The organism is Haloferax sp. Atlit-6N (assembly GCF_003383195.1).
In the GTDB taxonomy this organism is placed as follows: Archaea; Halobacteriota; Halobacteria; order Halobacteriales; family Haloferacaceae; genus Haloferax; species Haloferax gibbonsii.
The window spans coordinates 436,846-490,331 of the sequence record NZ_QEQJ01000002.1; the positions used below are offsets into that span (position 1 = coordinate 436,846).

General features: G+C 68.1%; 61 protein-coding genes and 1 tRNA gene (2 of these 62 only partly in view). 38 read left to right on the top strand and 24 right to left on the bottom strand.

Annotated elements, in window-relative coordinates; genetic code table 11:
* Nucleotides 1-140 carry the 5' portion of a gephyrin-like molybdotransferase Glp gene (gene glp / locus DEQ92_RS11455; protein ID WP_004975516.1) on the bottom strand. 1,081 nt of this gene lie to the left of the window's left edge, so 140 of the gene's 1,221 nt are visible here — the first part of the coding sequence; its start codon is at nt 138-140; the stop codon falls past the left edge of the window.
* A 143-nt stretch (nt 141-283) separates the two neighbouring features.
* On the opposite strand from glp, the gene DEQ92_RS11460 reads away from it, so the two are divergent.
* The 11 genes from DEQ92_RS11460 to DEQ92_RS11510 all read left to right on the top strand — a co-directional run bounded on the left by DEQ92_RS11460 (nt 284) and on the right by DEQ92_RS11510 (nt 10,795).
* Complete coding sequence (locus DEQ92_RS11460) at nt 284-652, top strand: Hsp20/alpha crystallin family protein (protein WP_004975518.1); 369 nt, start codon at nt 284-286, stop codon at nt 650-652.
* 7 nt (nt 653-659) lie between these two features.
* A complete protein-coding gene (locus DEQ92_RS11465) occupies nt 660-2,336 on the top strand; it encodes an AarF/ABC1/UbiB kinase family protein (protein WP_050459554.1) in 1,677 nt (558 codons plus the stop codon).
* Nucleotides 2,337-2,393: 57 nt separating this feature from the next.
* Nucleotides 2,394-2,822, top strand: a complete 429-nt coding sequence (locus DEQ92_RS11470) for a DUF5518 domain-containing protein (protein WP_004975521.1) — start codon at nt 2,394-2,396, stop codon at nt 2,820-2,822.
* Between the two features lie 95 nt (nt 2,823-2,917).
* Nucleotides 2,918-3,292 (top strand): translation initiation factor IF-5A, encoded by a 375-nt coding sequence (locus DEQ92_RS11475; RefSeq protein WP_004062652.1) that lies wholly within the window; start codon nt 2,918-2,920, stop codon nt 3,290-3,292.
* 15 nt (nt 3,293-3,307) lie between these two features.
* The gene (gene speB / locus DEQ92_RS11480) at nt 3,308-4,129 is read left to right on the top strand and encodes an agmatinase (protein ID WP_115805157.1); all 822 of its coding nucleotides are present in this window, start codon (nt 3,308-3,310) and stop codon (nt 4,127-4,129) included.
* A gap of 55 nt (nt 4,130-4,184) precedes the next feature.
* Entirely contained in the window at nt 4,185-4,946 is a 762-nt protein-coding gene (locus DEQ92_RS11485) for a Nif3-like dinuclear metal center hexameric protein (protein ID WP_115805158.1), read from the top strand.
* Nucleotides 4,947-5,027: 81 nt separating this feature from the next.
* Complete coding sequence (locus DEQ92_RS11490) at nt 5,028-6,053, top strand: deoxyhypusine synthase (protein ID WP_115805159.1); 1,026 nt, start codon at nt 5,028-5,030, stop codon at nt 6,051-6,053.
* Between the two features lie 109 nt (nt 6,054-6,162).
* Entirely contained in the window at nt 6,163-6,852 is a 690-nt protein-coding gene (locus DEQ92_RS11495; RefSeq protein WP_115820791.1) for a helix-turn-helix domain-containing protein, read from the top strand.
* A gap of 102 nt (nt 6,853-6,954) precedes the next feature.
* On the top strand, nt 6,955-8,355 hold the full coding sequence (locus DEQ92_RS11500) for an APC family permease (RefSeq protein ID WP_004975533.1): 1,401 nt from the start codon (nt 6,955-6,957) through the stop codon (nt 8,353-8,355).
* A complete protein-coding gene (locus DEQ92_RS11505) occupies nt 8,348-9,601 on the top strand; it encodes a M20 family metallopeptidase (protein WP_004975534.1) in 1,254 nt (417 codons plus the stop codon). The genes DEQ92_RS11500 and DEQ92_RS11505 overlap by 8 nt, the downstream gene beginning before the upstream one ends.
* A gap of 93 nt (nt 9,602-9,694) precedes the next feature.
* Nucleotides 9,695-10,795: a hypothetical protein gene (locus tag DEQ92_RS11510; RefSeq protein WP_004975535.1), complete on the top strand. Its 1,101-nt coding sequence runs from the start codon at nt 9,695-9,697 to the stop codon at nt 10,793-10,795.
* Nucleotides 10,796-10,986: 191 nt separating this feature from the next.
* Here the strand turns inward: DEQ92_RS11510 and DEQ92_RS11515 are convergent, their stop codons facing one another.
* On the bottom strand, nt 10,987-11,685 hold the full coding sequence (locus DEQ92_RS11515) for a glycosyltransferase family 2 protein (RefSeq protein ID WP_115820792.1): 699 nt from the start codon (nt 11,683-11,685) through the stop codon (nt 10,987-10,989).
* 119 nt (nt 11,686-11,804) lie between these two features.
* Here DEQ92_RS11515 and hpt point away from each other — a divergent pair, with 119 nt between their 5' ends.
* The 3 genes from hpt to DEQ92_RS11530 all read left to right on the top strand — a co-directional run bounded on the left by hpt (nt 11,805) and on the right by DEQ92_RS11530 (nt 14,824).
* On the top strand, nt 11,805-12,350 hold the full coding sequence (hpt, locus tag DEQ92_RS11520; RefSeq protein ID WP_004975562.1) for a hypoxanthine/guanine phosphoribosyltransferase: 546 nt from the start codon (nt 11,805-11,807) through the stop codon (nt 12,348-12,350).
* Between the two features lie 157 nt (nt 12,351-12,507).
* Nucleotides 12,508-13,878 (top strand): uracil-xanthine permease family protein, encoded by a 1,371-nt coding sequence (locus DEQ92_RS11525; protein WP_004975563.1) that lies wholly within the window; start codon nt 12,508-12,510, stop codon nt 13,876-13,878.
* A gap of 130 nt (nt 13,879-14,008) precedes the next feature.
* Entirely contained in the window at nt 14,009-14,824 is an 816-nt protein-coding gene (locus DEQ92_RS11530; RefSeq protein ID WP_050459520.1) for a hypothetical protein, read from the top strand.
* On the opposite strand, the gene DEQ92_RS11535 is transcribed toward DEQ92_RS11530, so the two are convergent.
* Nucleotides 14,795-17,149, bottom strand: a complete 2,355-nt coding sequence (locus DEQ92_RS11535; protein WP_115820793.1) for a methyl-accepting chemotaxis protein — start codon at nt 17,147-17,149, stop codon at nt 14,795-14,797. The two genes, DEQ92_RS11530 and DEQ92_RS11535, sit on opposite strands and share 30 nt — an antisense overlap.
* 317 nt (nt 17,150-17,466) lie before the next feature.
* Here DEQ92_RS11535 and DEQ92_RS11540 point away from each other — a divergent pair, with 317 nt between their 5' ends.
* From DEQ92_RS11540 to DEQ92_RS11550, 3 genes are all read left to right on the top strand, one after another.
* Nucleotides 17,467-18,309: an ion transporter gene (locus DEQ92_RS11540; RefSeq protein WP_115820794.1), complete on the top strand. Its 843-nt coding sequence runs from the start codon at nt 17,467-17,469 to the stop codon at nt 18,307-18,309.
* A 195-nt stretch (nt 18,310-18,504) separates the two neighbouring features.
* Nucleotides 18,505-18,729, top strand: coding sequence for a hypothetical protein (locus tag DEQ92_RS11545; RefSeq protein ID WP_115820795.1), 225 nt, complete (start codon nt 18,505-18,507; stop codon nt 18,727-18,729).
* Between the two features lie 92 nt (nt 18,730-18,821).
* Nucleotides 18,822-19,541, top strand: a complete 720-nt coding sequence (locus tag DEQ92_RS11550) for a fumarylacetoacetate hydrolase family protein (RefSeq protein WP_049905113.1) — start codon at nt 18,822-18,824, stop codon at nt 19,539-19,541.
* A 62-nt stretch (nt 19,542-19,603) separates the two neighbouring features.
* On the opposite strand, the gene DEQ92_RS11555 is transcribed toward DEQ92_RS11550, so the two are convergent.
* Nucleotides 19,604-19,822, bottom strand: a complete 219-nt coding sequence (locus tag DEQ92_RS11555; protein ID WP_004975571.1) for a hypothetical protein — start codon at nt 19,820-19,822, stop codon at nt 19,604-19,606.
* Nucleotides 19,823-19,961: 139 nt separating this feature from the next.
* Between DEQ92_RS11555 and DEQ92_RS11560 the strand changes: the two genes are divergently transcribed.
* On the top strand, nt 19,962-20,570 hold the full coding sequence (locus tag DEQ92_RS11560) for a translation initiation factor IF-2 subunit beta (RefSeq protein ID WP_004975572.1): 609 nt from the start codon (nt 19,962-19,964) through the stop codon (nt 20,568-20,570).
* A gap of 141 nt (nt 20,571-20,711) precedes the next feature.
* On the opposite strand, the gene DEQ92_RS11565 is transcribed toward DEQ92_RS11560, so the two are convergent.
* Both DEQ92_RS11565 and DEQ92_RS11570 read right to left on the bottom strand, forming a co-directional pair.
* The gene (locus tag DEQ92_RS11565) at nt 20,712-20,948 is read right to left on the bottom strand and encodes a hypothetical protein (RefSeq protein WP_004975573.1); all 237 of its coding nucleotides are present in this window, start codon (nt 20,946-20,948) and stop codon (nt 20,712-20,714) included.
* A 105-nt stretch (nt 20,949-21,053) separates the two neighbouring features.
* Nucleotides 21,054-22,073, bottom strand: a complete 1,020-nt coding sequence (locus DEQ92_RS11570) for an NAD-dependent epimerase/dehydratase family protein (RefSeq protein ID WP_115820796.1) — start codon at nt 22,071-22,073, stop codon at nt 21,054-21,056.
* 83 nt (nt 22,074-22,156) lie between these two features.
* On the opposite strand from DEQ92_RS11570, the gene DEQ92_RS11575 reads away from it, so the two are divergent.
* A complete protein-coding gene (locus tag DEQ92_RS11575; protein WP_115820797.1) occupies nt 22,157-22,975 on the top strand; it encodes a helix-hairpin-helix domain-containing protein in 819 nt (272 codons plus the stop codon).
* Between the two features lie 126 nt (nt 22,976-23,101).
* A complete protein-coding gene (locus DEQ92_RS11580; RefSeq protein ID WP_004975577.1) occupies nt 23,102-23,530 on the top strand; it encodes a universal stress protein in 429 nt (142 codons plus the stop codon).
* Between the two features lie 138 nt (nt 23,531-23,668).
* On the opposite strand, the gene DEQ92_RS11585 is transcribed toward DEQ92_RS11580, so the two are convergent.
* The 6 genes from DEQ92_RS11585 to DEQ92_RS11610 all read right to left on the bottom strand — a co-directional run bounded on the left by DEQ92_RS11585 (nt 23,669) and on the right by DEQ92_RS11610 (nt 27,462).
* Nucleotides 23,669-23,941, bottom strand: a complete 273-nt coding sequence (locus DEQ92_RS11585; RefSeq protein ID WP_004975578.1) for a hypothetical protein — start codon at nt 23,939-23,941, stop codon at nt 23,669-23,671.
* A gap of 332 nt (nt 23,942-24,273) precedes the next feature.
* Nucleotides 24,274-24,675 carry a peptide-methionine (R)-S-oxide reductase MsrB gene (msrB, locus tag DEQ92_RS11590; protein ID WP_004975579.1) on the bottom strand — a complete coding sequence of 134 codons (402 nt, stop codon included), beginning with the start codon at nt 24,673-24,675 and terminating at the stop codon, nt 24,274-24,276.
* 62 nt (nt 24,676-24,737) lie between these two features.
* Nucleotides 24,738-25,154, bottom strand: a complete 417-nt coding sequence (locus tag DEQ92_RS11595; RefSeq protein ID WP_004975580.1) for a hypothetical protein — start codon at nt 25,152-25,154, stop codon at nt 24,738-24,740.
* A 13-nt stretch (nt 25,155-25,167) separates the two neighbouring features.
* The gene (locus DEQ92_RS11600; protein ID WP_004975581.1) at nt 25,168-25,872 is read right to left on the bottom strand and encodes an ATPase domain-containing protein; all 705 of its coding nucleotides are present in this window, start codon (nt 25,870-25,872) and stop codon (nt 25,168-25,170) included.
* 85 nt (nt 25,873-25,957) lie between these two features.
* On the bottom strand, nt 25,958-26,734 hold the full coding sequence (locus tag DEQ92_RS11605) for an aldo/keto reductase (RefSeq protein ID WP_115805168.1): 777 nt from the start codon (nt 26,732-26,734) through the stop codon (nt 25,958-25,960).
* Nucleotides 26,731-27,462 (bottom strand): HAD family hydrolase, encoded by a 732-nt coding sequence (locus DEQ92_RS11610; RefSeq protein ID WP_004975583.1) that lies wholly within the window; start codon nt 27,460-27,462, stop codon nt 26,731-26,733. Before DEQ92_RS11610 ends, DEQ92_RS11605 begins: the two co-directional genes overlap by 4 nt.
* Nucleotides 27,463-27,618: 156 nt before the next feature.
* Between DEQ92_RS11610 and DEQ92_RS11615 the strand changes: the two genes are divergently transcribed.
* Nucleotides 27,619-28,653: an NAD(P)/FAD-dependent oxidoreductase gene (locus tag DEQ92_RS11615; protein WP_004975584.1), complete on the top strand. Its 1,035-nt coding sequence runs from the start codon at nt 27,619-27,621 to the stop codon at nt 28,651-28,653.
* A 69-nt stretch (nt 28,654-28,722) separates the two neighbouring features.
* Here DEQ92_RS11615 and DEQ92_RS11620 read toward each other — a convergent pair whose 3' ends face one another.
* Nucleotides 28,723-30,468: a Rieske (2Fe-2S) protein gene (locus tag DEQ92_RS11620; protein ID WP_115820798.1), complete on the bottom strand. Its 1,746-nt coding sequence runs from the start codon at nt 30,466-30,468 to the stop codon at nt 28,723-28,725.
* A 207-nt stretch (nt 30,469-30,675) separates the two neighbouring features.
* Between DEQ92_RS11620 and DEQ92_RS11625 the strand changes: the two genes are divergently transcribed.
* Nucleotides 30,676-31,545, top strand: coding sequence for a PHP domain-containing protein (locus DEQ92_RS11625; RefSeq protein WP_004975586.1), 870 nt, complete (start codon nt 30,676-30,678; stop codon nt 31,543-31,545).
* A gap of 70 nt (nt 31,546-31,615) precedes the next feature.
* Here DEQ92_RS11625 and DEQ92_RS11630 read toward each other — a convergent pair whose 3' ends face one another.
* On the bottom strand, nt 31,616-32,659 hold the full coding sequence (locus DEQ92_RS11630; protein ID WP_115820799.1) for an Lrp/AsnC family transcriptional regulator: 1,044 nt from the start codon (nt 32,657-32,659) through the stop codon (nt 31,616-31,618).
* A gap of 108 nt (nt 32,660-32,767) precedes the next feature.
* Between DEQ92_RS11630 and DEQ92_RS11635 the strand changes: the two genes are divergently transcribed.
* Entirely contained in the window at nt 32,768-33,850 is a 1,083-nt protein-coding gene (locus tag DEQ92_RS11635; protein WP_050459509.1) for an anthranilate phosphoribosyltransferase, read from the top strand.
* Nucleotides 33,851-33,884: 34 nt separating this feature from the next.
* On the opposite strand, the gene DEQ92_RS11640 is transcribed toward DEQ92_RS11635, so the two are convergent.
* From DEQ92_RS11640 to DEQ92_RS11655, 4 genes are all read right to left on the bottom strand, one after another.
* Entirely contained in the window at nt 33,885-34,241 is a 357-nt protein-coding gene (locus DEQ92_RS11640; protein ID WP_050459508.1) for a hypothetical protein, read from the bottom strand.
* 39 nt (nt 34,242-34,280) lie between these two features.
* Complete coding sequence (locus DEQ92_RS11645; protein WP_115820800.1) at nt 34,281-35,306, bottom strand: succinylglutamate desuccinylase/aspartoacylase family protein; 1,026 nt, start codon at nt 35,304-35,306, stop codon at nt 34,281-34,283.
* Between the two features lie 75 nt (nt 35,307-35,381).
* On the bottom strand, nt 35,382-35,621 hold the full coding sequence (locus DEQ92_RS11650) for a DUF2892 domain-containing protein (RefSeq protein WP_004975593.1): 240 nt from the start codon (nt 35,619-35,621) through the stop codon (nt 35,382-35,384).
* A gap of 89 nt (nt 35,622-35,710) precedes the next feature.
* On the bottom strand, nt 35,711-36,688 hold the full coding sequence (locus DEQ92_RS11655) for a bile acid:sodium symporter family protein (RefSeq protein ID WP_050459506.1): 978 nt from the start codon (nt 36,686-36,688) through the stop codon (nt 35,711-35,713).
* 183 nt (nt 36,689-36,871) lie between these two features.
* Between DEQ92_RS11655 and DEQ92_RS11660 the strand changes: the two genes are divergently transcribed.
* Nucleotides 36,872-37,390 carry a peptidylprolyl isomerase gene (locus DEQ92_RS11660; RefSeq protein ID WP_004975597.1) on the top strand — a complete coding sequence of 173 codons (519 nt, stop codon included), beginning with the start codon at nt 36,872-36,874 and terminating at the stop codon, nt 37,388-37,390.
* A gap of 55 nt (nt 37,391-37,445) precedes the next feature.
* Here DEQ92_RS11660 and DEQ92_RS11665 read toward each other — a convergent pair whose 3' ends face one another.
* The gene (locus tag DEQ92_RS11665) at nt 37,446-38,801 is read right to left on the bottom strand and encodes a hypothetical protein (RefSeq protein ID WP_115820801.1); all 1,356 of its coding nucleotides are present in this window, start codon (nt 38,799-38,801) and stop codon (nt 37,446-37,448) included.
* A 116-nt stretch (nt 38,802-38,917) separates the two neighbouring features.
* Here DEQ92_RS11665 and DEQ92_RS11670 point away from each other — a divergent pair, with 116 nt between their 5' ends.
* Nucleotides 38,918-39,262, top strand: coding sequence for a ferredoxin (locus tag DEQ92_RS11670; RefSeq protein WP_004975600.1), 345 nt, complete (start codon nt 38,918-38,920; stop codon nt 39,260-39,262).
* A 41-nt stretch (nt 39,263-39,303) separates the two neighbouring features.
* Nucleotides 39,304-39,388 (top strand) — tRNA-Leu (locus DEQ92_RS11675).
* A 433-nt stretch (nt 39,389-39,821) separates the two neighbouring features.
* Here DEQ92_RS11675 and DEQ92_RS11680 read toward each other — a convergent pair.
* The gene (locus DEQ92_RS11680) at nt 39,822-40,262 is read right to left on the bottom strand and encodes an ester cyclase (protein ID WP_115820802.1); all 441 of its coding nucleotides are present in this window, start codon (nt 40,260-40,262) and stop codon (nt 39,822-39,824) included.
* Between the two features lie 203 nt (nt 40,263-40,465).
* On the opposite strand from DEQ92_RS11680, the gene DEQ92_RS11685 reads away from it, so the two are divergent.
* The 4 genes from DEQ92_RS11685 to DEQ92_RS11695 all read left to right on the top strand — a co-directional run bounded on the left by DEQ92_RS11685 (nt 40,466) and on the right by DEQ92_RS11695 (nt 44,830).
* Entirely contained in the window at nt 40,466-41,266 is an 801-nt protein-coding gene (locus DEQ92_RS11685) for a tetratricopeptide repeat protein (RefSeq protein ID WP_115805176.1), read from the top strand.
* Nucleotides 41,267-41,318: 52 nt separating this feature from the next.
* On the top strand, nt 41,319-41,495 hold the full coding sequence (locus tag DEQ92_RS23870; protein ID WP_004975603.1) for a hypothetical protein: 177 nt from the start codon (nt 41,319-41,321) through the stop codon (nt 41,493-41,495).
* Between the two features lie 115 nt (nt 41,496-41,610).
* The gene (locus DEQ92_RS11690; protein ID WP_115820803.1) at nt 41,611-44,004 is read left to right on the top strand and encodes a methyl-accepting chemotaxis protein; all 2,394 of its coding nucleotides are present in this window, start codon (nt 41,611-41,613) and stop codon (nt 44,002-44,004) included.
* A gap of 328 nt (nt 44,005-44,332) precedes the next feature.
* Nucleotides 44,333-44,830, top strand: a complete 498-nt coding sequence (locus DEQ92_RS11695; RefSeq protein ID WP_004975605.1) for a DUF5813 family protein — start codon at nt 44,333-44,335, stop codon at nt 44,828-44,830.
* 39 nt (nt 44,831-44,869) lie between these two features.
* On the opposite strand, the gene DEQ92_RS11700 is transcribed toward DEQ92_RS11695, so the two are convergent.
* Both DEQ92_RS11700 and DEQ92_RS11705 read right to left on the bottom strand, forming a co-directional pair.
* Nucleotides 44,870-45,106 (bottom strand): Lrp/AsnC ligand binding domain-containing protein, encoded by a 237-nt coding sequence (locus DEQ92_RS11700; protein ID WP_004975606.1) that lies wholly within the window; start codon nt 45,104-45,106, stop codon nt 44,870-44,872.
* A gap of 2 nt (nt 45,107-45,108) precedes the next feature.
* Nucleotides 45,109-45,792: a TrkA family potassium uptake protein gene (locus DEQ92_RS11705; protein ID WP_004975608.1), complete on the bottom strand. Its 684-nt coding sequence runs from the start codon at nt 45,790-45,792 to the stop codon at nt 45,109-45,111.
* A gap of 108 nt (nt 45,793-45,900) precedes the next feature.
* On the opposite strand from DEQ92_RS11705, the gene DEQ92_RS11710 reads away from it, so the two are divergent.
* Entirely contained in the window at nt 45,901-46,134 is a 234-nt protein-coding gene (locus tag DEQ92_RS11710; protein WP_004975609.1) for an Lrp/AsnC ligand binding domain-containing protein, read from the top strand.
* A 12-nt stretch (nt 46,135-46,146) separates the two neighbouring features.
* On the opposite strand, the gene DEQ92_RS11715 is transcribed toward DEQ92_RS11710, so the two are convergent.
* Complete coding sequence (locus tag DEQ92_RS11715; protein WP_050459501.1) at nt 46,147-47,193, bottom strand: thiamine pyrophosphate-dependent dehydrogenase E1 component subunit alpha; 1,047 nt, start codon at nt 47,191-47,193, stop codon at nt 46,147-46,149.
* 139 nt (nt 47,194-47,332) lie between these two features.
* Here DEQ92_RS11715 and DEQ92_RS11720 point away from each other — a divergent pair, with 139 nt between their 5' ends.
* Entirely contained in the window at nt 47,333-47,653 is a 321-nt protein-coding gene (locus tag DEQ92_RS11720) for a hypothetical protein (RefSeq protein ID WP_004975623.1), read from the top strand.
* Between the two features lie 19 nt (nt 47,654-47,672).
* Here the strand turns inward: DEQ92_RS11720 and tmk are convergent, their stop codons facing one another.
* Nucleotides 47,673-48,266, bottom strand: coding sequence for a dTMP kinase (gene tmk / locus DEQ92_RS11725; RefSeq protein WP_115820804.1), 594 nt, complete (start codon nt 48,264-48,266; stop codon nt 47,673-47,675).
* Nucleotides 48,267-48,351: 85 nt separating this feature from the next.
* Here tmk and DEQ92_RS11730 point away from each other — a divergent pair, with 85 nt between their 5' ends.
* From DEQ92_RS11730 to cofG, 6 genes are all read left to right on the top strand, one after another.
* Nucleotides 48,352-48,597, top strand: a complete 246-nt coding sequence (locus DEQ92_RS11730) for a hypothetical protein (RefSeq protein WP_008095863.1) — start codon at nt 48,352-48,354, stop codon at nt 48,595-48,597.
* A 143-nt stretch (nt 48,598-48,740) separates the two neighbouring features.
* On the top strand, nt 48,741-49,646 hold the full coding sequence (locus tag DEQ92_RS11735) for a complex I NDUFA9 subunit family protein (protein WP_004975627.1): 906 nt from the start codon (nt 48,741-48,743) through the stop codon (nt 49,644-49,646).
* 211 nt (nt 49,647-49,857) lie between these two features.
* Nucleotides 49,858-51,045: a tubulin/FtsZ family protein gene (locus DEQ92_RS11740; RefSeq protein ID WP_004975628.1), complete on the top strand. Its 1,188-nt coding sequence runs from the start codon at nt 49,858-49,860 to the stop codon at nt 51,043-51,045.
* Complete coding sequence (locus DEQ92_RS11745) at nt 51,014-51,808, top strand: hypothetical protein (RefSeq protein ID WP_004975630.1); 795 nt, start codon at nt 51,014-51,016, stop codon at nt 51,806-51,808. The genes DEQ92_RS11740 and DEQ92_RS11745 overlap by 32 nt, the downstream gene beginning before the upstream one ends.
* A 6-nt stretch (nt 51,809-51,814) precedes the next feature.
* Entirely contained in the window at nt 51,815-52,429 is a 615-nt protein-coding gene (cofC, locus tag DEQ92_RS11750; protein WP_004975631.1) for a 2-phospho-L-lactate guanylyltransferase, read from the top strand.
* Between the two features lie 330 nt (nt 52,430-52,759).
* On the top strand, nt 52,760-53,486 hold the 5' portion of the coding sequence (gene cofG / locus DEQ92_RS11755; protein WP_004975632.1) for a 7,8-didemethyl-8-hydroxy-5-deazariboflavin synthase subunit CofG. Its footprint extends 446 nt past the window's final position; the window shows 727 of its 1,173 coding nt (coding positions 1-727); it begins with the start codon at nt 52,760-52,762; its stop codon lies off the right edge, out of view.

Genomic DNA, 53,486 nt, shown 5'->3' on the forward strand with positions numbered 1-53,486 from the left:
AGCGCCCGGCCGTCGGCCTCGGCGAGCGGTCGGCGCACGGTTCGGTCGTGCGGCGTCGCCGCCGCGAGGAGCGACTCGCGGGCGTCCGACAGCCGCGTTCGTTGCTTGAACCCGGCCGTGCGTCGGTCGTCGTGGTTCATACCGGCCCTTCGGTTCGGGGGGCAAAAAGCGTCGGCCTCGAACGCGTCGGCGGGCGATTCCCGAGCCGCACCGTTGCGTCTTCGCGCTCGCGCGCTCGCGCGAGACCGCCGGGTTTTTCGACCCCGACTCCCTATGAACGTTCATGTCAGCACTGCGCGACGCGCTGTCCGACCTCCCGGACGCGGTGTTCGCCGACCTGTTGGAGTCCGAGACGTCCTACCTCTTGGTCCTCGACCTCCCGGGCGTGACCGCCGAGACGGCGGAGCTCCGAGTCGAGAAGGGCAGATTGGTCGTCGAAGCGCGACGCGACAAACGACTTCCAGCCGAGTTCGACTACGTCCGCGAGGAACGCCCGCTGTTCCTCGACGCCGAAGTCCCCCTTCCGCCTGACGCCGTGGCCGACGAGGCCGAGGCGTCGATGGAACGCGGGACGCTGGAAATCCGGCTCCCCAAGCGCGAGGCCGCCTCCGAGCGGACCATCCCCATTACCACCGGCGACGAAGACGCCTGACGAGGCGGTGGTCACGCTGGTCAACCTCCGCGCCTATTGGCGGTTCCTCGTCGTCCTGTACCAGTTCTTCCCGCTCATCGTCGCGTACACCCGTGACAAGCGGAAATACCTCCTGTTCGGCGGCGGTCGACGCGTCACGACCGAGATGCGTATCAAGCGCGCCGACGTCCTCTTGGAGTCGCTACTGACGCTCGGGCCGACGTTCATCAAGCTCGGCCAACTGCTGTCGACGCGCCCCGACATCCTCCCCCCGGAGTACATCGAGGTGCTCGGGAGCCTCCAGGACGACGTGCCGGCCGCGCCGTGGGACGAGTCGAAGGCCGTCCTCGAAGCGGAACTCGGCCCCGTCGAGGAGGCGTTCGACGCGTTCGACACCGAGCCGATAAGCGGCGCGAGCCTCGGGCAGGTGTACGTCGCCGAGTACGAAGGCGAAAAGGTCGCCGTCAAGGTCCGCCGGCCCGGCATCGAGGACCTCGTCGAGGCCGACCTCCGGGTGATTCGGTGGTCGATGCCGCTTCTCATGCGCTTTATCGGCGAGGGGCGAGCGTTCTCGCTGGAGAACCTCGCCGACGAGTTCGCCAAGACCATCCGCGAGGAGATGGACTACGACGAGGAGGCCGAGACGCTCGTCGAGATTCAGGAGAACTTCGCGGACGACGACACGCTCGTCATCCCCGAACCGATACCCGAGCGCTCCGACGACCGAGTGCTCACGATGGAGTACCTCCCCGGGACCAAGATAAACAACATCGAGGCGCTGGACGACCTCGGCGTCGACCGGACCGAACTGGCGACGAACCTCCAGCGAATCTACCTCCAGATGATCGTCGAGGACGGCGTCTTCCACGCCGACCCCCACCCGGGGAACCTCTCCGTGACCGACGACGGCCGCATCATCTTCTACGACTTCGGGATGCACGGCGAGGTCGACCCGTTCATCCAGGACAAGATCGTGGAGTTCTACATCGCCGTCGCCAACCAGGACGTCGACGGCATCCTCGACACGCTCATCGAGATGGGGACGCTCAGCCCGAACGTCGACCGGCAGGTGATGGGCGACGTGATGGAACTCGCCATCGCCGACGCCCGCGGCGACGACATCGAGCAGTACCGGGTCAACCAGATCCTCGAACAGGTCGAATCGACCATCTACGAGTTCCCGCTTCGGCTCCCGCGGAACCTCGCGCTCGTGCTCCGGGTCGCCGGCGTCGTCGAGGGGGTCTGCGTCACGCTCGACCCCGAGTTCGACTTCATCTCGGTGGCGACCGACTACCTGACGGAGGAAGGCTACCGGGAAGAGAGCGTCCAGAAAATCATCGAGGGCGTCGGCCAGCAGGGCCAGAAGACCGCCCAGTCGCTGTTCCGCGTGCCGCCCAAGCTCGAACGCGTCCTCGACCGGGCCGACCGCGACAACCTGACGCTCAACGTCCGGCTGGAGGACAACCGCGGCATCCTCGACAAGCTGGCCAAGCGGCTCATCTACGGCATCTTCCTGTCGTTCGGCTTCGTCTCGACGGTCATCATCTACGCGCTGAACCCGGAGAACCTCGTCGCGGTCGGCGCGGCGGGCGCGCCGACGGGCGTCGTCGCCCTGCTCCTGTGGAAGTCGTTCCGCTCGCGGAAAGGGCTCCGGGCGACGCCGCAGTTCACCCGGCAGAACCTCAAAGAGCGCCGCAGAGAGTAATCAAAACTGAGAACCGGGCGCGTAATTTTATCGGCTCCCGCCGATACACTCTCGCTCATGACGGAGTGGCGACCGGTGTTCGTGGGGGTGTGTCTCGCCGCGTGCACCGAATCGCTCGTCTACGCGATGACGGGCCAGTTCACCCTCGTCGGTGGGGTCACGGGGAGCGCGCTCGCCGGCTACGTCGTCGGCACCGACCCCGCCGACGGCGGTTGGCACGGCCTCATGGCCGGCGTCGTCTGGGGCTGTCTGCTCATGCCGGTCTCCGTGCTTCTCACCTTCCTCGAACGGACGCCGATTCTCTTTCCGTTCCAGTACCTCATCCCGATGTTCGAGACGGCGGGCGAGCTGACGACCGCCATCATGCTGGCGCTCTCGCTCCCGAACGTCGCCTCCGGGGCGCTCGGGAGCCTCGCCAGACGCGACGCCGCAGGGACGTGGTTCGACCCCGAGATGGCCGAGGTCGACCCGGTCGAAGATGCCTGACCGATCGGGGTCTCCGCCCGCGATTTCCACGGCAAGGAGTCGCGTGCGAGGACGGTTCCAAACCGTTTATACCCTCCATCCGATAACGGAGAGACATGGCGAAAGAGCAGAAGCAGGTGCGCGAGCTCCAAGAAGGGAGCTACGTCATGATGGAAGAAAAGCCGTGCAAAATCAACGCCTACAGTACCGCAAAGCCCGGTAAGCACGGCAGCGCGAAGGCGCGCGTCGAAGCCCGCGGCGTCTTCGACAGCAAGAAGCGCTCGCTCTCCCAGCCTGTCGACGCGAAGGTGTGGGTCCCCATCATCGAGCGGAAGCAGGGTCAGGTCGTCTCCGTCACCGGCGAGGACGCCCAGATCATGGACCTCGAGACCTACCAGACGTTCACGATGCGCATCCCCGAGGAAGAAGACCTCAACCCCGAAGACGAGATCGAGTACCTCGAGTACGAAGGCCAGCGAAAAATCGTCTAAACGGGGGTCACAGAGATGTTCCCCGGAGCAATCGCAGACCGCGAGGTCGCCGACTACGTCCTTCTCGGCGCTCCGCTCGACATCTCCACGTCCTTCCAACCCGGAACCCGTTTCGGACCGAATCGAATCCGTCGGTTCGCCGAGTCGTTCGACGACTACGACCGGCGCACCGACCAGTTTTTCACTGACTTACGCGTCCACGACGCGGGCGACGTCCGCGCGTGGGACGACGCACCTGAGTACGTCGAATGGCTCGCCGGGAGCGTCCGCGACGCCGTCTGGGACGACGCCGTCCCAATCGTCCTCGGCGGCGAGCACACCGTCACCGCCGCCGGCGTCACCGGCGTCGAACCCGACGTGTTCGTCTGTCTCGACGCCCATCTCGACCTCCGGCGCGAGTACGACGGCAACGAGTGGAGCCACGCCACCGTCACCCGTCGCGTCCTCGACGAACTCGGCGTCGACGAGGCCGTGATTCTCGGCGCGCGAACCGGCTCGCCCGGCGAGTGGAAGCGCGCCGAGGCCGGCGACGTGACCGTGGTCGAACCCGAGGCAGTCCCCGACTGGGAGCCCGACTTCGACGACGACCAGTCGGTCTACCTGAGCGTCGACATCGACGCCGCCGACCCGGCGTTCGCACCCGGCACGGGCACCAAAGAGCCGTTCGGGCTCACCTCCCGGGAGATGCGAGACGCGGTGCGGGCGGTCGCGCCCCGCGCCGACGGCTTCGACGTGGTCGAGGTCAACGACCGCGACGACGGACAGGCCGCGTCGCTGGCGGCGAAGCTCCTCCGGGAGTTCGTCTTCTCGCACGCCGCCGAGCGGGCAGACGAGTAACCGACCCCGCGGCGAACCCCGTTCCTTACAAGTCCCCGAGTCACGACTCCCCGGTATGCAGCTCTCCGACATCGTCGCCCGACTCGACGAGACGCTCGCGACCGACGACTTCGCCGACGTGGACGCCAGCGCCAACGGCCTGCAGGTCGGCCCCGAGGAGAAATCGGTCGAGAAGGTCGCCTTCGCGGTCGACGCCGCGGAAGCGACCATCGACGCCGCGCTCGACGCCGACGCGGACCTCCTCGTCGTCCACCACGGCCTCGTCTGGGGCGGTCTCGACCGGGTGACCGGCCGCGACTTCGACCGCATCGAGCCGCTGATTCGCGGCGACCTCGCGCTCTACGTCTCGCACCTCCCGCTGGACGGCCACCAGGAAGTCGGCAACGCCGCCGGCGTCGCCGGCCACCTCGGCCTAACAGACACCGAGCCGTTCGGGTCGCTCGGACCGATTCACATCGGGCAAGCCGGGGAGCTCGCGTCGCCGAAGACGACCGACGAGGTCCGGGCGGCGCTCGACGAACTGGACGGGAGCGCGGGCACGACCGCCCTCGACTTCGGCCCCGACGAGCTTTCGTCGGTCGCTATCGTCACCGGCTCCGGCGTCGACTGGCTGGACGAGGCCATCGACCGCGGCGTCGACGCGCTCGTCACCGGCGAGGGCAAACAGAAGGTGTACCACGAGGCGCGCGAGGCCGGCATCTCGGTGTTCCTCGCGGGGCACTACGCGACCGAGACGTTCGGGGTTCGGAGCCTGCGGGACCTCGCCGACGAGTGGGGGCTGGAGACCGAGTACGTCAGCCACCCGACCGGGCTGTAGGCGCGACCGAGCGCCCGACACCCCATCGCACGGTCCCGTCGGACCGGGGCGTTCAAACGCTCGGCCGACGCACTCCCTCGCATGAGCGACCACGACGATGACGGCTACGAGATGCCGGACCGCGAGGAGTTCCAACACGACCCGCTGGGCCACGCCGAGGTCCGCGGGGGGATGACCGTCGGCGAGCTGGTCGAGCAGTACGGCCACGCGGGCATCGGCGCGGCCGACGTGCACGAGGCCGCCGACATCTACGCCGAGATGCTGGCCGACGACGACTGCACGGTGTTCATGTCGCTGGCCGGCGCGATGGTCCCGACCGGGATGCGAAAGGTCGTCTCCGACCTCATCCGCGACGGCTACGTGGACGCCCTCGTGACGACGGGCGCGAACCTCACCCACGACGCCATCGAGGCCGTCGGCGGAAAACACCATCATGGGTCTCAGAACCACGGCGAGAAGACCGAACGCGAACACGACGAGACGCTCCGCGACGAGGAGGTCGACCGCATCTACAACGTCTACCTCCCGCAAGAACACTTCGCGCTGTTCGAGTCGCACCTCCGAAGCGAGGTGTTCCCGGCGCTGGAGGAAGAGGGGGCCGTCAGCATCGCGGACCTCTGCCGCGAACTCGGCCGCGCCAACAGCGAGGTCAACGACCGCGAGGGAATCGAGGAAGACGCCGGCGTCGCCGCCGCGGCCTACGAGGCCGACGTGCCCATCTACTGCCCCGCGGTACAGGACTCCGTCCTCGGCCTGCAGGCGTGGATGTACTCGCAGACCTCGTCGTTCTCGCTGGACGCGCTGGCCGACATGACGCCGCTGACTGACCTCGCGTACGACGCCGACACGGCAGGCTGTCTCCTCGTCGGCGGCGGCGTCCCGAAGAACTTCACGCTCCAGACGATGCTCGTCACCCCCGGCGCGTACGACTACGGCGTCCAAATCACGATGGACCCGTCCGCGACCGGCGGTCTCTCGGGCGCGACGCTCGACGAGGCGCGCTCGTGGGGCAAACTGGAGAAGGACGCCCGCAACACGACGGTCCTCGGCGACGCGACCATCATGCTCCCGCTGCTCGTCGCCGCGGCGCGCGAGCGAATCGAGTAACGCCGCGAGGCCCGCTGACGGCCGCGGCAGTCCACACCACCGGCCGTCGCGTCACATCGCGTCAGGTGGGATACTTTTTTGCCCGGCGAGCTCCCTTCCATGCCAACGAATGGCACGAGAGGGTGCACAGGGCGTTCGCGTCTGCCTCGACATCTGGCACCCGGACTGCTGGACGCTACAGGTGACGACGGAGACGAGCGGCGGCCTGCTCGGCCACGGCGTCCACGAGATAGACGGCCTCGCCAACGGGCGTTTCACCGCCTACGCCGACACGGCCGAGGAGGTCGACGAACTGCTCGCGGCCGTCCGCGCGTCCCCCCTGACCGAGTCGGTGTGGGAGACCGACGAGCACGACGGCGACGTCGGGGTCCCGGGGAGCGCGGCCCGCGGCATCGTCGTTCGCTACGACCTCAGGAACTCCATCAACGACGCCCTCGTCTCCCGGGGGTTCATCCCCGACGAGCCGGTTCGGATGCAGGGCGGCCGCGAGCGCTGGACCGTGCTCGTCCACGAGACGCGACAGACCGTCCACGAGCGGCTAGCGGAGATACGAGCGGAGCGAAACGCCGACATCGACGTGGAACTCATCACCGCCCCCGAAGACGGCGGCGGCATGTTCCGGACCGACGCGCTCTCCGAGCGCCAGCGCGAGGTGTACGAACTGGCCCGCCGCCGCGACTACTACACGTGGCCCCGCGAGGTGAGCGCCGCGTCGCTGGCGGCCGAGTTGGACATCTCGAAGGCGACGCTCCTCGAACACCTCCGGAAAGCCGAATCGAAACTGCTCGGCGACTACTGACCCCGTTCTTCGGGTTCTCGGGGACGAAATCCGGCGGGTCGGCGCTCACCCCACTCATGAGAGGGAGGGGTACTTTACCCGATAATCGAACCATGTGACAGTATGTCATCGGTAGACGTGAACGACGGGCGGAGCCTCTCGCGGGACATCGGACTGTTCGGCGCGGTGAGTACCGTGGTGGCGGGCACCCTCGGCGCGGGGCTGTTCGTCACCCTCGGCACGGCGAGTTCCACGACGGGGCCGAGCGTCATCCTCGTCGTCGTCCTCTCGGGGCTGCTCGCGATGAGTATCGCGCTCAACTACGGCTGGATGGCGACCATCTTCCCCGGCGCGGCGGGGTCGTACGCCTACGTCTCCCGGACGTTCGACAGCCGCCTCCCCGGGTTCGTGGTGACGTGGTCGAAGTGGCTCGGCTACATGGCCGCCGACGCGGTCCTCGCCATCGGCTTCGGGAGCTACTTACAGGTGTTTTACCCCTCGGTCGACCCGACGCTGGCCGGGTTCGGCCTGTTGACGGCTCTGTTTCTGGTCAACCTCGTCGGGTCAAAGAGCTACAGCGTCTCGCAGAACGCCATCTTCGGCTTCCTCATCCTGTCGATACTCGTGCTCGTCGGCCCCGGCCTGCTGAACGTCGACGCCGCGAACTATCAGCCGTTTTTCACCGGCGGCTTCGACGGCTTCGTCGCCGCCGCGGTCCCGCTGTTCTACGCCTACATCGGTATCGCCGTCGCCGGGCAGATGGGCGCGGAGGTGAAGAATCCCTCGCGGAACCTCCCGTTGGCGATGGCCGGCGGGACGGCCATCCTCATCTTCCTGTACGTGCTGACCGCCGCCGTCATCTACGGCGTCGTCGGCGACTACACGGTCCTCGCGAACTCGGCGCGACCGCTGTCGACGGCCGCCGAAGTGTTCCTCGGCGACATCGGCACGGCCATCGTCGGCGTCGGCGGCCTGCTCGCGACGGCGTCGTCGGTCCACGCGGTCATGGCCGCGGGCATCAAGATGCCCTACTCGTGGGCGTGGGACGAGGTGTTCCCCAAGAAGTTCTCGGCGGTCTCCGACCGCTTCGGGACGCCCCACTGGTCGCTGTTGACGCTCTACGTCGTCGCCGCCGGCCTCACCTTCTGGAGTACGGGCCTCAGTCAGGCCATCGCCATCGCGACGTTCAGCTACCTCATCGCCTACGCCGCGGTGTCGATAACGGTGCTGTACGTGCTCTACAGCCGCACCGACCTCCGCTCGGAGGCGGGCTTTTCGCGCCCGTCGCTGCTCACGGTGACGGGACTCGTCGGGTCGCTCGGCGCGGTCGGGCTCCTGACCGAGGCGTACAAGGGTTCGCTGTCGATTTACGTCCCGTGGGTCGCCGTCGGCCTCGTCGTCTTCGGCGTCTACTGGTACCGCGGCCAACAGAAGGACCACGACGTCGAGGCCATCCTTGGGACGCTCCCCGGCGTGCCCTCCGACGAGTACAACCCCTCGGTTCGCGGAGTGAGCGATGACTGACGACGCGACACCGCGCGGTGACCGCTCGGACGACTCCGACTTCGGCCTCGACTCCGCCCCTCGCGTCGACCCCGACGAGACCATCGACCTCTTGCAAGCGCTCGTGCGGATTCCGAGTCCGTACTTCGAGGAGGCCGAGATAAGCGAGTTCGTCTACGACTGGTTGGACGCCCGCGGGCACGACCCCGAGTACCACCACGTGAGCGAACCGGACATCACGGAGTACGAGGGCGACAACGTCGTCGCCCGGCTGGCGGGCTCTGACCCGGACGCGCCGACGCTCCTGTTGAACGCCCACGTGGACACCGTGAAACTGGTCGAAGACTGGGACGAAGACCCGTGTTCGGGCCGCATCGAGGACGGGAAACTGTACGGACAGGGCGCGTGCGACATGAAAGGTGGCCTCGCGGCCGTCATGGTCGCCTTCGACGCGCTCGCCGACGCCGACCTCGCGGGGGACGTGCTCCTCACGGCCGTCGTGGACGAGGAGGGCCCCTACGGACTCGGCACCGACCGACTCATCCGAGACGGCGTCGTCGACGACTGCGACGCAGCCATCGTCACCGAACCCGGCCCGATTCTCGCACAGGAGGACATCGAGAACCCGGCGCTCCTGCTCGGCGCGCGCGGCCGCTACTTCTACGACATCGAAGTGCGCGGGCAGGCCGCACACGGGTCGAAACCGGACACCGGCGTCAACGCGGTCGTCGAGGCCGGCAGACTCGCGGCCGCGCTCGACGACCTCGACGTGGGCGACCACCCGAAACTCGGCTCGGGGTCGACCTGCCCGCTGAAAATCGAGGGCGGAAGCCAGACGCTTTCCGTCCCCGAGCGCGCTCGCCTCATGGTCGACCGTCACGTCGTCGTCGGCGAGACCCTCGAAGACGCCCGCGACGACGCCGAGCGCGCCGTCGAGGAACTCGGCTTGGAGAGCGAGGTCGACGTGGGATTCCGCGAAGCCCCCGACGAAGGCATCCGATACGGCCCCTACGTGACCGACGAGGACCACCCGCTCGTGGGCGCGCTCGCGGACTCGACCCGCGCCGTCGCCGACACCGACCCCGCCTACGGCTACTTCTCCAGCGTCGGCGACTTCAACTACCTCGGCGACCGCGCCGACCTCCCGACGGTCATCATCGGTCCCGACGGCGAGAACATCCACGCCGCCGGCGAGTTCGTCTTCACCGACGACGTGGTCCAAGTGGCCGACATCGTCGCCGACGCCGCCGTTCGGTACCTCGGCTGACGCGGCGTTCGTTCCCGCCCCCGAGGCCGCGCGTTCTCAGCGCCGAGAACCGGGCGCAAACACCTAACAGCCCCGCCCGGTACCTCGGACACAATGACAGCGCCCCCGCTCACGTCGGTCGTTTCGGCCCGCACCGACGTCGAACTCGCCGCCGTCTTCGAGCGCGTCTGGGAGGCGCGGGGCTACGAGACGCGCGTCCGGTTCCGCGGCCCGGACGTGCACGTCGAAGCCGCCGGGGAGACGCCCGAGGGCGCGACGCGCGAACTCCGAATCTGGATTACGACCTCCGGAACCGTCACCGCGGACAAGACGAGCGCGTTCGTCCGGCGGTGCGAGCGCGCCGGCATCGAACCCTACGTGGCGGCGGTCGGAGGCGGCCGCGTCGCCCCCGACGCCCACCGCCGAGGGCTCGTCGTTCTCGACGCGCCGGCGCTCGCCGTCGAAATCCGCGAGACCGGCGTCGAATCGTTCGTCCGCGACCTCGCCGCCCGAGAGGAGCGGCCGGCGACGAACTGGCTGGGCGAGCGAATCGAAGGCCGCGGAGGCGATGGCGACGACGGCACAGAAGCCGAGCGCGACGAGTCCGAGAACGACGACGCCGGGCGAATCACCCGTCGCGAGGCGCTCAAAAGGGCAGGTGCCTACGTCGCCGGCGGCCTCGTCACGTACCTCGCCGTCGAGCAGGTCTCCGATTTCGTCCAGCGCTCGCCGAAGCTCCGCGCCGCGGTCGCCCGCCGCGCGGCGTGGGTCGACGACCGCCTCCCCGACGTGGCGCTCCCGACCGTCGAGTGGTCGATTCCGACGCCTCAACCGCTCTCGGAGGAATCGACTCTCCCGAACCGAACGGCTACGGTATCTACGCCGGCGAACGCGACGGCGATTCCGTACGCCGACCTCCGGCGGAACCCGGAGTCGTACGCGGGGACTGCCGTCACGTACACCGGCCGCGTCGAGGAGACGTTGGAGCGCGACGGGGTCCGACTGGCGCTCGTCGCCGTCGAGGACGACCGGGGGCGACCGAGCGGCGACGTGGTCGCTCGATGGCCCGCGGGGCGCTTCTTCGAGGACGACATCGGCTTTCGACTGCTCGCCGACGAGCGCGTCCGGCTCTGGGGCGTCGTCGCCGGCGAGGGCTCGATTTCGGGTGGCGTGCAGTACCCCCGTATCGACGTGTCCGTGTTGGAGAAGGCGTGAGCGGGTCGGTGGTCGGGTGAGACCGATGGTGATTACTCGGTTGCGGGGCGAGAGCGAGGTGGCCGATGACGACGGCACCGTTCCGAACCGAACTAGGCACTCGGTGATGCGGAGCCCTATGAGTGCCGAGGCCACTTCTCAGAAGGTCCGACGGTGGAGGAGACCGTCGAGTCCGGGCGGCTTGACCGGGGTTATTGTGAGTCGAAGTAGCGACCGCGAACTCGCCGGTCGCGGACGTAGTGGCTGACGTACGCGCGGGCATACGTCAGGAACAGTGACAGGTACCCCTCGTCGCGCTCGCGGCGGGCGGAGGTCGCGACCTCGGTCTCCGGGTCGTAGACGACCTCACCGCGGTCCTTCAGCCGCAAGGAGAGTTCGGTGTCCTCCATGAACGGGAGCGTCTCGTCGAAGCCGCCGTGGGTCTCGAACACGTCGCGGCGGTAACTGCAGTTGAACGTCGGCTGTTGGACGAACCCCACGGGCCACGAGACGCGGTACCAGTAGTCCGAGAGGAGTTTGAACAGGACGCGGTGCCGGAGGGAGTCCTCGAGGGGGCGCGCGGGGCCGCCGACGCCGACGACGTTCGGGTCGTCGTAGTGTCGGCGGTGCGCGCGGACCCACGCGGCGGGAACGACCGTGTCGGCGTCGGTAAAGAGGACGACTTCGCCGGAGGCGGCGTCGACGCCGAGGTTGCGCGCGGCACCGGGGCCGCGCCCGTCGTCGCGGACGACCATATCGCAGGCGGGGTGGTCACGAGCCACCTCGTCGGTGTGGTCCGAACCGGCGGCGACGACGACCACCTCTGCGGGCTGACCGTCGAGCGCCGAGAGACATCGCTGGAGGTTCGCGGGCTCTTCGTACGCGGGGACGACAACCGGTAGTGTTGTCATTACTACACGAATCATAACAACCAATTGAAACTTTTGTGGGTCGAATCGCTCGCGGGGGGCGGGCACGAGGCGCTCCCGGAGAGCGAACCACTTTTGGGTCGATTCGTGAAACGGACCCCATGCAGCGACTCGAGGAGTCCCTACACGAAGCGCCCATCATCGACAAGGACGGCTACTCCTACCTCGTCCACCCCATCAGCAACGGCGTGCCGATGCTCGACCCCCAGCTCCTGCGCGAGGTCGTCGTCGGCATCACCCGTGCCGCCGACCTCGACGTGGACAAAATCGTCGCGCCCGAGGCGATGGGCATCCACATCGCCACCGCGCTGTCCCTCCAGACGGACATCCCGCTCGTCGTCATCCGCAAGCGCGAGTACGGCCTCGACGGCGAGGTCGCGCTCCACCAGACGACCGGTTACTCCGAGTCGGAGATGTTCATCAACGACATCGAAGACGGGGACCGCGTGCTCGTCGTGGACGACCTGCTTTCGACCGGCGGGACGCTCGCGGCCATCTGCGGCGCGCTCGACGACATCGGCGCGGACATCTCCGACATCGTCGTCGCCATCCGGAAGGTCGGCGAAACCGCCCTCGACGACACCGACTACGAGGCGACGAGCCTCATCGACATCAGCGTCGACGAGCACGGCGTCGAGATTCACTGAACGGGCAACGCTCACGGTCGGGCGCGCGGACGATGCCCGCTCTCCGCTCCCGTTCGAAAAGTATGCACGAACATGGCTAATATGGTGTGTCAGAATCCGTGAAATACGCTCGAACGCGAAACTATTATTGAACGGGGGTCGCTCGTGGCGAGTACAGATGGCAGACGACAGCGGTGAACTCGGCCTCGAATACGAAATCGACGACCGGCCGCCGTTGCTGGAGTCGATTCTCCTCGGGATACAGCACGTCTCGGTGATGATCGTCCCGGCGACCGCCGTGGCGTTCATCGTCGCGGGCGCGGTCGGCCTCGGCGTCGCCGACACGGCCTACGTGGTCCAGATGGTGCTCCTGTTTTCGGGGCTCGCGACCGTGGTACAGGCGTACGCCGTCGGGCCGGTCGGCTCGCGGCTCCCCATCGTGATGGGGACGAGCTTCACCTTCGTCGGCGCGGCGACGACTATCGGCGTCGACTACGGCCTGAGCGCGGTGTTCGGCGCGATTCTCGTCACCGGCTTCCTCGTCGAGGGGCTCATCGGCTGGCAGTTCGACCGCATCAAACCGTTCTTCCCGCCGCTGGTGACGGGGCTCGTCGTCGTCATCATCGGGCTCTACCTCGTCCCGGTCGGCATGGACTACGCCGCCGGCGGGGTCGGCGCCGCCGACTACGGCGCGGCGCACAACATCGGTCTCGCGGCGCTCGTCCTCGGCGTCGCTATCGCGCTCAACCTCTTTACCGACGGCATCACGCGACTCCTGAGCACGCTCGTCGGTATCGCCGTCGGTTACGCCGTCGCCGTCCCGCTCGGCGTGGTCGACTTCTCTCCCATCGCCGACGCGGCGTGGTTCGCGATTCCCCGCCCCGGCGCGTTCGGCGTCAGCTTCGAACCGGTTCCCATCGTCACCTTCGCGTTCCTGTTTCTCGTCTCCGCGATGGAGACCGTCGGCGACATGTCCGGCATCACCGCCGCCGAGGGCCGCAACCCGACCGACGAGGAGTTCCGCGGCGGCCTGTTCACCGACGGCTTCATGAGCTCTATCGCGTCGGTGTTCGGCGCGTTCCCGGTCACCTCGTTCTCGCAGAACGTGGGCATCGTCAACTTCACCGGCGTGATGAGCCGGTACGTCGTCGGCATCGCGGGCGTCGCCCTCGCCATTCTCGGGCTCAGCCCGAAGGTCGGCGCGGCGGTCGCGACCATCCCGAGCGCCGTCTTCGGCGGCGCGGTCCTGCTCATGGCCGGGATGGTCGCCGCCAGCGGCGTCCGTCTCGTCTTCCTCCACACGAACCTCAACCGGCGAAACATGGTCGTCGTCGCCGCCTCGCTCGGCCTCGGTCTGGGCGTCGCCACGCGGCCCGACGCGCTTTCGGGGCTCCCGCAGGCCGCCGCGACGTTCTTCAGCCAGCCCGTCATCGTGACCGCGCTGACGGCGCTCGTGCTCAACACGCTCGCGCCGGGCGACCAGAGCCCGCTTTTCGACGCGGCGGACGAGTCGGTCGCCGCGGACGGTCGCACGTCAACCGACGACTGATACGCATCGAACAGATAGTAACTGGTTCCGGTTTCAATAGGCGGTTTATATTTCATGTCTCACGACTGTCGGGAAACCGTCCGGATTACCAACGAATTCATTTCTTCTCGCCGCATTACATCTTCACGAGATGAGCGAGCAGCGGGTCACATTCAACGGGGATACGCGGGTACTGTACCGGCAGGCGGTTAGAACGCCCTTGCCGGACGAGGACGCCGAGCGGCTGTTCCACGAGAACATGATGAACATCGCTGACGCCCAAGAGCGGAAGGCGGACATGCTCGCCGACCCCGACATCCCCCTGCTCGAAGCCTACGAGACGCAACTCGAAGGCATTGCGAAGAGTTACAAGCGGCGCTGTCGCCACATCGCCGGCGACGACTACGAGGAGATAGCGATGGCGTACAACCGCGGGGAGCGAGACGACCGCGTCGGTGCGCTCACGGCCTACTACTTCGAGGGACTCTGGCGGATGCAACAGCGAATCACCGTCACCGACATGCTGTTTTTCCCCATCATCCTGCGGTATCCCGACTGCTTTACGGTCAACATCCGCTTCGCCAGCGGCCACACGACCACGGAGTCCGTCCTCTACGAGTCGCCGGAGCACTCCACCGAGGAACTCGACGACGAGTACGCCGAGCGCTACTACAACGAGAGCCTCTACTCGCAGAAGGAGGCCGCCGAGTACATCAGAGACACCGCACAGATAATTCGCGAGGAGTTCCCCAGTCCCGACGAGTCCACGTTCGAGGAGCGGAAGTACGGTGGCATCACCTCGGCAGGCGGCCGCAAGGGACCGGTGTTCTCGTCGATGCTCAAACGGGTCGAACCGGACCCGAACCGGTTTTCCGAGCCGGTCGACGAGCCGACGCTCGTCGAGGAGGGCGAGGAGGCGCGGCGAACCGAGCGTGAGCTACTCCCCGAGGGCGCTATCGTCCTCTGAGGCGGTCGCCGCCGAGTCGCCGCCATCGACCCGCGCTTCCGTCGCGCTCGGGAGCGCCTCCGCGGCTGGGGCCGCCCCGTCGTCCGCAACGTCGAAGCAGTCGAGCGCGACCTGGAGGTCACCGGCGCGCTCGGCGAGTCTGTCCACCCGCTCCGCGACCGATGCGAGCGCCGCCGTCTGTTCTTCGGTCGCCGCCGCGGCCTCGCGTGCGCCGGCGCTGGTCCGGTCGCTGATGGCGGACACGTCTTCGACCATGGCGGCGACCTCGGTCGTCGCCTCGGCCTGCCGGTCGGTCGCGCGGCGAATCTCCCGAACTCCCTCCGAGGTGTCGGTCGCGTCGTCAACGATGGTGTCGATGGCCTCGACGGCCTCCTCGATGGTCTCGGAGCCCTCACCGACCCGCATCCGCGTCTGTCTGATGTCCGCGGCTGTCGCCTCGGCCTGCTCGCGCACGCGGTCGATTGAGGCGCCGATTCGCCCGGTCGCCTCCTGCGTCTCCTCGGCGAGTCCCTTCACCTCGTCGGCGACGACGGCGAAGCCGTCACCCGCCTCGCCCGCGTGAGCCGCCTCGATGGAGGCGTTGAGCGCGAGGATGTGCGTCTGCGAGGCGAGTCCGTCGATGAACGCGACCACGTCCTCGATGTCGGTGACGGCGGACGCCAGTTCCTCGACCTGCTCGACCGTGCGGTCGGTCGCCGTCTCGATAGCACGGAGCTCCAAAATCGCCTCGTCGGCCGCGTCGCGGCCGCGTTCGCCGCGGGAGACGGCGGCCTCGGCGTTGTCGGCGACCGACGCGGCCGAGGCGCTCACCTGCTGAATCGTCGCCGAGAAGTCGTTGACGCGCTCGGCCACGTCGTCGAGGTGTTCGTCCTGTCGGACCGCGTCGTCGAGGATGTCGGTCATCGACTCGGCGACCGCCTCGCCGGCGTCGTTCACCTCGGCGACGCCCGTGCTCGTCGCCGCGCTCGACTCCGCCACCGCCCGGCTGAAGGTCTGCGCGTCGGCGATGACCGCCCCGAGTTCGTCCATCGTCCGGTTGTACGCCCGCGCGATGTCGCCCATCGCGGCGCTCTCGGAGTCGGGGTCCATCCGGCAGGCGACGTCGCCGTCGGCACAGCGCTCCATGACTACGCGGTACTCCTCCGCCTTCGCTTCGAGGTGGTCGTTGAGGGTCTCTGCCTCGTTCAGACTCGTTCGCAGGGACGCACGCATCTCGTCGAAGGAGTCGTACAGCGTTCCGAACTCGTCGATGCGGTCGGTTTCGAGGTCCACGTCGAGGTCGCCGTCCGACATCTCCTCGGCGCGCGCGGTCAGTTCGTCGAGCGTCCGCGTGGTTCGCCGGCCGACGACGACCGCCACGGCACCCAGCGAGCCGAGCGCGACGAGTATCGTCGCGAGGAGGCCGCCGCCGACGCGGTCGCGGACGCCGTAGGCGCTGGCGGCAGGGACCGCCGTCGAGAGCGTCCAGTCCACGCCGTCGAGTTCGGTGTACGCGACGACGTCCCCGCCGGAGGTTCGGAAGGTGGCCGCATCCCCGTTCGCAAGCAGGCCGTCGTCGGGGGGTGCAACACTCCCGTTTTCGGCCGTCGTGACGATGGTCGTCCCGTCCGCGCCGTAGAGCGTGCTCTCGCTTCCGGCCATCGTCTGCTCGGTCGCCGCGAGCCGGGCCGGGAGGCTGACGGTGACGAGGACGACCGACTCGGCGTTCTCCGGTGGCTTGCTCGCGAGGACGAACGACACCTCGTCGTCGACCGGCGACCGGAAGGTCGACGAGGAGACGTACACCCGCTCTGGCTCGGGGTTGACATTCCGTTCGAGGTCGTCCCACGGGAGGCCGACCGCGGCGGCCGACTCGCCCTCCAGCGAACTGGCGGTGCTCTCTTTGATTTCGCCGGTTGCGTAGTCGACGTAGTGGATGGCCGTCACGTCGGACTGACCGAGTTCGCCGCTCCGCTGAAAGAGATAGCTACTGGCCGCCTGCGAGTTGCCGAGTTGGAACTGCCACGTCGAAGACGTGGTGCGGGTCTGGAGACGCTTGCTGGCGAGCCACGATTCGAGCCCGTCGGCCTGCAGGTCCGCGGTCGCCGTGAGCTGTTGTTCGACCTGCGCGTCGAGCGTGTCGTGGACCTGCGTGTAGGTGACTGCGCCGGCGCCCGCCATCACCACCATGGCGACGAGGACGGCGGCGAAGAACTTCCGGGCGTAGGTGCGGCGAATCGCCCGCGGGACCGCCGCCGAGACGGACGGCCGCGGGAATCGGTCGCCGAGTCTGTCTGATAGGCCGTCGGGAAGCGCGTCCCGAAGGCGTGACCAGCGTTCTCCCATCGAGCGGGAGTTTCGTTTCATCTGTGATAAATTCGTCTACTATATAGATATAATTGAGCAAATATCCACATGGATAGAACACCCAAATCGCCGGCCGAAGTCGAGCATAACCGGAGACGAGACGCGAGAATAAACGCCCTATATCTGCTTTTTCCCGTTGTTGCTTCGATAGCACTAGCCCGATTCGAGCGATGGGTGAGAGACTCGTCCGGATGTCTTCGGCGATATCGATTTTCAGAGTATATAGTTTCAAAATCGAAAACGAGCGGAGTATCCCGCGAGCAACGGTATAAGTATCTCACCGCCGAAGACGAGCCATGGACGGTCACGCGCGGGGGTCGCGTCGCGAGACGCCGCGAGACGTGGTCAGATTCTATCTTCTCGACCACCGGACCGCGGTCGGCAAGGCCATCGACATCGCGCTCCTCGCACTCAACCTGCTTTTCGTCGGGGTGTTCGTCGTAGAGACCTACCCGCTTTCGGCGTCGGTCCAGTCGACGCTCTGGTCCGTCGAGGCCGCCGTCTCTCTCGTGTTCCTCGCGGAGTACCTCCTCCGGCTCTACGGCGCGCGGGACCGGACCGCCGAACTGTTCAACGTCTACTCGTTCGTCGACCTGCTGGCTATCTTGCCGACGCTGGCGGTGCTCGCGCTTCCCATCTCGTCGGTCGCCGCCAACATCGGCTTCCTGCGGGCGATTCGCGTGGTCCGCGTCCTCCGGTTCTACCGCTTCACGCGCGACGAGGAGTTCTTCTTCGGCACCGTCTCGGTCGGCACGCTCCGCGTGATGAAACTGCTGTTGACGGTGCTCACCATCTTCTTCGTCGCCGCGGGGATGTTCTACTCGTTCGAACACCGAGTGAACCCCGGCATCGGGACGTTCGGCGACGCGTTTTACTTCATCGTCGTCGCGCTCTCGACGGTCGGCTTCGGCGACATCGTCCCGGTGACCGAGGCGGGGCGGTGGGTGACGGTCGCCGCCATCCTCGCGGGCGTCATCCTCATCCCGTGGCAGGCGAGCAAAATCGTCAAGGAGTGGGGCCACCGCGACAAGGTCAACGTCACCTGCCAGAACTGCGGGCTGGCCTACCACGACGCCGACGCCTCCCACTGCAAGTCCTGCGGCCACGTCATCTATCAGGAGTACGACTCGCGAGAGTGAGTACGACTCGCGGGTGAACGAACGCGGCCGCGACGCGGTCACAACCGCGGGTCGAACCGCCGCCGCTGTTCGAACATGAATATTTATTACAGATTGGTCTGTACTGCCGGGTACAACAATGTCGGTCGTACGCGTACTTCGCTAACTCTTCTCGTCGCCGCACAGCCGTCCGACCGACCCGAACCATCCAAAATCGTGAGCACAAACGCCACCCCGACCTACGAACCGACCCTGCGAACAGACCGCGACCCGACCACCGAGGGCGAGACACGCCCCAACGCCGACCGCACCGACCCCGCGGCGGGCGTCGCCCGGTGTCAGCGCCAGTTCGAATCGACGCGCACCGAGCGCATCCACAACCTCGTCGACCGCGAGAACCGGTCGATGCCCCGGATGAACCGGGAGTCCGCGTCCGACTGAGGTGCGTCGGCGGCGCATTCGTGGCCGTTCCCGTCTCCGTTCACTTGCGGAGACACGTCGCTTGAAGTGAGTGGCCGACCGACGGGAGAGCGATGCGATTGGCACGGATTCGAACCGACGACGGAGTGGTGTCGGGTCGGTACGACGACGGCGTCGTAACGGCCGACGGCGAGGAGTACGAAGTCGGCGTCGACGCCGAGTTGCTCGCGCCCTGCGAGCCGACCGCGCTCTACTGCGTGGGTCGGAACTACGCGGCGACGGTCGACCAGATGGACTACGATATTCCCGACCAGCCGGACTGGTTCATCAAGCCGCCGGTGTCGGTGCTCGACCCCGGCGCGGACATCGAGTACCCCGACTGGACCGACGAACTGACCTACGCCGGCGAACTGGCGGCCGTCATCGACCGCGAGTGCTCGGACGTGGCCGAGGAAGACGTGTCCGACGTGGTCCGCGGCTACACGATTCTCAACGACCTCGACGCGCTCGACCAGCCCGGCCGGACCGCCCGGAAGGCCTTCGACGGCTCCGGGCCGCTCGGCCCGTGGATAGAGACCGACGTGGAGCCCGCGAACATCGACATGACGACCCACGTCGGCGGTGAACTCCGGCAGGAAGCGAACACCGAGCGGATGCTCTTTTCGCCCGCCGAGGTCGTCTCGTTCCTCTCGGAGCGCTACACCTTCCAGCCGGGCGACGTGATCTCGTTCGGCAGCCCGGCGAACCCCGGACTGGTCGAGGCCGGCGACGACGTGGAAATCTGGTACGAGGGCGTCGGAACGCTCACGAACAGCGTCGTCGACGGCGAGTAAGGAGGCGCGCGGCGAGACGACGAGGTGTGAGCGGACGACCGACGGTCGTCAGGTCGCTCGGCTCAGTTCAGCGCCTCGACCTCGTCCGTGAGGTCGCCCGGCTCGTCCACGGGACCGTTGACGAACAGGCCGTGCGCCATCACGACGGCCGCGAGGGCGCTGAAGCCGACGAGCGTCGTCTGCGGCTCCATCGAGGTGAGTCGGCCGGCGACGACGCCGGCGACGAGGCTCCCGAGGATGCCGAGGAGTACGAGGTCGTAGTACTGCCACGTGTAGCCCATGGAGGAGCGTTGGAGAGCCAGCGGCGAAGGCGTGGCGCTCGGTTCCGCCGTCGAAGGAGGTGAAACGAACGCCGACGCGTCGGTGCCGCGGGGAGGACGGTCACGGAACGGCTATACGTCGCCAGACACTCGAACCCCTATGGAGTATCAGACTGCGCTCGACCGAGCGCTCAACGTCCTACCGGAACGAAACGTCGAACAGGAACGCCTCAAAGTGCCGGACCCGTCCGGCGAGACCGACGGCGCGTTCACCCGCCTCACCAACCTCGGGGAGATCGCGGACGCGCTCTCGCGGACGCCCGCACACCTCCACAGCGCCATCCAGCGCACGCTCGGGACGAGCGGTCAGCTGGAAGGCGACCGCGCCCGCTACAGCGGGTCGTTCTCCATCAACGACTTCGAGGAGGCCATCGACGGCTACGTCGAGGAGTACGTCATCTGCTCGGAGTGTGGCCTGCCGGACACCCGCCTCGTCACCGAGGACGGCGTCGACATGCTTCGCTGTGAGGCCTGTGGTGCGTTCCGCCCGGTCCAGAAGCGCTCCAGCGTGAGCAACAAGCGCCAGCGCGAGGCCGTCGAAGAGGGTCGCACCTACGAGGTCGAAATCACCGGGACCGGCCGCAAGGGCGACGGCGTCGCCCAGCGCGGGAAGTACACCATCTTCGTGCCCGGCGCGCAGGAAGGACAGACCGTCCGCGTCTATATCAAGAACACGAGCGGGTCGCTCGCGTTCGCGCGACTCGCCTGAGCCGGACGCACGCGTCGCACCGACGCGGCGGAACACGAGTCGCTCGGCGACCGATTTCCGCGCACAGTCTCATATTCTCTCGCCGCGGTCGCTTCTTTCGCGGGCCGGTTCACCGACGTCGGCGACGCCCGCGAGACGCAGTTATTCGTCTTCGCCGGCCTCGCCGCTCTCACCGGCCTCACCGCCGCACCGACCGCGGAGGCCGAACAGCGCGACGAGGAGGAACACCGCTCCCTCTACTCGCGCCGCCGTCACCACCCACGGCTTCACCGTCATCTCGCCGCCGTCCTCGTAGGCGAGGCGCGTCAACACGGCGATTAGTTTGTCCGGAACGAGCAGTTCAACCAGACCGAACGCCGCCAGCAGAGCTCGGAGCATATCCACATATCGGGGCGGAATCGGTGAAAAGGCGACGCTCGTTCCTACGACGCGGGAGCGATGGCCTCCCCCGTTCTCGGCTTGCCACCGCGACGACCGACGGGCCTACTCGCCAGACTCGAACCCCGCGACGAACGCGTCGGTCGAATCCCGCCACGCGGCCGCGAGGTCGTCCGAGAGCGGGTCGGCGTCCCAGGGCTCGACCTCATCGTGGTCGTCCAGCCACGACACCACCTCGCGGACACCGTCCTCGAACGCGACCGTGTAGCGGAATCCGAGGTCGGCCTGCGCCCGGCTGTTGTCGAAGACGGTGCTGTACCGGAAGTGGTCCCGGAGCATCCGCGTCCGGTCGGGCGCGACCGCGCGGAGCACCTCGGTCGGGACGTGGACGAGGTCGGGTTCGGGCGCGTCGAGCGCGGCCGCGACGCGCTCGTGGTACTGGTTCCACGTCATCGTCTCCTCGCTCGTGACGTTGTAGGCGCGGCCGCCGACGCCCGGACGCTCGACCGCGCCGACGAACGCCCGCGCCACGTCGTCGCGGTGACACGGCCCCCACAGCGAGGTGCCGTCGCCGTGGACGATGACCGGCTTCCCCTCACGGATTCGGTCGATGTACGACGAGTCCGTGCCGAGCGTGTGGACGAGCGTCCCGCCCTCGCCGTAGGTGTTCCACGGGCGGAGGACGACCACCTCGAACCCGTCGGGGTCGTGCGCGTCGAAGAACGCGTCTTCGGCGGCGATTTTCCCGGCCGCGTAGTCGCTGACCGGCGGGTTCCGCGGGCTCGATTCGGTGACGGGATTCTTCGGCGGCGGCCGGTGATACACGTCGATGGTGCTGCAGAAGACGTAGCGGTCGACGACGCTTCGGCAGATTTCGATTGCCCCGCGGGCGGTCTCGGCGTCGAAACACGCCATGTCGACGACGACCTCGGGGCTCGCGTCCCGAATCGCGCCGCGGAGCACCGACGGGTCGTCGCGGTCGCCGGCGACCCGTTCGACGCCCGACGGGAGGTCGTCGTCGGTCTCGCCCCGCTGGAGGCTGGTCACGTCGTGGCCGGCGGCGACGAGTCGCCGAACGATTCCCGTGCCGAGCAGTCCGGTTCCGCCGATGACGAACACGTCCATGCGTCGTGAGGCGCTGCGAGCGGTGATAAACCCCCGACTGCGGGGCGACAACACTCATCCCGCCGCAAAGCGAATAATCGATTATGAAGGTATATCTCACTGACGGGACGAGCTTCGAGTGCGGCGGCTACAAGGCGCTCGACTCCGGCGGGGTCGTCCTCACGGCCGACAAGAAGCGAAAACAGGTCGTCGGCTACGTGCCGGCGGACGCGCTGGTGTACGTCCTCCCCGACGACGTGGAGCCGGGCGACTCGCTCGCCGAAGGTGGCGTCGGAGACCGAGACGACGACACCGACGACGCGGACGACGCGTCCGGAGACGACGAGGGTGAAGGGGAAGCCGAAGCCGACGGCGACGGACACGACACCGGAGACAGCGAGACGGCCGACCGCGACGACGACGCCGACCCGACCATCGCCGAAGCCGGCGTCGACCCGGACGTCGCGGGCGTGAGCGCCGTCGCCGACGGGAAGAACGAACACACCCACGAAGACCTCGCGGCGCGCATCGACGAGGTCGAAGGTCGAGTGGACGGCCTCGACGGTCGCGTGGACGCGATGACCGAACAGTTGGCGACGGTCGTCTCGGCGGGCGGCGTGGGTGCCGAAGCCGCCGACGAGGAAGCGCGGGACCCCGAGGACCCGCGGAACATCCGCGGCATCGGCGAGGCGTACGCGACTCGGCTCCGGGCGGCGGGCATCGACACCGTGTCGGCGCTCCGCGAGGCGTCTGACGAGGAACTCGCCGCCGCCGCGGACGTGTCGGCCCGACGGGTTACCGACTGGAAACGGCGGGCCGAGCGGTACGCCGAGCGACTGGCGTCGGAAAGCGACCCCGAACCGGAGAGTGACGCGCGCACCGAAAACGAGACCGACGCCGACGACGCGACCGGTGACGAGTAGCCGCCCGCACCGCTTCCGTTTCCGGGAGCCGCGTCTCCCCGCGAGGTCCGTCCCTCGTCCCGCGTAGTTCCCATCGCGCGGGAACTGGCGAAGAGGGTGATACTGTCCCCGCCTAACTCCCAGTTGATGTACGACACAATCCTCGTGCCGATAGACGGGAGCGATTCGATGCAGCCGGTCGTCGAAGACGCCGCGGAACTCGCCGCAGAGCGCGACGCCGCCGTCTCCCTGCTCTACGTCGTCGACGAACGCGCCTTCCTGACGCTCGCCGACGAGCGCGTCGACGAGGTGTACGAGGAACTCAGGTCGCAGGGCGAAGCCGCGCTCGCCGAGGCCGCCGAGACGATGGCCGAGTACGGCGTCGACGCCGCCACGGAACTCCGCCGCGGCGACCCGGCCGAGGAGATTCTCGCGTTCGCCGAGGAGATAGACGCGGCGCTCATCTCGATGGGCACCCACGCGCGCTTCGAGGACAACATCCTCGGAAGCGTCTCGCGGTCGGTCGTCGTCCAGTCGAAGATTCCCGTGCTCGCCACCCCCATCGAGCGGCGGTAATCCGCCCGCGCCGGGCGAGCGAGTGCGTCGCAACCGTAAAGCGGGTTCCGTGGTCCCGTGTCTCGCGTCTGTCCCCGATTCTCGCCGGGGTCGGTCAATCCCCGATTCTCGTCGCGTTTCCGGCCCGGCCCCCTCGATTCAGAGTCGCAGGAGCAACAGGAGGACGCCGAAGAACGTCGAGGCGGCGCTGATGAGAAGCAGGCCGCCGCTGAGGACGAGCGTGCCGCCGTCGAGCGTCGGGGTCGTCCCGCTGGCGGCGACGTTCATCACCGACATGCCCGCCGAGAGGTCGGCGACGGGGGCGAGGACGGCGATACAGAACGTTACGAGGCCGGCGACGACGAGGGCGTAGGGCGTGAACGGGGGACTCCGCCGAGTCGGATGGCGGCGAACCGGGTAGCTGCGAGACATACCTCTCGTACGTCGCCATCCTAATTTGGTACGTGTCGGCTACTCGCAGGAGACGAGCGTTAGACCCGCCCTACCGCCGTGATACCGCGATTCTCGACGTGGCGCGGGCACCGTCGGCTCGCACCCGACGGTCGGGCGGTTTTCGGCCTAAGTCGAGCCTAACCTCGGGCGGATGCACCGCGAAGCCGTGGTCTGGTTCGGAACCGGCTCTTCTGTCCCCGGGCGACGAGGAAAACAGAGAACAGACCCCGACAGACGCACATCGGCGGTCGGCGTGAGGGCGGCGTGAGGGCGGCGGCGAGTGCGTCGGTCCGGTCTCCGAACGCCGAGTCTTACTCCTCGTCCGACTCGAAATCGAGCGCGACCGAGTTGATACAGAAGCGCTTGCCGGTCGGCTCCGGGCCGTCGTCGAAGACGTGGCCGAGGTGGCCGCCGCAGGTCGAACAGACGACCTCGGTGCGGTCCATCCCGTGGCTCAGGTCGCGTCGAAGCTCGATGTTCGAGTCCTCGGCGGCGTAGAAGCTCGGCCACCCGCAGTTCGAGTCGTACTTCGTCTCCGAGTCGAACAGCTCGGTCCCACAGCCGGCACAGCGGTAGACGCCGTCGTCGCTCCGGTCGACGTGCTCGCCGGAGAACCGCGGCTCGGTCCCCTGCTCGCGGAGGACGCGGTAGGCGTCCTCCGAGAGTCGCTCGCGCCACTCTGACTCCGAGAGGCTGAATTCGCTATCGCTCATACGTCGAAAGAGGGTTCGAACGCCCAAAGGCTCGTCGGCTACCCGGGTCGGAGGTCGGTCGGCTACCCGCGTCGGAGGAACTCCGGCAGCCGAATCCGAGAGAAGTCGTCGCCGCCGCCGTCGAGGACGGACGCTCGGCCGACGGCTTTGGGAATGCCCTGTTTGTCCGTCGGCTTCTGCATCGTCACGTCGGCGCGCCCCGCCGTGGAGGGCGATGTCTCCTCGTCGACGAGCGCCTCCCAGACGTCCTGTTTCGAGTCGTACTCCGACTCGTTGCGGGCGACCCGCTGTTTCCCCTCCTCGAAGGCGAGTTGGAGGACGCTCCGGCCGTAGGCCGTGCCGGCCTGCCGGCGGATGCGCTCGAACTCGCCGCGGTTCGGGTGACCGAGCGCGCTGGAGACGCCGAGGGCGTACATCCGGCGGATGGCCTCCTCGTCCGAAATCGTCCGCCAGTCCGTTCCGAAGACCCGTTCGTACATTGTTGTGGTTACCTCAGAGGTCGACCTTCGACCGGGGGTCGACGACCAGTCCGTTGTCGGTGAAGTCGAGCGACCGGATGTCGCAGTCGATGTTCGTCCCGCGCATCTTGATGACCTGAATGCCGCGCGTCATCCCCGTCGCCTCCAGATAGTTGTGGAAGAACACCACGCCGTGAGCGAGGAAGTGCTCGTCGGAGTACGACGAGGGGTCGGTCATCTCGGAGATGAGAAGCGTCGTGGCGTCGCCCTGCTTGAGCGCCGTCAGAAACCGCGTCATCTCCTCGGAGCCGTTGGCGAAAAACAGCCGGAGCAACATCGTCGAGTCGATGACGAGGCGGTCGACCTGCCGGGAGTTGACGAACGCGACGATTTTGTCGGTGAGGCTCTGGACGCTCGACGACCCCCCGGTCTGGGAGAACTGGTTGAGGATGTGTTTCCCCTTCGGGCTCACGAGGTTGATGAAGCGAAAGCCCTCGGAACTGGCCAGCGTCTCGAAGCCGAAGTCGAAACTCGACATGTCGTTTATCAGCTCGTCTTCGGTCTCGTGCATGGTGATGTACATGCACTTCTCGCCGTTACGAAGCCCCTCGGCCATGAACTGCGCCGTGAACGTCGTCTTCCCGCTCCCCGGCGGTCCGCTCAGTACGTACAGTCGGCGCGGGAGGAAGCCACCCTGGATGAGCTCGTCGAACCCGCTTACCCCACTCGGAATCCGCATGGTCGGACACTCGCCCGTCTTATTATAATCGTTCCGGGACTAGTATCGAAATTGAGACTTCGAGACGGCGCCGGCGGACGACTCGTCACTCGGGGAACAGTTCGACTTCAGATTCGATACTGTCGATGGCCGCCACGTCGGCCGCGTCGAGTTCCAGCGAGACGGCGTCGAGGTTCGCCCGGAGGTGGCGCTCGCTGGACGCTTTCGGGATGGGACACAGCCCCTTTTCGGCCAGCCACGCGAGGCTCACCGCCTCGGGCGTCGCGTCGTGTTTCTCCGCGACCGCGACGACCTCGTCCACGTCGCGGACGCGGCCCCCCGAAAGCGGCGAGTACGCGACCACGTCGTAACCGCGTTCCTCGGCGTGGTCGAGGAGTTCGGGGCGCTGAAACAGCGGGTGGTACTCCGTCTGGTGGGCGACGAGCGGCGCGTCGAGCAGGTCGAGCGCCTCGTCCACCTCGGCGACGGTGAAGTTGCTCACGCCGACGCCGCGGACGAGGCCGTCGTCGACGAGTTCGTCGAAGGCCGCAAGCGTCGCCTCGGGGTCGTAGGTGTCGATGGGGCGGTGGACGTACAGGAGGTCGACGTCGTCGACGCCGAGCCGGTCGAGGCTCTCGCGGGTCGTCCGGCGAACGTCGGCGGGCGCGAGGCTGTCCGCCCAGACCTTGGTGGCGAGCGTCACGTCCTCGCGGGGCACGTCGGCGGCCGCGAGCGCGTCGCCGACGACCGCCTCGTTGCCGTAAATCTGTGCGGTGTCGACGTGGCGATAACCAAGCTCCAGCGCCGTCGTCACGGCGGCGGCCTCGTCGGGCGTGTCGAGGCCCATCGTCCCGAGACCGATGCGGGGGAGCGACCGGGTCATCGAGACGACTCACCGCCCTCGCGGCCGCCGTCGGCCGCGGGACCAGACGCGGCGGACGCGTCGCCGACGACGGGTACGCCGTCGAGTTCGAGCAGGTCGTCGAGGCCGGCGATTTCGTGGGTCGGGTCGGGCGTCGGCGTGTGGTCGGCGCGGTGGCCCCGGCGGATGAACGCGGAGTCGACGCCCGCGGCCTCCGCGGCGGCGATGTCGCTGTCGCTGTCGCCGACGAACAGCGGCGAGTCGACGCCGAGGTCGGCCATGGCGCGTTCGAGGTAGTAGGGTTCGGGCTTCTTGCGGTGGAGGCTCGTCATCGAGGGCTCGCGGCCGTAGGCGGTGCCGAACAGGTCCGCGGCGTCGAGGTGGTCGACGACGAAGTCGATGGTGGCCTGCTGGTTGCTGGAGACGATGCCCATCGGCGCGTCGATGCGGCGGAGCGCGTCGAAGTCGTCGTAGGGGACTTTCCGGCCGTCGGCGATGGCCCGCCGTTGGGCGGCCGACTGGCGTTCGTCGCGGACGCGGAACAGCGTCTCGGGGTCGAGGTCGTAGGGCTCGGCGGCGGCGCGCACGTCCTCGGGAGAGACGTGGATGACCACCTGCTCGACGTGGTCCGGGTCGGGGTCGGTGACGCCGAGTTCGGCGAAGGCGTCCCACGTCGCGTCGCGGAGGGGCGAGAGTTCGACGAGCGTGGTCAACACGCCGTCGTGGTCGAAGATGACCGAGTCGTACATACCCGGACTCCGGCGGCGCGACGTGAATCGTTTTCGCCTCCGGCCGCGGCCGCGAGCGCGAACACGGTCCCCAATCCCGCCGCGTTGCGAGTCTTTTAGCGCCTCGAAGCCTCACGTCTGACCAATGCTGGCTGGACTCACACGCGGGGTGGCGAGATGACTCGCGACGTGTGCATCGTCGGAGCCGGGGCCGCTGGGGCTGGCGCGGCCTACGCGCTCCGCGACGCGAACGCGAACGTCACGATTCTCGAGAAGAGCCGCGGGGTGTGCGGTCGCGCCGCGACGCGCCGCCGACAGGGCTGTCGGTACGACCACGGCGCGAACTACGTGAAAGACTACGACCGCCGAACGGCGCAGCTCGTCCGCGGACTGGGCGCGGACGGGTTGGTCAACATCGACGAGCCGGTCTGGACGTTCGACGGCGACGGCGTCATCTCGGAGGGCGACCACCGGGACCAACACAAGTGGACGTGGACCGAGGGCATCACCCAACTGGCGAAGCGCCTGCTCGCGGAGACGGAGGCGACCGTCGAGCGCGAGACGCGCGTCGCCGCCATCGACCACAACCCCGACAGCGGCTACTGGTCCGTCGTCGACGAGTCGGGGACGCGCCACGGCCCGTTCGACTCGGTGCTGCTGACGCCGCCGGCCCCGCAGACGGCCGCGATTCTGACCGAGATGGGCTGGGGCGACCAGTGCATGGTCGCGCTCCGCGAGGCCATCGGGAGCGTCGAGTACCGGACGGTTCGAACCGTCGTCCTCCACTACCCCTTCGAGCGCGAGGAGCCGTGGTACGCCCTCGTCAACCCCGACAAGACCCATCCCGTCGGCTGGGTCGCCCGCGAGGAGTGCAAGGAGGGCCACGTCCCCGACGGCGAGAGCCTGCTCGTCGTCCAACCGAGCCCCGAGTGGTCCGAGGCGCACTACGACGACCCCCTCGACGACGCGGCCGACGAGGTCGCCGGGATGGTCGCCGAACTCCTCGACGACGAGCGCCTGCGCGACCCCGACTGGGTGGACGACCAGGGCTGGCGGTACGCCCTCCCCGACGGCGTCGCCGACCGCGAGATACTCCGCCGCGGGGAGCCCCACGGCCTCTACTTCGCCGGCGACTGGACGGTCGGCGAGGGCCGGGTCCACGCCGCCCTCTGGAGCGGCGTCGACGCGGGCGAGCGAATCGCCGAGCAGTAGTCGAAAAGAGCCGGCTGCGACGACCTCGCCGACGACGTCAGAGGTCGACGCGACGACCCCGACGCGGCCTCAGATGTCGACGTCTTCGCCGTACACCGACTCGCCGCGCTGGAGCCGCGCGGCGATGCCGAACGTCTGTTCTCGCTCCCGGCGCGTCGGCGAGTGCGCCGCGAGGTAGCGCGCGACGCCGACGAGGAGCGTCCGCGCCTCCTCGGGCGGCCGCGTCGCCGCCTGCCTGAACCCGGCTTCGAGCGCCTGGTAGGTGTGGAAGCCGGCGTCCTCGCGGAGCAGCGCGCCCCCGAGTTCGCGGCGGAGCCTCGCCGGGTCGCCGCCGCCGTCGAGGAACCCCGCGGTCGCCCGTCCGGCGTCGTTCACCCGCCCCTCGGCGTCGAAGGCCGCGGACAGCGTTTCGAGTGCTTCCGCCGGGTCGGCGTCGGGCGTCGGGTCGGGAAGCGGGGCCGGGGGCGTGTTCAGGAACCGGTCGAGGTAGACGTTGACGGCGGCGTCGAACGCGCCGCGGTAGAGTTCTCTCGCGCCCGTCCGCTCGGCGAGCCGGTGGACCGCGTTGGCGTAGGTGAACGTGTGGTGGACCGTGTTCCAGTCGCCGAACTCGTTGGTGGTCGAGAAGCGCGCGACCCGCGTGCCGGCGGCGAAGGCGACGACATCGGCGAGTTGGGCGGGCGTCGCGCCGCCTCGAATCGCCTCGGTCAGCGCGTCGACGACGGCGTGCGGGTCGTCGCCGAGGAGGGTGTCGAGCAGGCCGTCCGGTCGGGACCACGTCTCGCCCGCGCCGGCGTCGGCGTGGTCGTCGAGGTCGTCGAACACGTCGTCGAGCGTTCCCGCGAGGTCGATTGGGCGACGCCACTCGGCGGACTCCTCGGCCCGGTCGGCGCGGGCGAGTCCGCGAACGAGGCTCGGGAGGACCTCGTCGGCGCGGTCCCAGCCGACGTGGTCGAGCGCCTCGCAGGCCTTGTTGACGAAGTCGAGGACGTGCCCCGTGTCGAGGTATCGGTGGTCGGTGGCCGCGGCGGCGACCATGCCGGCGAGTTCGGCGTCGTCGCGGCCGGCCGCGATTGCGGTCCGGAGGACGCGCTCCGCCCCGTCGGGGTCGCGGACCTCGACGTTCTCGCGGAACCACGACCGCAGGCGGTCGAAGTCGGTGTCGGTCGCGCCGAGGGCGTCCTGTTCGAACTGCGGCGGTTCGCCGGAGGCGTCGCCCGCGACGTGGACGAGTCCCTGATAGAGCGCGCGCTTTCGGTCGTCGGGGTCGAGGTCGGGGAGGACGTTCGCCATCGCGGTCAGGATAGTGAGACCCGACCCCCAGCCGTCGCGCCGGTAGCGACAGCCGAACCGGACGCCGGTCGAAAGCGGCTCCGTCGGCTCGACGTCGGCGTCGAGGAGGCCGATGACGGACTTCGCGACGACCAGTCGGAGGTTCTGTTCGAGGCCGTCTTCCAGTCGGTTCGACCAGCGGACCGCCGGCGGTTCGTCCGGGTCGGGGTTCGGGTCGACGTAAACCGTCCCGTCGCGCACCTCCACGGGGTAGGTCCGCACGTCGTCGGCCCACGGGTCGAAGGTGTCGCCGCAGGAGAGTTCGAACCGGGCGTGGTGCCAGTGACAGGTCAGCACGCCCTCGTCCACGGAGCCGCGAGCGAGCGGGAAACCCATGTGCGGGCAAGCATTGTCGACGGCTCTGACGGACCCCTCGTGGTCGAAGAGGGCGATAGAGCGACCGTCCAGCGCGACCAGTTCGCGGCCGGACTCGCGGAGGTCCGCGAGGTCGACGGCGGGGCGAAAGCGGTCTTCGGATGCCATGTGCACACGTTCGACACGATAATTCCTAAAGATTCGCTGAAGCGAATTTACGTCGGCGACGTGATGTGTTCCCGGAAACTCCGCATCCGAGGTCCTCTCACCGCCGATTTCGAGTGAATTCGGGATTCACCGACCGATGAACCGCCGTGCCGCGAGCTAGCACGATTCGGGCGTGTCTTTTTCGTCGCCGAGGCCTAACGAGGAGTCGTGTCCGCGCTGACCGTCCGCATCGACCCCCACGTGCACTCGGAAGGCTCGTACGACGCGCACGACCCGGTGGAGCTCATCTTGGAGCAGGCCGCCGAAATCGGGTTGGACGCCGTCGTCGTCACCGACCACGACGTCATCGACGAGTCGCTCCGAGCGGCGCAACTCGCGCCGATGTACGGCCTCGTCGGCATCCCCGGCGTGGAAGTCTCGACGGCCGACGGCCACCTCCTCGCGCTCGGCGTGGAGGAGCTTCCGCCGCGGCGTCGCCCGTTGGACGAGACGGCCCGCTGGGTGCGCGAGCGCGGCGGCGTCGCCATCGTCCCGCACCCCTTCCAGCGGAGCCGACACGGTATCGGTCGCCGTCGGCTCGGCCGGTATCACGACGCCGCGGGCGGCGACGCCTTCGACGCCATCGAGACGTACAACTCGTGGCTCTTCACGGGGTACAAGAACCGCCGCGCCCGCCGGTTCGCCGCGAAGCGCCAGTACCCCGGCGTCGCCGGGAGCGACGCCCACAAGGTCGGGTACGTCGGCCGCGCCTACACGGAAATCGACATCCCCGACGTGTCGCGGGCTTCCCTCAGCGGCGACGACATCTTAGACGCCATCCGAAGCGGCTCGACCGAGGTGCAGGGCCGGCGGACGCCGATTCCGACGAGCACGCAACACTACGCCGGCGCGGCCGGCCGGAAGTCCGCGTACTACGCCAAACGCGGGGCGCTCGGGAGCGCACTCCTCGCCAAGAAGGGCGCGTTCAAGTCCGGCTACTACGCGAAACTCGGCGCGCTCAAGAGCGGGTCGCTGGCGAAGACCGGCGTCGCGCAGGCCGCGCGGATGCTCTACCGGCTGTCGCCGCTCTCGCGGTAGCGGGCAGTACCGCGGACGACGGCGCGGACGTCGAAAAGCGAGTTTTGTTCGGTTTTGGTCTGTCCTGTCCTCAGTCGTCGGAGCCCACGAGCTCCTCGTACTGCGCGCCGGTCTGTTTCAGCTTCGCCGTCGAGTAGAGTCGCTCGTGGTCGAACGGCAGGTGGTCGTCGGCCAGTTCGTCTATCTTCTCGTCGACGGCGTCGGCGTCCCGGCCGTGAATCATGGTAAAGAGGTTGTACTCCCAGCCCTGTTCGGGGCGGCGCGGGCGGTGGTAACAGAGCGTGACGTACGGGAGGCTCCCGACGGCCTCGCCGCGGGCGTCGAGTTCGTCGTCGGGGACGTTCCAGACGACCATGCAGTTGTTCCGAAAGCCCGTGACGATGTGGTTGACGACGCAGCCGATGCGCTTGATACAGCCGTCGGCGAGCAGGCGCTCGACGGCGACGAGCACGTCGTCGACCTCGGCGTCGAGGGCGTCGGCGACGTCGCGGTAGGGCGTCTTCGACAGCGGGAAGCCGCCCTGAATCTCCACGAGCAGGCGGGCTTCGAGCGACGAGAGGTCGCCGGTCGCGTCCTCGGAGATGCGGGTGGCGCTCACGTCGGTCTCGCCGAGGCTCTCGCGGGCGAAGCGGTCGTCGTTGACGATGGGGAACTCGAGGTCGATGTAGTAGTCGGTGAGCATCGGGAGGTTCAGGACCTCGCAGCCGGTCCGCTCCTCGATTTCGGCGAGGATGCAGTCGCGCGTCTCGCGGGAACCGGCGGTGACGACGAACCACATGTTCCACTCGTGGGCGCGGCGGTAGTTGTGGTTGACTTGGCGGTAGCCGTTGATGAGTTCGGCGACCTCCTCGAAGCGTTCCTCGGGGGCCGAGACGGCCGCGAGCGTCGAACTGCCGATGACGGGCGGATTGAGCACCGGGCCGAATCGCCGGAAGATACCGTCTTCGCGGAGCCGACGGACGCGGTCGAGGGCGTCGTCCTCGTCGATGCCTAACTCCGCGGCGACGACGCGGAACGGCCGCTGTTCGACCGGGAAGCCGCTTTGGTATTCGTCGATAAGCGCCGCATCGACCTCGTCGATGCCGTCCCGCCAATCGTCCGACAACGCGCTCATTACCCGGCGTTAGGAGTCGGGAAGCCTATCGCTTTCGGACGGCGTCGTCGGTCCCGGCCGGCGGGACCGAACGGGACGTTTTTTGACCGCTCGCCCGAACACAGGCGCATGGCAGTAGTCGACAGCGAGTTCGGGGAATGGCCGCTGAAGCGTCTGATGACGGAAGTCGTCGGCACGGGCACGAAGTCCGCCGAGGACATGAGTCGCGAGCAGGCGTCCGAGGCGATGCGCCGCATCCTCGCCGGCGAACCGGACCACACGACGCTCGGCGCGTTCTGGCTCGCCAACCGCTGGAAGCACAACAACGCGGAGGAACTCGCCGCCTACGCCGACGTGATGGCCGAACACGTCGAGTACGCCGAACCCGACGCCGACCCGGTCGACTGCGGCGCGAACTACGACGGCAAGGGCAAGACCGCCATCCTCGGCGTCGCCGCCGGCGTCGTCGCCGCCGCGGCCGGCACGCCCGTCGTCGTCCACTCCGGCGACCGCGTCCCGACCCAGAAGCAGGACGCCTACAAGCACGTCCTCGACGAACTCGGCGTCCGCACGGAGCTCGACCCCGACGAGTCCGCCGACATGGTCGACGACACCGGCTTCGGCTTCTACTACCAGCCGCGATTTAACCCCGCCATCCACGCCCTCTGGGAGCGCCGCGACAACATGGGCGTCCGGACGTTCGTCAACACCATCGAGACCATCGCCAACCCCGCGAACGCCTCGGTTCACCTCGGCTCGTTCTACCACCTCGCGTTCGCCAAGAAGATGGTCAACACCTTCGAGGCGAGCGAGCACCACGACCTCGACCGCGTGCTCATGTTCCAGGGCATGGAGGGCTACGACGACATCCGCCCCGGCTACACGAAGGTCGCCGAGTGGACCGCCGGCGACGACGGCGAGGCCACCTTCGACGACTTCGACATCGAGACCGCCGAGTACGGCATGGACTTCGAGTACGACGACCTCGGCGTCGACGAGGACGACGTGGCCGGCGACTCCGCCGAAATCACCGAAGCCGTGCTCGCCGGCGACCGCGAGGACCGCTTCGCCGACGCCGTCGCCCTCAACGCGGCGCTCCGCATCTACGCCCGCGAGGACGCCGAAACCATCGACGAGGGGCTCGACATGGCCCGCGACGCCATCGCCTCCGGCGACGCGGAAGCCGTGCTCGAAGACCTGCGCGAGTTCTGAACTCGCAGTCGCAGCCGACTCGAAGGCGTTCGCTTCAACACGCCGGCCCGACCGGTTCGCCGCCCGCGTACCGAACCGAATCCGGCCCCACGACGTAGACCGATTCTGACGACGTGTCGCCGTGTGACCGGTTCGTGCTGTACCAGTACGGGTGCGAGACGCGAACCGTCCAGCCGTCGAGGCTCCGACCGACGACCGACGCCGATTCGTCGCTGACGGTCGCCGACGTGCCGTACGTCGTGACGCACTCGCTGGACGCCAGCTCGGTCCCGAGGCGCGTTTCTTCCGCCGCAATCGCCCGCCGCCGAGCCTCGCTATCGAGAACGAAGACGGTTCCCGCGGCGACGACGAGGAGAATCGAGAGGAGCGAGAGCGCGGCGCGGCGGTCCATACGAACCCGACCGTCGAGTGTAGATAAGTGTCTTCTGCCCTATATGTCGAGGTCGCCGTCGGCCTCGTCGAAGGGGTCGCCATCCTCGGCGTCTCCCTCGTCGGCGTCCAGCGGGAGCGCGATGCCGACGAGCGTCTCGCCGGCCGTGACGGTCGCCTCGCGGGCGATGGAGTAGACGAGACCCGCGCGCTCGGCTTCGACCTCCTGGAGCACCTCGTAGGTGGTCGGGTCGTACACCCAGCCGAGGTGGTCGCCGGGGCGGACCTCGCGGGCGAGTTCGACGTCCTCGCGGGCGACGAACAGCCCCGAGGCGTCGGCTTGCACGCGGCCGAGGTGGTTGCGGTAGGTGCGGCCGTCCCACGGCTCGACCGCGCCCGAGAGGATGCCCATGTCGCGGCAGACGTTGAGGACGCCCTCGACGCCGGCGACGATGGCCGGCTCGACGAGCTGTTTGTTGTGGGCGAGTTCCGGCGTGATAGAGGGGATGCCCGCGTTCGTGGCCGCGACGCGGAGCTTGCCGTCGAAGCTCCGTTCGGTCCACTCGTCGTCGGCCTCGTCGCCCGCGGCCTCCGCGAGGAGGATGGCGACGCCGAACGCCCGCGCGAGGTCGCGAGAGGCCTCGTCGCCCCGGAGGTAGACGGTGTGGGTGAGCATGTCCGGGCTCCCGGTGTGGAGGTCGACGATGGCGTCGGCGTCGCCGATGTACTCCCAGAGCTTCGCGGCCATGCGCTGGTGGAGCGAGCCGTCGGGGTCGCCCGGCCAGACGCGGTTCATGTTGGAGTTGACGGAGTCGAGCACCTCGGGCGTGACGTAGGAGACGCGGTCGAACGTCAGCGGGTCGGCGACGGGGACGGCGACGACGCGGCCCGAAAGCTCCGCGCGTTCGAGGCGGCCGTGCAGTCGGCGGAGCACTTCGGTGCCGTTGATTTCGCGCCCGTGCTGGGCGGCCTGCACGTAGAGCGTCGGGCCGTCTGTCCCGTCGGCTGGCTCGTAGGTGTGAACCGTCGTCTGTACCGGGACGCCGGAGGGGAGGCGAGTGAGCGTCACGGTCTCCGCGGTGTGCATATCCGACGCATCGCGGTGGGGTGTCTTGTAGTTAGGGGAGCGAGAAAGGCGGGCGGTGCGGGGCGATGCCGGGCGTCAGTTCCGGTCGTCCGAGGTGTCGATGCCGAACGGCAGATACAGCGGACACGTCCGGCGAAACCCGGTCACGAGCAGGATGACGCCGACGGCCGCGACGAACACGGCCCCGAGCGCCGCGGGCACCGGTCCGAACCCGAGCGAGAACAGCCCCGCGTAGCTTCCGACGCCGCCAGCGACGAGGAGTGCGCCGAGCGCGAGGCGAACAGTTCGGTCGAGCGTGCCGACGTTTCGCACCATGCAGTAGTGCTTGTTCTCCGCAATACATTAACCCAGCGCAGATTCCCGACTGACGGGTAATAGCGAATGACGAGGGTTTTTCGGGCGTTTCAGTCGTCTGCTGGCGTTCCACCCGACGGTTCGCTCGCGTTTCGGGAGAAGTAGCTCGCGAGGAGCGGGCCGGTGATGTTGTGCCAGACACTGAACAGCGCCGGCGGGAGGGCGGCGGCGGGTGAGAAGAACGACAGGGCGAGGGCCGCGGCGAGCCCGCTGTTCTGGAGGCCAACCTCGAACGTCGTCGTTCTGACGCGGTCCTCGGACATGCCGGCGAGGCGGCCGGTGCCGTAGCCGGTGCCGAGGCCGATGGCGTTGTGGAGGACGACGGCCCCGATGGCGGCCGCGCCCGCGCCGAGGATGGTGTCGACGTTGAGGCCGACGACGGCCGCGACGATGGCGACGATGCTCAGGACCGAGACGAGCGGGAACACGTCGAGGCCGACCTCGGCGACCTCGGGCGCGTTGCGGTCGAGCGCGACGCGGAGCGCGAAGCCGAGGACGACCGGGATGAAGACGATTTGGACGATGTTGAGAAACAGGTCCATGAAGCCGACCTGGAGCTGTTCGCCGGCGAGCGCGACGACCCACGCGGGCATGACGAGCGGCGCGGCCAGCGTGGTGACGGTCGTGATGGCGACCGAGAGCGCCACGTCGCCCTTGCCGAGGTAGGCCATGACGTTCGAGGCGGTGCCGCCGGGGGCCGCGCCGACGAGGATGACGCCGACCGCGAGCTCCGGCGGGAGCGATAGGACCACCGTGAGCGCGTAGGCGGCGGTCGGCATGATGAGCCACTGGGCGAGCGCGCCGATGGCCACGTCTCGCGGGCGCTCCGCGAGTCGGCGGAAGTCGACGGGCTGCAGGGTCAGCCCCATCCCGAGCATGATGAGCCCGAGAAGCGGCGAAATGTAGGGCGCAATCCACGTGAACAGGTCCGGCTGGACCAACGCGGCGGCCGACGCGAGGAGCACGAGGCCGACGAAGTAGGTGTTGGCGAGTTCCGACAGCCGTTCGAGGGTCGAGCGGGCGTTCATTCCGACCGCCCTCCGTCGAATTGTGATGTCATCTCACACCACTCGGTCGCGGGGGAGAGAAACGTCTGTCGGTGTGACAGTCCGCGGTACCGACCGGAAGACGCGGGCCGGACGGAGTCGTGTCAGCGCCGCGGCCGACCCCGAGGCGGCACGGTTTTCACTCGCCCGCCCGACGGGTCGAGTATGAGCGACAACCCAACGGCCACGCTCCACACGAACAAGGGCGACATCACGGTCGAACTCTTCGAGGACAAGGTCCCGAACACGGTCGAGAACTTCGTCGGCCTCGCGACGGGCGAGAAGACGTGGGTCCACCCCGAGACGGACGAGACGATGGAGGGCGAACCCCTCTACGAGGACATCCTCTTTCACCGCATCATCTCGAACTTCATGATTCAGGGCGGCGACCCGACGGGGACCGGCCGCGGCGGCCCCGGCTACACCTTCGACGACGAGTTCCACTCGGACCTCAGCCACGACGGCCCCGGCGTGCTCTCGATGGCGAACCGCGGCCCCAACACGAACGGCTCGCAGTTCTTCATCACGCTCGACGCCCAGCCCCACCTCGACGGCAAGCACGCCGTCTTCGGAAAGGTCACCGACGGCATGGACGTCGTCGAGGACATCGGCTCGGTCCCGACCGACCGCAACGACAAGCCGGTGTCCGACGTGGTCCTCGAATCGGTCGACGTCGAGCAGTAAGCGCCGCGAACACCGAGACCGAGCGCGACGGACACGCGACCGAGCGCGACGGACGCTACCCGCTCGCGTTCGCTGGGACGACGGTCCGACCGCCGTTCGAACCGTCGGCGCGGTCGAGCCACGCCGGTCGCGTCACCGTCGTCTCGCCGACCGCGTCGTACGCGAACCAGACCTCGACGCCGAGGCCGTCGCGGGTCTCGTATGTGACGCGCATCGAGCGGACGAACCCGCCTTCTTCGACGATCGCTTCGACCCGATAGTCGCGTGACCGCGGGAAGTCGGTGTCGCGGCCCTCGATTCGGTACAGCGGGGTCCCGTCTTCGACAGTCGCGTTCGTCACACTCTCTACGCGCGTCACCGTCGTCTCGTCCGCCGAGAGGTACCACTCGAGGTAGCGGGCGGCGCGCGAGGCCTGTCGCCCCGGACCGTCGCGCACGTCGGGGTCGAGGACGCGGGCGGCGACGCCGTCCGGCTCGGCGGGGCGGCGGGCGTAGCGCGTGGTCCCGTCGGCGTACGCGTCCTCCGAGGCGGTCGGGCGCGGGAACGCCCTGAGTCGCCCGGCGCGCTGGACCTCAGAAACGTAGACGTGCGGGGCCTCGACGTGAACGACCTCCACCTCGCGGCCCGTCTCGTCGCCGGCGATGGACTCGCGGTATCGGAGGGTCCACCGGTACGACCGGTTCGCCGCGGCCCTTCGGTGGGCCGCCGCGAGGAGCGTCGCGTTCTCGACGCCCGCGGTGGTCACGCCGGGGGCGACTGTCCGCGGTTCGGGCGTCGGCGTCGGCTCGGACGTCGTCGCTGCCGGCGTCGGAACCGACGGCTGTTGGCCGCCGAGCGCCTCGCCGAGCACCGGTACGCCGCCCGGCCCGGCGGTCACGGCGACCGCAGCGAGAAGGAGCGCGACGAAGAGAAGCGGCACGACCGGGAGCGACGAGAGCGCGGGAGGAAGCAGGGACGCGAATGGCCCGGTCCGCGCGCCGCCTGCGCCCTCGGTGCCCCCTGCACCCCCGCCCCCACCGTCGGCCGGCAGGTCGGCGAGGCGGACGCCGAAATGGTCGGCGACGACTTCGTCGCCGCGGCCGCCGAGGAGGCCGTATCGGACGAGTTCGTAGAGGTCGTCGACCGAGAGGACGCGGGCGTCGTCAGGGGCCACGCGTCGGGTCCGCTCGGGGTCGCCGAGCGCGACGACGACTGTCGTCTCGTCCGGGACCGGCGGCGACAAGAGACGTCGAGACCGAGCGGCGACCGCGATTCGGTCGATTCGGTCGACGCGGCGGGCGACGACGAGGCGGTCTTCGACGGTCGTCTCCCACCCGCGGGCGGTCCAGAGGTCGGCGAGAAATCGGCGGCGGTCGCTGGGACTGGCGGCGCGAATCAGGTCGCCGAAGCGCGAGCGACGGGACTGCCGCATCGTCCGATAGTAGGGCTCGATAGCGAAAGAATCACCGGGCGCACACCGAGGTTCGGGTTGGTTTCTCCCGCCGCGCGACCGACAGCGCAAAGACCACCGCGCGGCAAGGGCCGACGATGAGCGAGGAGTCCGAGCGTCCGAAGCCGAGCGACTTCGGAACCGACGAGAACGCCCCGCCGGTCGACGAAAAGCCCTACAAGATAATCTTCGAGGCGAACAAGTGCTTCGGGGCCGGCCGGTGCGCGGAGGTCGCCGACAACTGGGAGATGGACCTCGAAACCGGTCTCGCCCGCGCTAAGTCGTACTTCGTCGGTGAGGACGACCTCGACGAGAACATCGAGGCGGCGGAGGTCTGCCCGGCGAAGAAGGGCCGCGGCGTCATCCACGTCATCGACCGCCGAACAGACGAGGAGCTATCGCCGAACCCCCACGGCGACGGAACCCTCTCGGTCGACTGGTAAAGCGAAAGCACTTTTCACCCCCTCGGAGAACGGGAGAGTGCGCGGGGGTGGCTGAGCTAGGCCAAAAGCGGCGGACTTAAGATCCGCTCCCGTAGGGGTTCGCGAGTTCAAATCTCGTCCCCCGCACTTGTACCGAGGAACTACGTGACGAGTGTCAAGTGCGGCCAGAGAGATTTGAACCCGACGAGTCGCAGCACCCGAGCGACAGCGAGGGAGACCGTCTCGGCACGGTTCACAATCTCGTCCCCCGCACTCGCTTCTGCGAACGATAGTGGGCGGAGCGATGCGTCCGGACGAATTCGAACCCGACGAGTCGCAGCGAGCGAGCGGAGCGAGGACGACCGTCTCGGCTCGATTCAACTCTCGTCCAGTCGTCTCCCACACACGCCTCTCAGAACCTGCATCGCGTCCACCACTCTGGTTCCTCAGCTCCCGCCGTCTACTGCCCTCACTCCTCAGCTCCCGCCGTCTACTGCTCTCGCCGACCGTCGACGAGACGTCGTGGATTCGGTCGCACGAGTAGCAAAAATCTGCGTCGGTGACGGTCCCGACGGTGCTCTCACGCCGGTAGTTCGACGCCGAGTTGCGAGAACAGCGTCGCCATGCTCGCGGCGTCTTTCACTTCGACGATGGTTCCCTCGTCGATGCGGCGGTAGCTGAACCCGTCGACCTCGACCTGCGAGCCGGTCGGCTCGATGCCGCGGAACGCCCCGAGGTGCGTGCCCCGGAGCGTCCACCAGACCATCACCGCGTCGCCCTCGGCGACCATCGCGTTGATTTCGGTCGTCGCGTCCGGGAACGCGCCGTCCCACTCGCCGTGCAGTTCCTTGATGTCTTCGCGCGCGACGAGCGCCTCGTCGGACCCGCTTCGCGTCGTGGCGATGCAGACGGTGTCGGCGTACAGTTCGTCGAGCGCGTCGAGTTCGTCGCGGTTCCACGCCCGGTCGAACTCGGTTCGAATCAGGGTGCGGTTCTCCTCTGTGGCCGTTCGTGTCGACATGCGTACCCACCCGGCGTCACCACGGCGACCCGCCCGACCGCGCGCCGACGCCGTCGTGAGGTACGACCCGCGAGGACATAGCGTAGTGCTACCAGATAGCACCCAGTAGAGGATATGAGTGACGTGCGGATTGGCGGGCGAGTCGGTGGGCAAACGCCACAACCGCCGACCACGTTATGTCGGTTCCCCGCCAACGTGTAGGAATGGCTTCGACGCGTAGACACCGCTACTCGGATGGACAGGGGTTCGGCGACCCCTACGAAGGGTTCGACCTCGACCCGCCGACGTATCGGGTGAACGGGAGGCTCGTCGACCCCGCGGACGACCACGCCCTCGCCGAGCTGGTGGACGAGGCGGAAATCGACCCCGAGGCGGTCGACGCGGCGGCGCTCGTCGAGGTCGGACTGGCCTACGCCGCCATCGAGGAGTACGAACAGGCAGTCGACAGTTTCAGTCGGGCGGTCGCCTACGCCGACGAGGACTCGCCGACGGCGTGCGAGGCGTGGGTGAACAAGGGCGTCGCCCACGCGCAACTCGGCGAGTACGACGAGGCAATCGGCGCGTACCGCGAGGCGCTTCGCATCGACGACGACGGCGAACACGCCGCGGCCGCGGAGACGAACCTCGCGTACGCGCTGTGGGAACTCGGTGACTCGTCGGGGCCGCTCGACCGCGCCGAGCGCGCCGTCGAACTCGACCCGCGACTCCCGCAGGCGTGGTACAACCGCGGCTTCTTCCTCGCCGAGCGCGGCCTCCACGAGGAAGCCGTCCGCTGTTTCGACACCGCCATCTCACTCGGACTGCGCGATAGCTCGGTCCGGGGCGAGCGCGACCGGTCCCTGGCGTTCCTCGAAGCGGACCTCGTCGAAGGCGAGACCGAGGCCGAACCCGAAGCGCGGGAGGAATCGGAACCGGACCGAGCCCGTGACGCGGAACCCGGTGCCCGCGAAGTCGCCGACGCGGACGGCTCCGACGACCCGGCCGTCAGTGAGCGAGGCGAGTAGGGCCGCACCCACAAACATTTTGACAGTTCGGCTAATGACATGTAATTAGACCGTGTTACCCGGACTCCTCGTCACGCGATTCGACGCCGCGCTCTTCGGGATGGCCGTCTTCATCCTCGTCGGGGCCGTCGTCGGCGTCGTGTCCGCCCTGCCGACGCCGCTCGCCGCGGGCGGTGGCGCAACCGGAGCCGCCGCCCTCGCGTTCGGCGTCACCGTGAGCGAACTGTAGCCGATTCTCGGAACTCGTAATTCCGTGAGAGTCGAGGACTCCGCTTTCCCCGCCAATATCATTCCTGATATCTAGCGGGACAACGCTTTACGTCGCTCTCTTGCTACCAAGTGGCATGAAGCTCGCCACGCTGGTTCCGGCGGTGCTCAGGCGGAGCTACCTCCGGAAGTTTCTGTTCGTTATTCTCCTCGTGGCCGCGGTGATGGGCGGCTTCGGCCTGTACGTCTCGGACGCGGTCGGAACCGAGGTCAGAGCCGACACCCACAGCGACCTCGAGATGGTCGCCACGTTGGAGGCCGAGGGGCTGTCGAGTTGGATGGACGGCTACGCCCGGACCACCCGGATGCTCTCGGAGTACGAGACCGTCCAGACGGGCGGCCCCGACACCATCGACGAGACGCTCGAACGCGAGAAGGACACGCTCCCCGACGAGGTGATGGCCATCCACTACGTGAAGCCGTCGAACCGCGACATCGTCCGCAGCACCAACGGCGTAATAGAGGCCAAGGAGGTGTCGGACCTCGGCCTGTCGTGGACGACCGGGTCGCTGACGATGTACGACCCCGACGCGGTCGCCGTCTCCGAGGTCTACCGCTACGCCGGGAGCGAGCGCCTCGCCTTCCTCAGTCCCGTGGAGGGTCGAGACGGAGCGGTGATGGTCGTCGTCGATGCGACGAAACACGCCGAACTGCTGAGCGAACCGGTCGAGGGGTCGCAGACTCGCGTGGTGACTGAAGGAGGTGTCATCGCCTTCGACAAGTACGGCAAGAACGTCCTCACGACGTACCGTGCGGGCGCGGCGACGCCGGCGCTCGACGCCGCACTCGGCGGCGAGACCGGCGTCATCGAGCGCGAGGGCGATGGCGACGCGGGCGACGAAGTCGTCGCCTACGCGCCCGTTTCGGGAACGAACTGGGCGGTTCTCGTGGAAGCGCCGCAGCGCAACGCCTACGCGGTCGCGCAGGTCGTCGAGCGCGACGTCGCCGTCCTCATCGGCGTGGGCCTCGCCGGCCTCGCGCTGGTCGGCGTCGTCATCGGTCGCAACACGGTGCTGTCGCTCCGGCGACTGCGAACCAAGGCGGCGGCGCTCGCCGGCGGCGACCTCGACGTTGACCTCGAAACCCGCAGAGTCGACGAGTTCGGGGCGCTGACGAACGCGTTCGCCGAGATGCGCGACGGTCTGCGCGAGCGCATCGAAGCCGCCGAAGACGCCCGACGCGACCTCGCCAGCGCCGCCGACGACTACCGCGAGACGATGGACGCCGCGGCGACGGGCGACCTGACGGTTCGCACGTCGGTCGAACCGGACGACGAGGCGATGGCGGCCGTCGGCGACGGCATCGACGCGATGCTCGCCGACCTCGAATCGACCATCGGACAGGTCGCGTCGTTCGCGGCGACGGTCGACGCGGCGGGCGAGCGCGTCACCGCCGGCACCGAGGAGGTCAGCGCCGCCTCCGAACGAGTCGAGCTGGCGACCGCCGACATCTCCGAGGGCGCGGCCGAGCAGGCGTCGCTCCCCACGGAGGTCTCCTCGGAGATGCAGGACCTCTCGGCGACGGTCGAGGAGGTCGCCGCCTCCGCCGACGAACTCGCGGACCTCGCGGGTGACGCCGCGGACCGCGGCGAGGCGGGCCGGGACGCGAGCGCCGCCGTCCACGACGAGATGGCGAACATCGACGCACGCGTCGCGGCCGCGGCCGAGGGCGTCGAAGCCCTCCGCGACGAGGTGGCCGACATCGGCGAGGTGGTCGACCTCATCGAGGACATCGCCGACCAGACGAACCTGCTCGCGCTCAACGCCTCCATCGAGGCCGCCCGCGCCGGCGAGGCGGGCGCGGGCTTCGCCGTCGTCGCGGACAGCGTGAAGGCACTCGCCGGCGAGACCGCCGACGCGACGACCGAAATCGCGTCGTCAATCGAGTCCGTCGAGGAGACCGCCGACGAGACGGTCGATGCGGTCACGGCCGCCCGAGAGCGCGTCTCGCGGGGCTCCGAGACGGTCGAAACCGGCGTCACCGCCATCGACGAGGCGGTCGACCGACTGGAGGAAGTCGACCACGGCGTCGCCGCCATCGACGAGGCGACCGCCTCGCAGGCGTCGGCCGCGCAGTCGGTCGCGCGCCTCGCGGACGAGGCGGCCGAAATCGCCGACGAGACGCGGACCGAGGCGGCCGACGTGGCCGGCGCGGCCCACGAACAGAACGACGCGATGGTCACCGTCGCCGGGAAGATGCAGGAGCTTTCGTCGACGACCGACGAACTGCGGGCGCTCGCGGACCGGTTCGAAGTACGCGAAAAAGCGGAGCGAGACGGCGACGTCGACGACGTAGAATCCGGAGTCGAGGGCGATGCGACCGCGGCGGCGGACGAGACGAGGTCCGAGCCGATTTCGGCACCGACGACGACCGACCGCGCGACCGACGGCTCGGGCGGAGCCGAGTCGAGCGGAGACGGAGCCGAGTCGAGAGAACTCGAATCTACCCGCGACGGACCGAACGAGAACTGACGCGGCCGCGTCGCTGGCGGGTCTTTACTGGGACGGATATCACTCGATTCGGTTGTTCGATTCGAGCGCGCGAACGCGAGCCGTCGGCTCTTCGATGTGAGTTTCGTGAGAAAGGGATAGGCAGCCGCACGGGAGCGGCCCGCGCGGCAAATGCCGCCCTAGATTGGTCCCCGCTGACGCTTCGGCCCTCCAAAGCGAAGCGTCACCTGAATGGAGTGCGGCGAGATACTTAAACGTGCCGCCATTCGCCCAAATCCGGCGCTGGCGGGCGATTCGAGGGCGCTCGCGACGCAACGGGCTTTTCTCCCGTCGGGACCTTCGTCCGGGCATGAGCGAAGACGACATCCCCGGTCGGGTCCGCCGCGCGTTCGGCGACCACGGGTCGTTCGAGCGGGTCGACGACCGCACCTTCGAGTCCGTGACGACGCCGTTCGACGGCACCGTCAGCGTCGCGGCGCAGGAGAGCGGCCACGTCGAGTTCGGCGTGGAGGTCCGCGTCCCGATGCTCTCGGCGGTCGCCGACGACGTGGCACCCGTCGTCGAAGACGGCTGGTACGACACCTTCGAACTCCGCCTCGAAGACGTGAACGGCGTCGTCGCCGGCGACCACGACCTCGACCCCGACGTGACGCGGGCGGGCGACGAGGCGGTCGTCCGGGCGAGTTTCGCCGACGTCAACGAGCGCCGCGGCGTCGACGACGCCGGCGCGGTCATCGACTACGTCGAGGGCACGTTCGTCGAGGGCATCATCCCCGGCTACGACTACGGGGAACCGGTGACGAGCCTCATCCAGAACGCGCGAGACGCCGCCGGCGCGGGCTTCTGAGGAACGAGTCGTTCGAGGGCGCGCGGAGTACGCGCCGACTCAGTCCATCGCGATGTACGTCTGGGTGTCCTCGATGCCCGGAACCGACTGGATGCCGCCGGCGATGTCCTTCACGTCGGCGGGGGTGTCCACCTCGACTTTCACGATGAAGTCCACGTCGCCGGCGACGATGTGGGCGCTGACGATGCCGTCCGAGACGGCCAACAGCTCCTGTTTCAGCTGGTCGATACCGTCGGAGACGGGCGCGGCCTTGACCATGATGTACGCGTAGACCATCGTCACGCACCTCCCGCCGCGGTGACGACCTCGTCGCCGACGAGCAGTTGTCGCACGTCGTTGAGCACGTCGAAGTCCGCGAGGACGGCCACGCGGTCACCCGTCTCCAGCGAATCGTCGGAAAGCGGGATGCCCATCGGGCCGTCTTTCTTCCCGAACGCGAGGACGCGGGCGTTCGCCGGAAGCGCAACCTCCTCGATACTGTAGCCGTTCATCGGCGACTCCTCCGTCACCGTCACGAGGATGACCTGCAGGTGTTGGGCGATGTCCGCGATGGCGCGGATGGACCCGCCGAGGAGCGCGTTCTTCGCGCCGATAGCGCCGAGGCGCTCGGGGTAGACGATTTCGTCCACTTCCTTCGCGTACTTCTGGTACACCTCCTCGCGGTAGTCCTCGTCGACCCGGAGCACCGTCCGACAGCCGAAGTGCTTGCCGATCATGCACGCCGCGAAGTTCACGTTGAGGTCGGCGGTGAGCGCGCCGAGGGCGTCGGCCGCCTCGATACCGGCGTCGACGAGCACCTCCTCGCGGGAGCCGTCGCCTTCGACCACCTCGAAGTCCGCTTCGCGGGCCCGCTTGACCCGGTCGCGGTCCAACTCCACCAGGACGATGTCGTGACCCTCCTCGCGGAGGACGCGAGCGGTGCGCAGCCCAACCCGTCCAGCACCAATGATAACGAACCGCATGATAAGACGGTATGTCGGCGGAGGCAAATAACCTTCCCCCGATTCGACCGAAGGGGCCGCGCTCGGTCGAAGCAAGGCTTTTGACGACCGTGGTAGAATATCTCACGCATGGTTCACGCGTTCATCATGGTGAAGACCGGAGCCGGCGAGTCGGAACAGCTTCTCGGTCCCATCCGCGACTTCGAGACGGTGACGGAGGCGCACATCGTCGCGGGCGCGTACGACATCATCGCCGAGGTCGACACCGACGCGGTCTACGAGGTGCTGAAGACGGCGTCGAGCCGCGTCCAGAGCTTAGAGGGCGTCGCCGACACGAAGACGTACATCTCGCTGGACGACTGAGGGACCGCGCGCTCAGCGCTCGATGTCGAACGGTCCGTTGCGCTCGACGAACGCGACGTGTTCCTCGCGCTGGCGGGCGAGCTCCGGCGGCAGTTCCTCGTAGACGTTGTCGAACAGCTCGTCGGTCCCCGGTTCGGGCGTCGCCTCGGCGCGCTCGACGGCCCCGCGCAGTTCCTCGTCGGCATCGTCGCGCATGGCGTCGAGCGCCGCGTCGTCGACGAGGCCCTGCTCGCGGCAGAACGACTCGAAGCGGTCGAGGGGGTCGCGCGTCCGCCACTCGGGGAGTTCCGGGTCGTCGTCGCGGTAGCGCGAGGGGTCGTCGGCGGTCGTGTGCGGTCCCTGTCGGTAGGTGAGGCTCTCGATGAGCACCGGCTCGCCGGCGCGGGCCTTCTCGAAGCCGCGCTCGACGGCCTCCCTGACCGCGAGGGGGTCGTTGCCGTCGACCTGCATGCCGTCCATCCCGTAGGCGTCGGCCTTCGCCGCGATGGACTCGCTCGCTGTCTGGCGCTCGCGGGGGAGCGAAATCGCCCAGCCGTTGTTCTCGCAGAAGAAGACGACCGGCGCGTCGAAGACGCCGGCGAAGTTCAGCCCCTCGTGGAAGTCGCCCTCGGAGGTCGCGCCGTCGCCGAAGCAGACCAGCGCCCCGTAGTCGTCGCCGCGGTAGTTCGCGGCCATGCCGACGCCGGCGGCGTGGGGAATCTGGCTCCCGATGGGGACCGCCTGCGGGAACACCGGCACGTCGTGGTCCGAGTCGTACTCGGCGTGACCGCGCCGAAAGAGGAGGATGTCGCTCGGCGGCACGCCGCGGGCGAGTTGGAGGGCGTTCGACCGATAGGTGGGCAGCAACACGTCGTCGTCGCGCATGGCGTGGGCGGCCCCGATTTGGGAGGCTTCCTGTCCGCGGAACGGCGGGTAGCCGCTCATCCATCCGCGTCGCTGGAGGGCGAGTGCACGCTCGTCGAACCGTCGCGCTCGAATCATGTCGCGGAGGGCGGCGCGGGCGTCGTCTGCGGTGAAACCCGTGTCGTCCAGCCCGCGCTCTGCGATGAGTCGGTGCATGGCGGTGAGTCACGGTCCTTCGTGATAAACATCACCCGTCCGCGGGGCGGCCGAGGCGGGCGGTTCGACCGACGGCGGCGCGGGACGAGCGGGTCACCGAGAGCGACAGGCCAAAGACCACCGCCTCCGTAGGTCGGCTATGGTCTCGGTGGTCAACCTCGTGCTCATGGGCGCGGTCATCGCCCTCCACACGCTCATCGCGGCGGTCATGACCCGCTTTTTCCGCCTTCGACTGAAGACGCAGTGGGGCTACATCCTGTACGCCGTGTTTCTCATCCCGCTCGTGCTGTTCGTCTCGACGCTGGTGTTCTCCGGCGTGTTCGGCATCGGCGTTGACCTCGGCAGCCCCACGGCCGCGCTCGGCGTGATGATAGGGATGCCGCTCGCGCTCGGATTCACCATCGACACGCTCTACGTCCCGCCGCCGGAGGAGTACGAGAACCTCCCGAACTCGCGGTGAGGCGTGGGTCGGTCGGTGACTAGTTCTCCGCGAGAATCTCTTCGAGCGCCGCCTCGACGGCGTCGAGCACGTCCTCGGGCGACCGCGTCGCGTCGACGCGGACGAACCGCTCCGGTTCGGCCTCGATGAGGCGCTCGTAGTTGGCGCGCACGTCCGCGAGGTACGCCGCCTGTTCGAACTTGTTCGTCGCGCCGCTGCGCGCGGCGGCCGTCTCGGGGTCCACGTCGAGGTAGATGGTCTTGTCCGGCGGCCGAGTGAACGCCGTGTGGATGCCCCTGATGTACTCCATCGGGCGTCTGAGGTCGCTGTCGCGGAGCGAGGCGGCCTGATAGGCGTACCGCGAGTCGGAGTAACGGTCGGAGATGACGAGGTCGCCGTCGGCGAGGGCCGGACGGACGACCCGCGAGAGGTGGTCCGCGTGGTCGGCGGTAAAGAGGAACAGCGTGGCGAGCGGGTCGGCGTCGTCGTCGGCGATAGCGCGGTTGACGGCCTCTCCGTACCACGAGTCCGACGTGGGCTCGCGCGTGAAGACGGCGTCGGGGTACGCGTCGTGAAGCGCCTCCCAGACGGTCGTCTTCCCGCTCCCGTCGAGCCCTTCGAGCGTGACGAGCATACCCTACCAACTCGGCGCTCCGGAAAAAGCGCGCCGAAGCGCGCCGCCGCAACGATAATGTCAACGCAAACCGATACGTGAGACAGTGACAGCCACCCGAGAGTGGTGGAACGACCTCCTACCGAGAGAGAAACCGTACAGCGTCGTCCGCTTCGACGAGAGCGTCCCCCCGACTGACACGTCGTTCGCGACGAAACAGTCCGAGGTCGACCACCCGAGCGACGCGCCCGACGAGTGTCCCGAGGCGACCGCGGAGATAGTGGTCTACGACCGAATCGGTCGGATGGTAAAGCGCACCGACGGCTCGGTCGCGCCCTCGGTTCTCTTCTGAGCGGGTCCGCGCGGAAACCGTCGCCGCGGGTCGGAGCGTCGAACACGCCCGTTCGGGGAGCGCCGTTCCCATCGGAGCGTTCCCCGGCGAAATCGACCTCTATCCCCCGTTAGCTTTACCCTCATTCCGCCGAATATTACGCCATGAAAGTCCTTGTCGTCGGCGGAAGCGGATTCATCGGGAGCCATCTCTGCCGCGAACTGCAGTCGCGGGGACACAGCGTGACCGCGATGTCGCGGAGTCCGAACAGCGAGGACCTCCCCGACGGCGTCGAGAAGGCGATGGGAGACGTGACGGACTACGACTCCATCGCGGGCGCGTTCGAGGGGAAAGACGCGGTCGTGAACCTCGTCGCGCTCTCGCCGCTGTTCGAGCCGAAGGGCGGCAACCGGATGCACGACATCGTCCACTGGCAGGGGACCGAAAACGTCGTGAAGGCCGCGGAGGCCAACGACGTGTCCCGGCTCGTCCAGATGAGCGCGCTCGGGGCCGACACCGACGGCGACACCGCCTACATCCGCTCGAAGGGGAAAGCCGAGCAGGCGGTCAAATCGTCGGGGCTCGACTGGGTCATCTTCCGCCCGTCGGTCGTCTTCGGCGACGGCGGCGAGTTCGTCTCCTTCACGAAGCGGCTCAAGGGGATGTTCGCCCCCGGCGTCCCGCTGTACCCGCTTCCGGGCAACGGGAAGACGCGCTTCCAGCCCATCTGGGTCGGCGACCTCGTCCCGATGCTCGCCGACGGTGTCGAGGACGACGACCGCGTCGGCGAGACCTACCGCATCGGCGGCCCCGAAAAGCTCACGCTCCGCGAAATCACGGAGATGGTGTACGACGCCGAGAACAAGTCCATCACCATCGTCCCGCTGCCGATGGGTCTCGCGGGCGTCGGCCTGACCGTCCTCGGAGCGGTCCCCGGCTTCCCGATGGGGAAAGACCAGTACCGCTCGCTCCAGTTCGACAACACGACCGACCAGAACGACGTGGGCGTCTTCGGCGTCGACACCTCGTCGATGAAGACGCTCGGCGCGTACCTCGCCGAGCGAAACTGACGGCCGTCCGACGTTTGGCGGGAGTTAATCGGTTGTGAACTCCGGCCCATTTCGCCGGTATTAGCCGTTCTTACGGGATAATGTCCGATTAACACCGGTTTCGTGTCGCCGTTTTTCGCCGATAATCTGACGATGGATATACACTTCCCCATCACAACGCTTATGTCTGCGTTCGTACTGCAATTCACGCAATGGCGAGGGGACCGAACCTATGAAGCTCGCAATGATCGGATTCGGGCAAGCCGGGGGAAAAGTAGTCGACAAGTTCGTCGAGTACGACCGGGAACGCAACGCCGGAATCGTCCGCGCTGCGGTCGCGGTGAACTCCGCGAAAGCTGACTTGCTCGGACTGAAGAACATACCGAAGGACCAGCGCGTCCTCATCGGCCAGTCCCGCGTGAAGGGACACGGCGTCGGTGCGGACAACGAACTCGGTGCCGAAATCGCCGAGGAGGACATCGACGAGGTGCAGGGTGCCATCGACAGCATCCCTGTCCACGAAGTCGACGCCTTCCTCGTCGTGTCCGGGCTCGGTGGCGGCACCGGCTCCGGCGGCGCGCCGGTCCTCGCGAAACACCTCAAGCGCATCTACACCGAACCCGTCTACGGTATCGGTATCCTGCCGGGGTCCGACGAGGGTGGCATCTACACGCTCAACGCCGCGCGCTCCTTCCAGACGTTCGTCCGCGAGGTCGACAACCTCCTCGTGTTCGACAACGACGCCTGGCGGAAGACCGGCGAGTCGGTACAGGGGGGGTACGACGAGATCAACGAGGAGATCGTCAACCGATTCGGCGTGCTCTTCGGGGCCGGCGAAGTCCAGGACGGACAGGAGGTCGCGGAGTCCGTCGTCGACTCGTCGGAGATTATCAACACGCTCGCCGGCGGCGGCGTCTCGACCGTCGGCTACGCCTCCGAGGGCGTTGAACCGCGGAAGAACAAGGGCGGCGGCCTCCTGTCCCGGCTGACGGGCGGCGACGAGCCCGACGACAACCTCGACACCGCACACACGACCAACCGAATCACGAGCCTCGTTCGCAAGGCCGCGCTCGGTCGACTCACGCTCCCGTGTGAGATCGAAGGCGCGGAGCGCGCGCTGCTCGTACTCGCTGGTCCGCCGGAGCATCTGAACCGGAAAGGCATAGAGCGCGGGCGGAAGTGGATCGAGGAGCAGACCGGTTCCATGGAAGTTCGCGGCGGCGACTACCCGATTCCGGGCGCGGGGAAGGTGGCGAGTGTCATCCTCCTGTCGGGCGTGACGAACGTCCCGCGCATCAAGGAACTGCAGCAGGTCGCCATCGAAGCGCAGGATAACATCGAAGAGATCCGCCAAGAGAGCGATTCGAATCTGGAGAACCTCATAAACGATGACGAAGACGAACTGGAGTCGCTTTTCTAAGCTGGCGCTCGCGCTCGTCGTGCTCCTGTCGGCCCTCGCGGGCCCGGTGGGGGCGGTGAGCGTCGCGTCCGAGAACGTTCCCAACGAGGCGCAGGTCGGTTCACAGGTGACCGCGACGGCCACCCTCGATGAACTGTACAGGAACCCGCAACTCGAATCGTGGACGCTCGCGGGCGAGACCGACCTGGAAGACGTGACGTGGACCGTCACGTACTACGACCAGACGGGTGCGAAAGTCGACCAGCAGTCCTTCGACGGGCAGAACTTCAGCGGCGCACAAGTCGCCGCTGGCGACGGAACGAGCGAAGTGGAAATCTCCGTGACGGGGACCGTCCCCGAGGTCGAGGCGTACTCCTACGACCCCGCGCAGACGTTCACGCTCATCTCGCTCGACCAGACCCGCGAAGGTGGCTCCAGTAACGATATCGACACGTGGACCGCCCACCACTACACCGAAGAAAGCGCCGCCGCTCGCACCGAACTCGATAGTGCGCAGGCCGCGATTCAGAGTGCGAGTGGGGCCAACACGCAACAAGCCCAGCAGACGTTCAACAACGCTGTCGAAGCGTTCAACGGCGAAGAGTTCAACCTCGCGACGAACCTCGCCAACGAGGCCGAGACCAGCGCGAACCAGGCACAGCAGTCGAGTCAGACGACCCAACTGCTCATCTACGCCGCGGGCGGCCTGCTCGTCGTCGCGCTCATCGCCGGTGGATTCCTCTACTGGCGGTCCCAGCAGACGACCTACGACAAACTGGGCTGATTCTCAGTGCGAGTCGTCGTTCCCTTCGGGGGACGAACGCCGAAGACCCGACTCGCCTCGTTTTTCGACGCCGACGAGCGACGCGAGTTCGCCGTCGCGATGCTTCGCGACGTGCTCGACGCCGTTCGCGCGGCCGACGGCGACCCGACAGTCGTCGCTGACGCGCCCGTTTCGGTCGATGCACCCGTCACTGTCGACGACCGGCCGCTCACCGAGGTCGTCGGCGACGAACTCGGCGGCGACGACCCGGTCGCGGTCGTCATGGCCGACCTCGCGCTCGCGACGCCCGCCGCGCTCGCGCGGCTGTTCGAGACCGACGCCGACGTGGTCGCCGCGCCCGGCCTCGGCGGCGGAACGAACGCGCTCGTCGTCCGCCATCCCGACTTCTCCGTCGACTACCACGGCGCGTCCATCCTCGACCACCGGCGAATCGCCCGCGACGCCGGCTGTTCGTTCGCGGAGGTGGATTCGATGCGACTCGCCGTCGACGTAGACGAGCCGACCGACCTCGTCGAGGTGCTCGTCCACGGCGAGGGGCGCGCCCGCGAGTGGCTGGTCGACGCCGGCGTCCGACTCGAAGGCGGGTCGGGCAGAGTCGAGGCCGTCCGCGAGCGCCGATAAGACCTTAACGGTCCACGATAAACATTGACTGGCGCGGTTGTCCGTCTGCCCGGCGGGAACTGAGGCAACGTGCGCCGCGCGCTTCCGCGTCGCGAAGACGACGTGGGAGTCGAAGTGGAGTCCGAACGTCGCGACGACGACGCGAGTCACACTCGCAACCAAATCGGGGCGAGCGCCTGACGGCGCCTCGGACGGGCCGGAGACGTGTCTGGCACCAACTATCCGGCCCCGAGCTCGACTTCCGTTTTACCGTCTCTCCGTGCGACTCCAATCGCCGCCGTATCGGCCGCGAGTGACACGCTTTTAGTGGCTCGTCACGCACCGGGAGATATGTTCGCGGGTGCCGACGAGTACGGAGTCGACCTGACTATCGACGACGCCGACGTGGAGCGACTGCTCGCCGTCACCCCCGACGACGCCGACGCGCCGGCGGCGCTTTCGTTCTCGCGGAACGTGTTCATCCCGCTGACGACCGCCTGCCGGTACACCTGCACCTACTGCACCTACTACGACGTGCCCGGCGAGGCGACGCTCATGTCCCTCGACGAGGTCCGCGAGACGGTTCGCACGGGCGCTGACGCGGGCTGTACGGAGGCGCTGTTTACCTTCGGCGACGCCCCCGACGAGCGCTACACGGAGATTCACCGCCAGCTCGACGAGTGGGGCTACGACGACATCCTCGACTATCTCGCGGCGGCCTGCGAGGTCGCCCTCGACGAGGGCCTGTTGCCGCACTCGAACCCCGGCGACCTGACCCGCGAGGAGTTCGCCGACCTCGCGCCCCTGAACGCCAGCATGGGCGTGATGCTGGAGACGACCGCCGACGTGGCCGCCCACTCGGGCAACCGGCGGAAGACGCCGGGGCAGCGGCTCAACACCATCCGCGCCGCGGGCGAAGTGGGCGTCCCCTTCACGACGGGCATCCTCGTCGGCATCGGCGAGACGTGGCGCGACCGCGCCGAGAGCCTGCTCGCCATCCGCGCGCTCCACGAGCGCTACGGCCACGTTCAGGAGGTCATCGTCCAGAACGTCGTCCCCAACGAGCGGTCGGACTACG

Excerpts from the sequence above, each read along its gene's own strand:
- DEQ92_RS11710 (WP_004975609.1), top strand. The coding sequence starts at position 45,901 with ATGGTTCACGCGTTCATCATGGTGAAGACCGGAGCCGGCGAGTCGGAA.
- DEQ92_RS11715 (WP_050459501.1), bottom strand. The coding sequence starts at position 47,193 with ATGCACCGACTCATCGCAGAGCGCGGGCTGGACGACACGGGTTTCACC.
- speB (WP_115805157.1), top strand. The coding sequence starts at position 3,308 with ATGTTCCCCGGAGCAATCGCAGACCGCGAGGTCGCCGACTACGTCCTT.
- DEQ92_RS11565 (WP_004975573.1), bottom strand. The coding sequence starts at position 20,948 with ATGCTCCGAGCTCTGCTGGCGGCGTTCGGTCTGGTTGAACTGCTCGTT.
- DEQ92_RS11605 (WP_115805168.1), bottom strand. The coding sequence starts at position 26,734 with ATGACCCGGTCGCTCCCCCGCATCGGTCTCGGGACGATGGGCCTCGAC.
- DEQ92_RS11510 (WP_004975535.1), top strand. The coding sequence starts at position 9,695 with ATGACAGCGCCCCCGCTCACGTCGGTCGTTTCGGCCCGCACCGACGTC.
- DEQ92_RS11700 (WP_004975606.1), bottom strand. The coding sequence starts at position 45,106 with ATGGTCTACGCGTACATCATGGTCAAGGCCGCGCCCGTCTCCGACGGT.
- DEQ92_RS11735 (WP_004975627.1), top strand. The coding sequence starts at position 48,741 with ATGAAAGTCCTTGTCGTCGGCGGAAGCGGATTCATCGGGAGCCATCTC.
- DEQ92_RS11540 (WP_115820794.1), top strand. The coding sequence starts at position 17,467 with ATGGACGGTCACGCGCGGGGGTCGCGTCGCGAGACGCCGCGAGACGTG.
- DEQ92_RS11525 (WP_004975563.1), top strand. The coding sequence starts at position 12,508 with ATGGCAGACGACAGCGGTGAACTCGGCCTCGAATACGAAATCGACGAC.
- DEQ92_RS11660 (WP_004975597.1), top strand. The coding sequence starts at position 36,872 with ATGAGCGACAACCCAACGGCCACGCTCCACACGAACAAGGGCGACATC.
- DEQ92_RS11620 (WP_115820798.1), bottom strand. The coding sequence starts at position 30,468 with ATGGCATCCGAAGACCGCTTTCGCCCCGCCGTCGACCTCGCGGACCTC.
- DEQ92_RS11635 (WP_050459509.1), top strand. The coding sequence starts at position 32,768 with ATGGCAGTAGTCGACAGCGAGTTCGGGGAATGGCCGCTGAAGCGTCTG.
- DEQ92_RS11690 (WP_115820803.1), top strand. The coding sequence starts at position 41,611 with ATGAAGCTCGCCACGCTGGTTCCGGCGGTGCTCAGGCGGAGCTACCTC.
- tmk (WP_115820804.1), bottom strand. The coding sequence starts at position 48,266 with ATGCTCGTCACGCTCGAAGGGCTCGACGGGAGCGGGAAGACGACCGTC.
- DEQ92_RS11500 (WP_004975533.1), top strand. The coding sequence starts at position 6,955 with ATGTCATCGGTAGACGTGAACGACGGGCGGAGCCTCTCGCGGGACATC.
- DEQ92_RS11560 (WP_004975572.1), top strand. The coding sequence starts at position 19,962 with ATGGAGTATCAGACTGCGCTCGACCGAGCGCTCAACGTCCTACCGGAA.
- DEQ92_RS11610 (WP_004975583.1), bottom strand. The coding sequence starts at position 27,462 with ATGTACGACTCGGTCATCTTCGACCACGACGGCGTGTTGACCACGCTC.
- DEQ92_RS11650 (WP_004975593.1), bottom strand. The coding sequence starts at position 35,621 with ATGGTGCGAAACGTCGGCACGCTCGACCGAACTGTTCGCCTCGCGCTC.
- DEQ92_RS11665 (WP_115820801.1), bottom strand. The coding sequence starts at position 38,801 with ATGCGGCAGTCCCGTCGCTCGCGCTTCGGCGACCTGATTCGCGCCGCC.
- DEQ92_RS11470 (WP_004975521.1), top strand. The coding sequence starts at position 2,394 with ATGACGGAGTGGCGACCGGTGTTCGTGGGGGTGTGTCTCGCCGCGTGC.
- DEQ92_RS11740 (WP_004975628.1), top strand. The coding sequence starts at position 49,858 with ATGAAGCTCGCAATGATCGGATTCGGGCAAGCCGGGGGAAAAGTAGTC.
- DEQ92_RS11670 (WP_004975600.1), top strand. The coding sequence starts at position 38,918 with ATGAGCGAGGAGTCCGAGCGTCCGAAGCCGAGCGACTTCGGAACCGAC.
- DEQ92_RS11630 (WP_115820799.1), bottom strand. The coding sequence starts at position 32,659 with ATGAGCGCGTTGTCGGACGATTGGCGGGACGGCATCGACGAGGTCGAT.
- DEQ92_RS11615 (WP_004975584.1), top strand. The coding sequence starts at position 27,619 with ATGACTCGCGACGTGTGCATCGTCGGAGCCGGGGCCGCTGGGGCTGGC.
- DEQ92_RS11460 (WP_004975518.1), top strand. The coding sequence starts at position 284 with ATGTCAGCACTGCGCGACGCGCTGTCCGACCTCCCGGACGCGGTGTTC.
- DEQ92_RS11550 (WP_049905113.1), top strand. The coding sequence starts at position 18,822 with ATGCGATTGGCACGGATTCGAACCGACGACGGAGTGGTGTCGGGTCGG.
- DEQ92_RS11505 (WP_004975534.1), top strand. The coding sequence starts at position 8,348 with ATGACTGACGACGCGACACCGCGCGGTGACCGCTCGGACGACTCCGAC.
- DEQ92_RS11485 (WP_115805158.1), top strand. The coding sequence starts at position 4,185 with ATGCAGCTCTCCGACATCGTCGCCCGACTCGACGAGACGCTCGCGACC.
- msrB (WP_004975579.1), bottom strand. The coding sequence starts at position 24,675 with ATGAGCGATAGCGAATTCAGCCTCTCGGAGTCAGAGTGGCGCGAGCGA.
- DEQ92_RS11530 (WP_050459520.1), top strand. The coding sequence starts at position 14,009 with ATGAGCGAGCAGCGGGTCACATTCAACGGGGATACGCGGGTACTGTAC.
- DEQ92_RS11645 (WP_115820800.1), bottom strand. The coding sequence starts at position 35,306 with ATGCACACCGCGGAGACCGTGACGCTCACTCGCCTCCCCTCCGGCGTC.
- DEQ92_RS11535 (WP_115820793.1), bottom strand. The coding sequence starts at position 17,149 with ATGGGAGAACGCTGGTCACGCCTTCGGGACGCGCTTCCCGACGGCCTA.
- DEQ92_RS11580 (WP_004975577.1), top strand. The coding sequence starts at position 23,102 with ATGTACGACACAATCCTCGTGCCGATAGACGGGAGCGATTCGATGCAG.
- DEQ92_RS11655 (WP_050459506.1), bottom strand. The coding sequence starts at position 36,688 with ATGAACGCCCGCTCGACCCTCGAACGGCTGTCGGAACTCGCCAACACC.
- DEQ92_RS11680 (WP_115820802.1), bottom strand. The coding sequence starts at position 40,262 with ATGTCGACACGAACGGCCACAGAGGAGAACCGCACCCTGATTCGAACC.
- DEQ92_RS11695 (WP_004975605.1), top strand. The coding sequence starts at position 44,333 with ATGAGCGAAGACGACATCCCCGGTCGGGTCCGCCGCGCGTTCGGCGAC.
- DEQ92_RS11495 (WP_115820791.1), top strand. The coding sequence starts at position 6,163 with ATGGCACGAGAGGGTGCACAGGGCGTTCGCGTCTGCCTCGACATCTGG.
- DEQ92_RS11515 (WP_115820792.1), bottom strand. The coding sequence starts at position 11,685 with ATGACAACACTACCGGTTGTCGTCCCCGCGTACGAAGAGCCCGCGAAC.
- DEQ92_RS11705 (WP_004975608.1), bottom strand. The coding sequence starts at position 45,792 with ATGCGGTTCGTTATCATTGGTGCTGGACGGGTTGGGCTGCGCACCGCT.
- hpt (WP_004975562.1), top strand. The coding sequence starts at position 11,805 with ATGCAGCGACTCGAGGAGTCCCTACACGAAGCGCCCATCATCGACAAG.
- DEQ92_RS11555 (WP_004975571.1), bottom strand. The coding sequence starts at position 19,822 with ATGGGCTACACGTGGCAGTACTACGACCTCGTACTCCTCGGCATCCTC.
- DEQ92_RS11640 (WP_050459508.1), bottom strand. The coding sequence starts at position 34,241 with ATGGACCGCCGCGCCGCGCTCTCGCTCCTCTCGATTCTCCTCGTCGTC.
- DEQ92_RS11595 (WP_004975580.1), bottom strand. The coding sequence starts at position 25,154 with ATGTACGAACGGGTCTTCGGAACGGACTGGCGGACGATTTCGGACGAG.
- DEQ92_RS11570 (WP_115820796.1), bottom strand. The coding sequence starts at position 22,073 with ATGGACGTGTTCGTCATCGGCGGAACCGGACTGCTCGGCACGGGAATC.
- DEQ92_RS11575 (WP_115820797.1), top strand. The coding sequence starts at position 22,157 with ATGAAGGTATATCTCACTGACGGGACGAGCTTCGAGTGCGGCGGCTAC.
- DEQ92_RS11475 (WP_004062652.1), top strand. The coding sequence starts at position 2,918 with ATGGCGAAAGAGCAGAAGCAGGTGCGCGAGCTCCAAGAAGGGAGCTAC.
- DEQ92_RS11745 (WP_004975630.1), top strand. The coding sequence starts at position 51,014 with ATGACGAAGACGAACTGGAGTCGCTTTTCTAAGCTGGCGCTCGCGCTC.
- DEQ92_RS11720 (WP_004975623.1), top strand. The coding sequence starts at position 47,333 with ATGGTCTCGGTGGTCAACCTCGTGCTCATGGGCGCGGTCATCGCCCTC.
- DEQ92_RS11685 (WP_115805176.1), top strand. The coding sequence starts at position 40,466 with ATGGCTTCGACGCGTAGACACCGCTACTCGGATGGACAGGGGTTCGGC.
- DEQ92_RS11600 (WP_004975581.1), bottom strand. The coding sequence starts at position 25,872 with ATGCGGATTCCGAGTGGGGTAAGCGGGTTCGACGAGCTCATCCAGGGT.
- DEQ92_RS11585 (WP_004975578.1), bottom strand. The coding sequence starts at position 23,941 with ATGTCTCGCAGCTACCCGGTTCGCCGCCATCCGACTCGGCGGAGTCCC.
- DEQ92_RS11490 (WP_115805159.1), top strand. The coding sequence starts at position 5,028 with ATGAGCGACCACGACGATGACGGCTACGAGATGCCGGACCGCGAGGAG.